This window comes from Ignavibacteriota bacterium (assembly GCA_016713565.1).
Lineage (GTDB): Bacteria > Bacteroidota > Ignavibacteria > Ignavibacteriales > Melioribacteraceae.
Genome location: JADJOX010000002.1, coordinates 1 through 57,671 on the forward strand (window position 1 = coordinate 1; position 57,671 = coordinate 57,671).

A 57,671-nucleotide genomic window follows, 5' to 3' on the forward strand; every position below is an offset into this window, starting at 1 on the left:
ATTATTGAATTAAAAAGAATAGTAACTTTGAAGTTAATATCTGCGTTACTGCTCAACATGGAGAAATGCTTGATCAAGTTTTAGAAATATTTGATATTGTTCAGGATCTTAGATTTAGATTTAATGCAGCCAAACCAATCACCTGGTAAATTAACCGCAAAAGTTATTTCTTCTATTGATGATTATTTTAAAGTTATCAACTATGATATAGTTCTGGTTCAAGGAGATATAACAACGGTAATGGCTGTTTCCTTAGTTGCATTTTATCATAAAATTAAAGTTGGTAGTGTTGAAGCCGGATTAGGAACGTTTAAAATATTCTCCGTTTCTGAAGAGATGAATAGAGTTTTGACATCAAGAATAGCTGAACCGCATTTGCTTTAATAAAAATATCAATGAATAATTTACTAAATGAAGGAATTCCAAAGGATAGAATATTTTTAACCGGCAATACAGTTATTGATGCTCTTTATCTAGCTATTGATAAAGTTAATGAAGTTAATCAAATTTATTGATGGACTAAAGAAGTTAAAATAGAAGAATTGAAGCCATATGTTTTAATAACCGGGCATAGAAGGGAAAATTTTGGCGAAGGTTTAACCAACATCTGCGAATCCATTGCTCAACTTGCAGATAAATATAACAATTATCATTTTATATATCCGGTACATTTAAATCCAAATGTTCAGGAACCGGTTAATAAAATTCTTGGTAGAAAAGAAATATTAAACTGCTTACAATCCTCAGACATATCTTCCATTTTTATTTCATTAGTCAGTGAATTCTGAAATAATTTTAACTGATTCAAGCGGTGTTCAAGAGAAGCTAAGTTAAATAAAGCCTGTTTTGGTTATGAAGAGATGATACAAGAACGACCAGAAGCTTTAAATGAGGGTGCAGTAAAATTAGTTGGTACGGATAAGCTAAAAATAATTACCGGGTGTAGGAGATCTTCTGTTATTGATGATAAATCTGCTTATGAAAAATAGCCCAAATTCTGCCTTAATCCTATGGAGATGGATTGGCTAAGTAAACGAATTTCAGATCTACTTTTAAATATGCTTTAATATTAGAATTTAAAGGAACTAAAATAATAAATTATGAAAAATTTTGCCATTACCGGCGTTGCCGGATATATCGCGCCAAGGCATCTTCAAGCAGCTAAAGATACAGGTAATAATTTAATCACTGACATTGAATCCACATGATTCTGTAGAATTCTTGACCGCTATTTCCCAAATGTTGGTTTTTGTTGACTTTGAAAGATTTGAAAGATATGTGGAAATGTCCATAGAAAATCGATAAGTGAAAGAATACATTATTTAAGTATTTGTTCATGAATTTTTGAACAACCTCCCATACGTTTAGCCGTAAGAACGGACGCTGACTATTTGTGAAAACCGATTGTGTTGAATCCATGGAATCTAGACGCTTTAGAAGAACTGGAAAATGAGACTGGAAAAAAAATCTATAATATACTTCAGCTTAGAGAACATCAAGCAATAATTGATTTGAAAAATAAAGTAGGAAACAGAAGAAAATTCAAAGCATGAAAATTTATTCTAACACATTACATCAAGAGTTCGTGGTATGATTATTGTGGAAAGGGTTGAAAAATCATGGAGTAGCAACAAATATCGGGTTTCATTTTTTTGATATGTTAGGATGAGTTTCATGAAGTCTAGACAAATAAAATTTATATTTGAACAGCCGAAAAGTAAGCAGTTTTAAGTTTGAACGCGCAAACATCAGATGGTTTTATTATTGTGAAAAATCAGGACCGCTCTTTAAACAGTTGTGAAAATGGCTTATTTACCGTTCTCGCCTTCTAAACTTGACGGTGAAGAATTTCATTTCAGTGACGGTTTTACGGAACTTACTGAAGTTATCAGTCAATTTTAAATGGTAGGGTTTGGATTAAATGACGCAAGACAATACGGTGAATTTTGCATGAAATCAGAAATGCAGTTGATGATAAAGCTGAATATGCCCATCCGATTCTTGGGAAGTGATTCTTATCCATGTAATGAGTGATGAGAATTAAGAATCAATCAAAAATAAATAAATTCAATTTCTAGCTGGAAAATATATAGGCGAGGAAAAAATGTTATAGAGATATTTTACAGTCGTTGATGATAACGTAAAGAAATTGGCGAAGTTTTAAAATATGACATTTTTCACGTTAAGCGGAGCTAAATTAGGTAAAAATGTGTACTAGGTCAAAATGTTAATATCCGAATAATATAACTCTTGGAATTTTGTGAAAGTCCAAAATAATGTTTCGTGTGTATGAAGAAGCGTAACTTTAGAAGATTGTATGTGTTCTGCGGACCGTCAATGGTTTTTTACAAATGTTTGGATCCGAGAAGTAAATATCATAATTAGGGGCCCAATATTATATAAAGACTTTGGTTAAAGAAGGAGAGTCATTGGAGCCAATTCAACTATAGTTTGCGGACATTCAATAGGGAGATTCGCGTTTGTTGGAACCGGTTCAGTTGTAACAAAAGATGTTCCGGATTTTGCGTTGGTGGTCAAATCCCGCAAAATAATTGGCTGGTTCAGTGAAGCGGGACAGAAATTAAAATTCGATGAAAAATGGGGATCGCTCATTGTGATAAATCGAGCAGACTTATAAATTTATCGATAATAAAGTAATTGGTTTGATTAACATTAAGAAACGTGAAATGTTACTTCGATACATGCCTAATTACAAGTCAAAAAATTACCCATCCATCGGCATTAATCAGTAACCGGTGATTTAAAAGTAAATTGTTTTAATAAGAAATAATCTTGCGGTCGTTGAGCAAAGGAGAGAAGCTGAAAGCGCGTAACGTATCAAAACGACGAAAATCGAAAGAGAGAAAGTAATAGTAGATTCAAATTCTTAAAATATTTAAACTCCTAAGCTGCATTAACTAGACTTATTAAATTGAAATTCGTATTTGGATTAAGCCAGATCAATGAAAATAAGCCCAATTTAATCAATTTTAAAATCCCTTCAATAAATTTATTCTATTTATTTGCAATATATTTTTAACCCCATTTTAATTAAAATTCATTTAACTTCTTTAATTACAATAAGTTAACATTTTAACAAAAAAATAGTTCCCAAATAATTGCTTCAATTACAAATAATTATATATTGCTCTATTAATACATTATATAATAAATTTATTAAATTTTAAATATCCATGTGACTGATATGGCGAAGCTGTAATAAAATTAAAGTAATGTTAAATATGTTAAAAACATGATTGGAAATAGATATAATTATTATTTAACTAATTTATATAAATTATTAAAGTTATTTATTTAAAATTATAAAATTTAAACATATTAAATATGTTGAGAATATCGCCACGATCGATATTTTTTTAACAGTTCCAAAATTTGAAGTACCTTCAATCATATACTTAGAATTGTAATGCCTAATACAATTTAAAATACTTTTTAAATATATTATTGAAAAAGGTTTTAAATGCCAGTTGAAAGTAATTATAGCTATCAATACAATTAATTCTGGATTAACTGAGCACTTTAACCATTTAATTTGCCTTACTGAAAAGTTACTTTACATAGGTAGAACTTTTTTTCATTAGTAAATTGTTTTCTAGTAATACCTTACATTACGACTGGAATAGAATACAATAATTTAACAAAATTTATTACACTTCAATAATTGTAATATTATTTCCAAACTTGGTTTGATTTCGCGATAAATAGAATAAAAGTTCAACATTTACAATTATTCGCCTTGGTTTTAATGTCGCAATTATGATTATAATAACGGTGTCAGTCAATAGGGAAGACTATAATGAATATATATATACCACCGTAATATTTGTATATTCTTTTTCTATATATTCATAAATATTTTTATCATGAAAAACTTATTTGAAGGTAAAGTTGTAGAAATTATTTTATTATAAATTATTTATGGGACCTATCTTAATTTCATCTTTGTTTATTTTATTGAAAAACTCAGATCTATGAATTATTTCACGTTTTCCCTATTGCCCGGATTTTATGGATGCTTTTAATTTATTATAATAATTGGAAAGATTATAAAGGTGACGGCAGTTATACTGATATTACAAATTAAGATTTGCCGCATTTATTGTTAATGCCTCATTAGGATTTGCGTTTATCGCTGACAAATACATTCTTAACCATTATTTTAATCTTAAAATCGCCAATTCTTACTACTTTCATATCGGGGTATAACGTCGCCAGAAGCTTATCTTGGTAATATTATGGAACATACAATCTATACGGCGAAAGATAATGAAAAAGAGAAAAATAAAGAATGCGTTTGTTTCTATGTTACGTTGGCTGTGTTATATAGAAGTATAGCTGCATTTTCTGTTGTTTACTATTTTCCCAAAGTACCTGAGATATCGACAATGAATTACTAAAACATACTTATCATATATTTTTAATTATTTATGCAGTATATACGGTAATACAGTACCACTTGAATAGCATCTTATTTAATTTATTATTAATAGTGCTCAGTGTCAAATATCAAAAATTTCTCCACTAATTTTGCTTTATTCTAACCTAGTACTATATATCTTATTTCCAAGTCATAACGCTAAGACTTCTTTGCTTAATAGCATAGTAAGTACATTCTACTTTTACACTGTTGTCAAGTAAAAATTTTATTGTAAAAAGTATTTCTGTAAGTAAAATAATCATAGCCAATTCAAACCGGAAAAGTCTTTTAACTTTATAGTTGAATCAAGTATTCAAATATATTTCTCTTCTATATTTAACCTATCTTTGTTTTCAAGAGGGTTCCTCTAGTAAATAAATTGTATTTTATTTGCCTCTTTTACTTTTACTTTATGCAATTAGCGGTTTGAAAACAGATTTACCTAAACAGGACTTAATAAAAATATTGTTATTTCGTAATAGGATTCTAATTTGGGTAACTTTAACAGCAATTTGGTCTGAGTATCCAATATTCACACTTCAACGCGCCATTTTTTAATTACTGTTTTAGGTTCAAACTATAATAGGATCACAAATAACAAGCAAAATTACAAAATACTTCTAAATTCATTATTGCTGATTAATTACGGTATAGTATCGGTATCTATTTTCTCACTTATTTTAAGTACTTAAATAATGCATGGACAGGCGGACATGGTTTAGGTTTATAGGTTTTACAAATCATCAGAATAATTAGGACAGTATATTTATCTTTCTGGCGCAGTTAGTTTTAATGTTAAATGAAAAAAAAAAAAAAATCGCAATGTTTTTAATTATAATAAATTTAATCATTATAGGACTTAGTACTTCTAGGCAGCAATTTTAAGTCTTTTTTATCACTTTGTCTATTTTTTTATTTTAACCACTTCATTTGTAAAAACACTTTCTTACATTTTATTATTTGTGTTTATAATTTTTGCAACTGTATACTTTACTGCAAACTATACTTCAAAAAATAGTGTGACATTAGTAAAAAATGAAAATTATTTTGGTGAAAGAAGGTCTTTGACAATTAAGTATTCATGGGATTCAGCTTTAAGAGGCGGACTTTTGGCTTGGGATATGGAATTAGTGACACTAGGTTTAATGATCCTTTGCTTGGGTATTTTGATAAAACCGCTGAAGGTGAAATTTACAGAAGGGAAAAAACCATAAGCATTTTGGCTATAATTGAAGAAACTGGGATAATTGGACTAATCTTGTTTTTATATGTAATAGGAATTCCTTTGAAAATAATGTGGTTTAAAATAATTAAAACATTTAAGGATAAAAATTTCTTAAATCTAAGTGGGTGTGAAAATACGGTAAATGACTTAGAAATTAAATTATTAAAATTTGCTTTTGCATTTCTTAATTTCGCTGAACTTTTATGCTCAAATTGAATCATGGTGGATTGGGGTGGGTTCTGCTGTTCTCCCATTATATTTTATTTTTTCAGGATCGATTTTTATGAAATACTCAAATATTAATATTTTTATAAATAATTAAATAAATGTTAAAATAAACTGCCAAGATTACTAAATTGAGCAGCATTTTTAACTAATGCATGCTTGCAAAGATGGGAATAAATAAAGCTTAATAAAAATATAAGTACGAAAATTTATGATTATTGGTATTGATGCCCATAATATTAGAGAAATGGAGGATCTTTAGTTTATCTAAAAGAACTACTGGCAAATGCTGATCCCAAACTAGATAAATTTGAAAAAATTATCGTCTGGGTAACAGGAAAAACTTATGAAAATTTACCCAAGCCAATTTCATTGATTATGTAGTTTTGCCAAACAAGAATTCATTTAATGCATTAATTGGCAGAAATTAAAGTTGGAAAGGAAGCTAGGCAAAATAAGTGTTCAATTATGTTTTCCCGGGCGGTATTTATTTAGGTAATTTTAAACCTTTTATTGCATTAGCTCAAAGTATGTTGCCATTTGACACTAAAGGTCAATCCTTTTATAAAGGTACACTATTTTTCTATGTTCTAAAGTTAAAAAAAAAATGATGCTTCTTACTTATAAAAAAACATCGGAATAATTTACGTATCCAGTTCAATCAAAACAAAAATTGAAAAGTTTCTTAAAAAAAATAATTATACTGATACAGTAATTCATCATGGTGTAAGTAAAAACTTTCTTTCAAATGCAAGAAATGAAAACACAATAACAAAAAACAAAAGTGAGAAAATTAAATTATTGACTGTATCAAGCCATGCTTTACATAAAAATTTAGTCCCGTTAGTATTTAAAATTTCTGAGTTAAAAAATGACTATAAAAATTTAGAATTAAAAATTGTGGGACCTGAGGCTAAATACGGAACAAAAAAACTAAAATTGATCTTAAGCAAACTGGACCCAAAAAATGAGTTTATTAAATTGGTTACCGCTGCAAAATATGAGGATTTGCAAATTATTTTAATAAAGCAGATATTTTTGTTGCTCCTTCTCTTTGCGAATCATTTGGTTGCCGTTTAAGGAAGCGTTGGTAAACAGAATACCAATACTATATCAAGAATTGGAATCTTTTAAAGAAAATATCTTCGGATTTTAATTATCAAACATCTATTTTTTCTTATAAAGACATAAATTTAGATTTTAAAGATAAATTGATAATGTTAATTAATTATAAAATTATAGATGAAGATTATCAGATTAATGAAAATCATTTTTGGGAATTTTGCGCAAGAAAAACATTAAAGTCTGTAACTAAAATAAGATAATATTAGAATAATATAATTAGATATAATATAATAAAATATAATAAAATATAACGAGAGGGAAAATGTTTGAACAAAAAACGCTGCTTATTACTGGCGGTACCGGTTCATTCGGCAACGCAGTAATGGATCGATTTATGAATACAGGAATAGGTGAAATCAGAATTTTCAGCCGTGATGAGAAAAAACAGGATGATATGCGAAAAAAATATAACGATTCAAGATTAAAATTTTATTTAGGAGATGTTCGTACATATAACTCTATTGAAAGGGCTTTGGAGGGGGTAGATTTTATATTCCATGCCGCGGCGTTAAAACAAGTCCCTTCAAGTGAGTTTTTCCCGATGGAAGCTGCCAATACTAACGTACTGGGAACAGAAAATGTTTTAAATGCATCAATAAAAATGGGTGTAAAAAAGGTTATTTGTCTTAGCACAGATAAAGCTGTTTACCCGATTAACGCTATGGGTATTTCTAAAGCACTAATGGAAAAGCTTTATGTTGCCAAGTCTAGATTAACTGATAAAACAATTTTTATCGGAACTAGATATGGTAATGTAATGGCTTCCAGAGGTTCAGTAATCCCTCTATTTATTGATCAGATTAAAGCGGGAAGGCCACTAACTGTTACAAATCCAGATATGACTAGATATATGATGTCGTTAGAAAATGCTGTTGAATTAGTTTTATTTGCATTTGAGAATGGAAATTCAGGAGATTTATTTGTTCAAAAAGCACCCGCATGTACAATAAAAGAATTAGCATTAATACTTTTAGAAATTTTTGAAGCTAAAAATGAAATCCAAATTATTGGGACAAGGCACGGAGAAAAACTTTATGAATCATTATTAACAGATGAAGAATGTTTAGTTGCAGAAGACCTTGGCGATTATTATCGAGTTAGACCTGATGATCGAGATTTAAATTATAGTAAATATTTTTCTGAAGGTACACACAGAAAAAGTGATTTATTAACATATAATTCTCATAATGCAAAAAGATTAAATCATACTGAATTAAAAAAAATGCTGTTAGATTTGCATTTTATTAAGGAACATTTAAATCATTTATATGAATAATAATAATTTATATTGGAGAATAAAATTATGATAAAGGTAGCGACTATTGTTGGAACAAGGCCAGAAATTATTAAATTGAGTCGGGTAATGGCTGAGTTAGAAAAATATACAAATCATATATTAGTTCATACTGGTCAAAATTATGATTACGAATTAAATGAAATATTTTTTGAACAATTAGAAGTTAAAAAACCGGATTATTTTTAGAAGCTGCAGGCCAAAATGCTGCGGAAACAATTGGTAAAGTTATAATAAAAATTGACCCAATATTAGAAAAAGAAAAGCCAGATGCTATTTTACTTTATGGGGATACAAATAGTTGCCTAAGTGTAATTCCGGCTAAAGAAGAAAAATACCAATTTTCCATATGGAAGCTGGTAATAGATGTTTCGATCAAAGTTCCAGAAGAATTAAACAGAGAAAAATTGTTGACCATTTAAGTGATATCAATATGCCTCTTTCTGATCATGCCAGAAATTATTTACTAAATGAAGGGCTAAATCCAGAGACTGTTATTAAAACAGGGTCATGCATGAAAGAAGTCTTGACATATTATTCAAAGAAAATAGAAAATACTAACATCTTAAAGGAACTTAAAATTGAAACAAATAAATATTTTATTGTAAGTATTCATCGTGAAGAAAATGTTGATTCTGAATTTAATTTTGAAGAATTATTAAAAACACTCGAGATTCTTGCTGGATTATATAATTTCCAATATTAATTTCAACACATCCAAGAACTAGAAAAAAGATGGAGAAAATAAATTATAAAAATAAAAGCAATTTATTAAAATTTTAAAGCCTTTTGGTTTTTTCGAATATGTTAAGTTACAGGAGAATGCATTTTGCGTAATTTCTGACAGTGGAACCATTTCTGAAGAATCGTCAATCTTAAAATTCCTGCAATAATGATTAGACAAGCCCACGAAAGACCTGAGGCTATGGATGAAGGAACTGTAATTATGTCAGGACTTAAAGCTGAAAATGTTATTGACTCTATAAATGTTGTTGTAGATCAAAAAGACAATAAAAAGCAAATTTCTGTGGTTAGTGATTATGATGTTAATAACGTTAGTGTAAAAGTAATTAGAATAATATTATCTTATATAGAATATGTAAATCGTGAAGTTTGGTACAAATAATTTATGAAAAATATAAAAAAAATATTATTACTTGGTACAGATACAATGTTAGGTCATGTTATTTATCTTTATTTCAAGAGAATAAAAAATTATAGAATTCTTGATTATTATCTCAATGAAAATTTTAGTGGTATTGGAAATAAAATAGATATAGCATCACCAAAAAAAATAGAGAATTTATTAAGTGGATTTAAAGAGACGATCATAATTAATACACTAAGTATTTTAATAGAAGAGTCAAATAATAAATTTGACAAAGCTATCTATATAAATTCTTATTTACCTAATTATATTGCTACTTTACTAAAAGATACAGATAACAAACTAATTACAATCAGCACTGATTGTGTATTTTCTGGAAAAAAGGGTGATTATTTAGAAGAATCGTTATCAGATGCAAAAGACAATTATGGTAAAACAAAAGCATTCGGTGAAATTAACAATGCCAAGGATTTAACAATTCGTACCTCAAAATTGGCCCTTGTACTCAAAATCAATCAGAAGAATTAATGGATTGGTTTTTGAAAACAAGAAGATTCAGTTTTTTGGTTATAAAAAATGCTTTGTGGAATGGGGTCACTACTTTAGAATTAGCGAAATCAATAAAAATAGCAATTGAAAATAATCTTACTGGATTATATAATTTGGCTCCTTTCAAAAAAATAACCAAATTTGAATTACTTTCAATATTGAATGAAGTTTTAAAAGAAGATTAACTATAAAACCAAATTATAAGTTTAAAATTGACAAAAGTTTAGTTGATTCTAGAAAACAAATTAAAACTGAAAATAAAAATTATTTCCAGATGTTTTAAAGAACTTAAAGATTTTATGAAAGACAATAGTATTTTATATGATTTTTATAATCTTGATTTTGATTGATTTTACATTGTAAATACAAATTTGCGTTAGTTAATGAATAAAATTAAAAAAACAATTTTATACATTGGTGGTTTTGAATTACCAGATAGAAATGCAGCAGCTCAAAGAGTAGTGGCTGTTGGAAAACTTTTCAGAGAATTAGGTTATAATGTGGTTTTTATAGGGATTGATAAATATCTTTCTGATAATTCGAAAATTGAGACAACAAAAACTAAATATTTTGGATTTGACTCATGGGCTGTTTCTTATCCTAAAAGTTCTATAAATTGGTTGAAATATATTGGGTCTATATATGATTTGGAATTTTTAATTAAAAGGTACTATAAAAATGATTTATTTGCTTTAGTATTTTACAATCATCCATTTTTAATTCAGTATAGGTTAAGAAAAAGTAAAAAAAGATGGGGTTTTTTACTATTTCTGATGCTACTGAATGGTATAGTGGACGTGGCGGAGGAATAATTTTTAATTTTACAAAATGGTTAGATTCAACTTTAAGAATGCGATACGAACATAAGAAAGCTAATGGAGTAATTGCCACTAGTAAATTTTTAAATCATTATTATAAAAAAAATAAATGCAATGTTATTGAAGTCCCAACAATATTTGATAATAAAAGTTTGATGAAAATACAAAAGACTGAAAATAATAATGATAAAAAAATTAGATTTCTTTATGCAGGCAGCCCGTTTACAATAAAAAGAATTGATAAAAAGCGTAAATCAATAAAGGATAGACTTGACAAGATTATTTCACTTTTCTATAGAATATCAAATAATCATAAAAATTTTATTTTGAATATTTACGGTATAACAAAGGAAAATTACTTGTCTGTTTATACAGAACATGAAGACATATTAAATAATTTAGCTAACAATATAATTTTTAATGGAAGAAAATGTCATGATGAAATCCTAAAAGAAATAAAAAATCATGATTTTACAATATTTTTAAGAGAAAGTGATAGAGTAACTGAAGCAGTATTTCCAACTAAGTGATCTTAATCAATTGCATGAGGTACACGAGTTATAACCAATAAAATGTCAAATATTGAAAATTTTTTAGAAGATGGACTTAACGGTTATTATTTAAGTATAAGTAATAAAAATGAACAAGAAATTAAAATGAAATATATCTTATCACTTAAAAGATGAAATTTTAAAATGAGTAATAATTGTTTGGAAAGTAACATTTTTGATTATAATAACTATAAGGAAAAAATGATTGATTTTCTTGAAAAATTATAATTATGAATAGATTTCATAACAAAATCAATTTAGAAAACTGTACTCTTATTGTATCATGAATAAATTTAACTATAAACCATTAAGAATCTTTAATATATATATTTATTCAGTATTATTCCTTAGTTTTTGGGGACCTGTAAAATACATTGGGTATGACAAATTTTCAGTTTTAATTTACATATCTTTTTTTGTACTATTTTTTTCTTTTGGATATTCAAGGGGTGTTCATTCATACCTAAATGTTACCCTTAGACCAGATAATACAAGAGATTATAATAAAATATTAAAAATTTTGAAATTTGCGATTATTCTTGCAGTATTTATGGAACTTGGGGATTTTATAAGTATGGTTTTAAGCAAGGATGCAAATTTTTCGTTATTTAGTTTAGGGGAAGCATACCAAAATGCATATCGAGGTTATATAAGAGGTCAGGCGAATTATAGTATTTGGCAAATAATTAAAATATTTCTGCAAGTTCCACTTTTAACCGTATTGATTTTAGGTCCATTCTATTTTAATATTTTAAATAAAAAAAATAAAGTACTTGTAATACTTACTTATTTTTTAATGATTTTTATTAATACCGTTGGTCAAGGAAGACAAAAACAATTTGGCGATATTATAATTTTTTGTCTGTTTCACTTTTTTTTAAGGAATATACAAAAAAAGATGGGGCAAAAATTTCTTGGATTAAAAAAAATATAAAACCCATTATTATGGTGTTAGTAGGTATTGCTGAGGTTGCTATTTGTGTTAAATATGAGATATAGTGCCTTAGGTGTGACTGATCTTAATATAAATTATGCAGCAAATCCTTTAATGCAATATGATACCGACAACATTTTTTTCTCAATATTAGGCATAAATCTTGGCCTAGCAGCAAGTATTTTAACTTTTTACTTTACTAATGGTTTATTTGGTTTATCCTTTGCATTAAATCTACCATTTGTTTGGACTTTTTTGTTGGTCACTCTTATTCTTTAACAATATTTCTTGATAAAATTGTTGGTTTGCCTGTAAGTATTTCTGAAACTTACCCATATAGAGTTGGTGCAGCAACTGGGTGGGGTGAGTCAAAATGGCATTCAATATTTTCCTGGTTTGCATCTGCTTTTACTTTTGTTGGTACGTTATTTATTTTTATTCCTATAGGTTATATTTATGCAATCACTTGGCAAGAAGCAAAATATAAAAATCCTTTTTCAATTATTTTATTTTCTATTTTAACACTTGGATTAATTTTTGTGCCTGCCAATAACCAATTATTACATACTCCTGAAGGTTACTTATCAACCATTTTCTTTATTTTGATGTGGTCATTTCAACATAAACGTTACAATTTTATTTATCCAAAATGTAAATATTCTTTAATTTTTTACTAATACATAGATTATTTTAAAAAATTAGAGTAATAAGATTAAGAATAAATTCAATGAGCGAAGGTTATTTTTGGCATTAATGTTAAATGAGCAAAAGAAAGATACTTTACTAAAATCAAGTTTGATTGTAGTGTTACTTACAGTAAGTGGTAAAATTATAGCCTTTGGAAAAGATATCGTAATATCAGGTGTTTTGGATCTAATTATAAAACAGATGCATATTTCGTTGCAAATAGTGTCCCTTCACTTTTCTTTTTAGGATTTTATACTACAATTGCCTTTGTATTTTTACCATTGTATAATGAACGAAGGCTTTCAATTGGGAAAACTGAGGCAGATAAATTTGCAAACAATGTAATTACTTTTTATGCTATTATTTCTTTATTTTTATCTATAGTTGGTGTTGTTTTGGCTCCTAAAATAATTTCTTTGATTGCACCAGCTTTTGATTTTAGAACTAAAACTTTAGCTATTAACCTTACAAGAATTGTTTGTCTATCTTTTGTTTTTAATATTATAGTTGGAATCTTTTCATCTTTACAGTATGTAAATAAAAGATATTTTGGACAACAAGTCATACACTTAATAAATAACTTAATGGTGCTTCTATCAATACTTATTTTTGCAAAAGATTTAGGTATTTATATTATAGCAATAAGTGGTGTTCTTTCTTGGGTTATACAAATTCCAATTCAGAAATATATTTTTGTTAAAGATTTTAAATATAAAATTAATTTAAATTTTAATGATACTACTTTTAAAAAATGCAGATAATGATTTTCCTGTATTTTTAAGTATTGTTGTTGAACAACTTAACGTCATAATTGATACTTCATTAGGTTCTAGTTTAAATGAGGGTAATATCTCAGCTTTGAATTATGCAAACCGATTAATGAATTTTTCTTCAGGGATGTTTGTTTTGGTAATAAGTACAATAATGTATCCAATCTTTTCGGATCTTATTGTTAAAAAAGAAATAAGCCAATTAAAAATTGAAATAGCAAAAAACATTATTTATAAAAGGGTGAATTCAGTATTTCTAATGTGCTCTTAACTTCTGAAGTTTATATTGCCTATTCGATTTCTATGTTATTTTATGGTTTTAAAGAAATATTAAATAAAATATTTTATTCTTTTCAAGATAGTAAAAGCCCTTAATCTTGAGTGTAGTGTCAATTTTAATAAATATTGTTTTTAGTATAATATTAGTTCAACATTTCAGGGCAGTAGGATTAGCTTTAGGAACATCTATTTCCACCTTTTTTTTATTTTACTTTACAGTACTTTTTATTAGAAAGTTAGTCAACGGCAATTTTAATAATTTTTTAAATCTTATACTTAAAGTAATAATAGGCCTAATAGTAATGTTGTTTGTTTTTTATGTTAATGATTGGTTAGCATTAACAAATAATTACTATATTAATTTTTCTATTGGTTCGATTTCTGGATTTGGATTTTATATCTTTACATTAATTGTTCTTAAAAATGAAGAACTTACAATTATTTTAAATAAATTAAAAATACACTTTTAATTTTTCATAAAATCATATGCATATTGTTTTTATAGTTACTGAAGACTGGTATTTTGTTTCACATAGATTACCAATTGCAAAATTTTAATAGCAAATGGTTTTACTGTTACTTTAATTACAAAAGTTTCAAAATATAAATTATTATTAGAACAAAGCGGTTTTGAGTTAGTAAATATAAACTGGAATAGGAATGATAAAAATCCTTTTAGATTTGTAAGTAATATAATATTTATTAGAAGCGAACTAAAAAGAAACAAAATGTAATACTGCATAATGTTGCGTTAAAACCAATAGTATTTGGTTTTTTTTCCAGTTTATTTTTATCCAAAGTCGTAATTGTAATGCAATATCTGGTTTAGGCTACCTAACAACATCACATGGTTTGAAACAAAATCTAAAAGAGTACATTCTAAAATCTGGCTTAGGTATTTTACTAAAAAAGAAGTCTTATACAATTGTTCAAAATTCCTCAGATAATGAATTTCTTGTTGCAAATAAAATTACTAATCATGAACATATTTTTTTTATTAAAGGTGTAGGTGTTGCAGTTCAGCCGTCAAAAGAAATTTTGATAAAAAACAATTTTAATGTTCTTTTTGCCGGTCGAATGCTTTGGTCGAAAGGAGTAAAAGAAATCATTGAAACAGCAAAACTATTTGAACTGGATGGTAATAATTCCATTACATTTCTTTTAGCTGGAAAACCAGACGAACAAAACCCCGAAGCTATTCCGTTATCTTATCTCGAACAGTTAAAGAATAGCAAAAATATTTTATGGCTAGATCATGTTGAGGATATGACAAAAGTTTATCAAGATACCGATATTTTTCTTTTTCCGACCAAGTATGGAGAAGGTGTACCAAAAGCACTATTAGAAGCCGCATCATTTGGCATTCCAATAATTTGTTCTGATAATCCGGGTTGCAAAGAAGTTGTAAAAAATAATTATAATGGTATTGTATTAAAGAACTTAGGACCGCAAGAAATAAAAAACAATATTATTATGTTATGTAACGATATTGAAAAAGAAAATCTATGTCAGTAAATTCTCAGCTTCAAGTTAAAGCAGAATTTTCAGATCATATTATTTTCGATAAAATGCTGAAACTACATAATTCAATTAGTCCCATAATTAAATGAAAATACTTCTAGCCGGTCAGAACGGAATAATTGGTTCCTACCTATTCAACGAATTAAAGAGTCATTATCATTTGTTTGGTATTGGGAAAGGGGCACATATTTCCAATAATTATTGTGATTTAGATTTAACAGATATAAAGAGAGTTGAAAATTTTATAAATCAGCAAATTCATTTTGATGTATTGATATTTTTAGTTGGTTTAGCACATGACAAGGGCAGAAATCAAGATTATCCGGTGTTTGAAAAAATCAATTTTATAACATTGATTAACCTTCTTGAATCTATGAAGAAGTTAGATAAAGTTCCTGCAAAAATAATCTTTTCAAGTACAATTTCGGTTTACGGCGAAAAAATGGATCGAGATTTTTACTGTGAGGAAGATATTTTAAATCCAAATTCCCCATATGCAAAAACAAAAATACTAGCTGAAAATTATTTAAATAAAACATTTAGTAACAAAAGCTGGATATTGCGTTTTGCACCAGTATATTCAGAAAAATTTAAATTAAATATTACCCGCAGAACAACAATTAAAGGTAAAAATTACAAAGTTGGGAAAGGTGAAAACAAACTATCTTTGTTGAATATTAAAAATATATATTATGCTGTAAATCAAATACTAGAAGGCAAACTGCCAAGCGGAACATATAATATTGCTGATCAGAAAATTTATACTTTTAATGATTTACTGAATTATACAAATATCAAAACTCAAATTACTATTCCAAAGATAATACCTAAAACTGCTTACACTTTAGGTAAATTATTAAATAATATTTTTTTACAAGAAAACAGTATAAAACTGCTTACTGATAATATTTATTCTACTACAAAATTAGAAAAATATATAAAATTACCTTATTCACTTTCCGACTGATAAAGTATGCAGCGCATTATTGCATTATTGCTTTTACTTCTTTTATCTCCTTTATTTTTAATTATTACTCTTGCAATAGTTGTTGAGGATGGTTTTCCATATTTGTTTACTCAAAAAAGAGTGGGAATTAATTACACTTTTTTTACTATGTATAAATTTCGCACAATGAAAAAAAACACGCCAAATGTGGCGACACATCTTCTTAAAAATCCTGAGAAGTATCTACTTAAATTCGGTCACCTGTTAAGAAAATTAAGTCTGGATGAATTGCCAAATTTATTAAATATAATTAGAGGCGATATGGCTTTTGTCGGCCCTCGACCAGCACTCTATAATCAAGATGACTTAATGCAATTGAGGATAATTGCAGGTGTTGATAAATTATTGCCGGGTTTAACAGGATGGGCGCAAATAAATGGTAGGGATGAACTTTCTTTACCTGATAAGGTTGCGTTAGAAAAAGAATATTTAAGCAAAAAATCTTTCGGATTTGATCTAAAGATAATATTTTTGACATTTATCAGCGCCTTGTTTGGAAAAGGTGTAACTCATTAGTAAAACAGAATTCAAACCTTTTGTTTGTTTCCAAAATTATAGATGATGTTCACGAAAATCTTCAGGCCTGCAAGAAAGTTATCAAAGATTGTAAGTTTTTGGAACAGCAATAAAAGTTTCAAAAAAATTTATTTTAACTTTGTTATATGCATCATGTTAATATCTAATTATCAATCATCACTGAACTTGATTTGAGTTCTAAATGCTTTTCATAAATACATAAATAAAAAATGAAAATTAAGTCAATAAATATTATTAGGCTTTTAGCTTTTTATAAAAATTTTCTAAACTTCAGGAAAATATCAAGTTTAAATTTTGATATACCAAATCATTTTATCAATTCCGCTTTTTCACGTTTCCACTTCTTTACCTTTTCACATTTCAACTTTTTCTTTTTCATATTTCATATTTCACTTTTCACAGTAACTTTCTCCCAAGTAAACTATGAGCCGGCAACAAGCAGTGTTTATTCATTTCTTGAAAGAATGAGCGCTAAGGGAATAATTCAGACAAACGAAGAGATAATGCCTTACAGCAGAATGGAAATAGCCGGCAAGCTGCAGAGAATTTTTCAATATTCAAAAATGGGCATTTCAGTTTCACAAAACCTAAATGAAAAACAAAATGATAAGTCATTAAATACTAATTCAGTTGCTGATAATGACTCAAAAAATAAATCGCAAATAAGAGATAATTCAGTTAAGATTAGCGGAATGGAAGAAAATGAATTTATATTTTACATTAGAGAATATGCCGTTGAATTAGATAAACTTGGATTTGATTTAACTGATTATGAAGTAAAGCATAAATTGATTGATTTGAAAAATGATAATTTTGGATTTGATAAATACAACAGATTTAGAATTTTAAGTTACAGCAATGATAGTTTCGGATTATTCATCGATCCTATTCTTGGGTATTCATATAATTCATTCCGGAACGGAAGTTTATGGAGTTATTCAAACGGATTAAGGTTGTATGGGAATTTTGGAAATAATTTTGGCTTTGAGCTTCAGTTTTGTGATAATCATCCAAGAGGAGACAATTTAGATCGTTATCGCAAATTTACATCATTGACCGGTTATGAATTCAAAGTCGGTCAAACTAACGGTTTTGATTTTGATAGAATGAATGCCAATATAAATTATTCTTGGAGTTGGGGAAGCTTAACTCTCGGTAAAGATTTTAACTATTACGGCAGCGGTGAAAACGGTAAATTGATTTTATCCGATAAAGCGCCGTCTTTTCCATTCATTAAATTTGAGGCTCAACATTCCGATTGGTTTAGATTTTCTTACATTCATGGATATTTAAATTCGCAAATTATTGATTCATCCGATATAAGGATTGGTACTTCAAGAGATCATTATCCAAAAATTGAAAAATATTTTGTGACTCATATGTTTTCATTTACACCGCTGAGTAGTTTAAATATTTCACTTGGGGAATCTGTTATTTACAGTGACAGATTTGAGCCTATTTATTTAATTCCCGTAGCATTTTTCAGGCTCGCGGATCATTATTTAACTGATCCCGATGAAAGCGCGGGAAACGCGCAATTATTTGCTTCAATTTGGTATAAAAATTTTACATTAAAAACTAAATTTTATGGTTCTATATTTATTGATGAATTATCTGCCGGTAATTCTGATTATCCGCAGGCAGTTGCTTATAATTTAGGAATAAAATCTATTGATCCAATAATTCCGGAAAGTGAATTAATTTTAGAATATTCGAGGATAAATCCATTTGTATATTTTCACGTTGATAAAGCGCAGACTTACGCAAATTACGGTTATGAAATGGGACATTGGATTGGAAGCAACGCAGATCAAATTTATTTGTCTTTTAAGAAAAGAATTATACGCGGGCTAAACTTCAATTTGTATTATTCCGTTGTTAGAAAAGGTTCAGAGGAAAGTTTTGACGAATTAAGATATCAGGATTATCAAACGTTTTTATGGGGCGAGAAAAATCAAGTTGTTGAATATGGCTGTAATCTAAGTTATGAAATATTGCATAACTTCAATTTAAAATTTGATTATAAGAATATTGACGAAAAATTAAATAAAAAATTATTGTTATATGAAGGAAATTTAATTGCTTTTTCGATAGGGTATGGATTATAGAAGATTGATTATCCAAAACATAGTGATTAGAAATGAGTACAAAGAAATTTAAAATGAAGAGTTATAAAATTATTATTGGTAAATGAAACCCATGATTTTAAAAAAAAATATTAAAAATATTGGACAACTGGCGAATGTGGTCAAGTAAAGAGAATCAAAGGAAAGTATAATAAAATAAGTTAAATAAGAACCTAAGAATTTCGAAAATAGTATTGATTTTTGCCGTATTAATAATTTATTTTGTATATAATATTTCTATATTAAAAAGTTAAAAATTAAAACCAAAAATGCCATATAAAAACATAGCTCGTTTTACAAAACGTTTAAGAAACAGACATTTTTTCTTTATAGATTTATTTATTTGTCTAATTGCGCCGTATTTAACAGTTTTTATGCGATTGGACGGTAATATAGATTATTCCAAATACGGAAGCGCTATTCTTTTTGCTACAGTATTATTCTCCGTGTTAAAATTAACAATATTTTATTTTTTCGATCTATATAGAAGATTCTGGGCAACTGCCAGTATTGATGAACTTGCCAGACTTATTTATATTGGGGTTAATACGGTTTTAATCGAATCGATTTTGTTTGTTATTTTAAGAACATTTCATTCAATACCGCTTCATATTTTACCGTTTTCATTTCCGTTTATTGAAAGTACAATCGTAATCTTATTTGTTTCCTCGTCCAGATTCAGTATAAGGTTTTTTGAAAGAATAGACGAGAGAAAACTTGCAATGGAATCATACGGTACGTACGTTTTGATTATAGGCGCGGGCGGAGGCGGAGCATCGGTAGCTCAAGAAATGCAGAAAAACAATTATTTAAATATGACTCCTGTCGCATTTCTCGATGATGATCCTTCTAAACTTAAGTTAAGAATACGAGGCGTTCCGGTTGCAGGTAAAATAGATGAAATGGGCAAAATTGCGCGTAAATTTAGGATTAAAAAGGTTATTATAGCTATTCCTTCGGCTTCCGGAAAACAATTAAGAAGAATTTTAGATATTGCAAGCGAAAATAATTTAGAGACATTAACCGTTCCCGGAATTAATGAAATTCTAGGAGGAAAGGTCGACATTAGTAAATTAAGAAAAATTCAAATTCATGATCTTCTGAGAAGACTGCCTATAAAAACGGATATTCAAAAAGTGGAACATCTGCTAAATGATAAAGTAATTTTATTAACCGGTGCGGGCGGTTCAATTGGAAGTGAATTGTGCAGGCAAATACTTAAATGTCATCCTAAAGAGTTAGTGATTTTAGGGCATGGCGAAAATTCTATTTTTGAAATTGAAGAAGAACTTAAATTTTTGATAAATCAAAATAAAAGTAAAACGAAAATAATTAGTCGAATTGCCGATATTAAAGATGTAAATCGTCTTGAAGTAATTTTTAGAGAGTTTAAACCAAATGTTATTTTTCATGCAGCAGCGCATAAACATGTTCCGCTTATGGAAGAAAATCCATCAGAAGCTGTTTCAAATAATTTACTCGGCACAAAAATTTAGTTAATATGTCAATTAAATTTGAAACACAGAATTTTATTTTAATTTCTTCCGACAAAGCGGTTAATTCCACAAATTTAATGGGTGTATCAAAGCGAGTAGCCGAAATGATTGTGCTTAAAGCGGCTGTTGACCATAATAAAAACTTTAAGGCTGTTCGTTTTGGCAATGTTTTAGGCAGCAGAGGAAGTGTAATTAAAACTTTTCAAAAACAGCTTGAAAGAGGTGGACCTTTAACTATCACGCATCCCGAAATTACTAGATATTTTATGACGATACCGGAAGCGGTTCAGTTAGTGCTGCAGGCATCGGTTTTAGGTAATGGAGGAGAAATTTTTGTGCTAGATATGGGAGAACCTGTTAAAATATTGGATTTAGCAAAAGATGTAATTAGATTAGCCGGATTGGAAGAAGGTGTAGATGTTGATATTGAATTCACCGGATTAAGGCCAGGCGAAAAAATGTTCGAAGAATTATTTAAAGACGGTGAAGAATATATTAGGACGGAGCATGAAAAAATTATGTTTGCTAAAAATTCTAGCGAATTTATCCCTTCTGATCTTGAGGCAAGACTTGACACTCTAATTTCTAATTGTAATAATTATTCTTCAGAAGAAATAATTAAATCCTTTTCCGAACTTGTGCCGGAATTTTCACATCAAAGTTTAATTGCTGAACGAGTACTATAAACTAAAATTTTACAAAATTTATTTTATCTTTATATTTTAATATTTAATAACTGAATTATACTAATTATTAAATCAATTAAAAATTATCACAATTAAAACGGGAAATAATGAGAAATCTAAAACTTCTTTTTAACATAATTGCATTTGTATTTTTCTCTACATACGTTACCGCACAAGTATCCAGCATTAACTTAGATAGCAAAATATATCCGTACTTGTCTAAGCTTGCTCAGAAGGGTATTATCAAATATGATGATTTGGTAAAACCAATTTCGCGAAAATATGCGGCGGAAAAATTGATTGAAGCTCGTTATAATGTTAATAAACTCACATCGCTTCAGAAAGATGAGCTGGAGTTTTATGAGTCTGAATTCGGTTATGAAATTAATCAAATTAAAATTCGTTTATCTAAAGCTAATGGACTTGTTTCTTCAAATAATATAAATTCAATTGACGATAAAAAGTCCATCGATTCAACCGCTGAAAATATGCAAAGAAAGGGATTTGCTGGATAAGAGCTGGGAATTTGAAGTTAGAACTCGTGATGGAAATATTTAAGAAAGTAATTTCAGTAAAGGTAATTTGACATTTTTTTCGAAAGATGATTATAATAGATTTAGAGCTTTAAGTTATGAAAATAATTTAATGAAATTGAATGTTAGTCCGCTTCTAGGTTACGAAAAGGTGAGTGGGAAAAAACAACTTATAATAATTTGTTCGCCGGTATAAAATTTAATGGTGAATTTGGTAATTTTTGGGATTCAATTTTGAGTTAAAACATACTAGACAAACTCCCGGACACATAAATAAATTTTATAACTACTTTTCAAATAAACCCGCAATTGATTTATTATTCGCAGATAACGTAAGATTGGAATATCCAACTGTAAATGCTGATTTAGGTATAAGTTGGGCTTGGGGTTCATTTGCTTTTGGTAAAAATTCTTTAAACTGGGGTTACGGCGAAAACGGTAAAATTGTTTTGTCAAATAGAGCACCTTCGTTTCCTTATATTAAATTAAATATAAAACCAACTGATTGGTTTAGGTTTGATTATATTCATGCTTGGCTTAATTCGAATGTAATTGATTCAAATTCATTTTACGCTAGCTGGCGCTATAGAGAAAATCAAAATACTGATAGGTTTAGCTTTAAATCGAAATTTATCGCGCTACATTCAGCTACTTTTTTACCATTGGAAAATTTGGAAGTATCATTAGGTGAATCCGTTGTTTATGCCGATAATCTGCAAGTAATTTATTTAATTCCATTTATGTTTTTTGATTTGGGTGATGAATATTTAATGAGAAATAATAATTATGCGGGATCGAGCACTCAGTTGTTTTTGTCCGCGAGTTCAAGAAACCATATTCCACATACTCATTTGTATTCAAATTTTCATGCCGATGAATTAACTCCAGATGGACTTTTTGACCCAAAGACTCAATATTATAAAATGGCTTTTACATTCGGGGCAAATGTAGTTGATTTACCGTTTACTAACCTTGGAACCACAATTGAATATACCAAAGTTTATCCTGGAGAATACAGACATTTTATTCCAACACTTACTTATGAAAGCTCATCGATTTTACTTGGTCATTGGATAGGTGATAATGCAGATATGATTTATTTTGCTTTGGATTATATATTTATAAGAGGATTGAAAGCAAAGGTGTGGACACAATATATAAGAAAAGGAACAGAAGCAATTGGAAACAGAGCTTATAAAGTAACAATTCCGCAACCTCATTTTCTTTTTACTGATAATATTATTGATAGGAAAAACTATAGATATTATGGAATTGAAATTGAATATGAAATAACTCATGAATTATTTGTTAAAACACATTTTCAGTATTTGGATTTTCAGCAACGGATACAATATGGAAAATATAAATCAATTTTATATCGTGATTTTTCTTTTCTTTTTTTGGTTATGGAATTTAATGGATTCAAAAAGAGACAATTGAATTAAAATAAAACAGATTTACACAATTTTATACATCTTTTTTATAAAAAATTATTATCTTTTCAAGTACATTATTCCAAAATATTAAAATAATTTAACTCTAACTTATTATAGAAGTGATATTATGATAAAAGTAATTATAAAGTGTTTTGTCTTATCTTTATTTTTTTATAACATTAATTTTGCCCAAGGAGATTATGAGTTAGGTACGCAATGGTCAGAACGAGCAAAACGGAATATTTATGGCGGTTTCTATGATTATTCTGATCCTGAAGCTTTAAATATTAGTGTTTCAGTTTGGGGTTTTGTTAAATATCCAGGAAGATATATGGTTCCTGATTATACAAAAATGATTGACTTATTATCTTTTGTGGGCGGACCAACAGACGATTCAAACTTGGATGAGTTGAGAATTTACAGAATTGAAAATAATAAAGAAGTAATGATTCCATTTGATTATAATGATTTAATGTGGAAAGATGAATTAGATGGAAAATATAAAAAAGTACCTACGCTAAAACCAAGTGATATATTGGTTGTACCAGGTGAACCAAGGCTGTATTTTTAGACTGGTTCAGCATTGGGTTGTCATTGTTTTCTGCTCTAATTTCTTTAACCATTTTAGTACTTACGATACAAAAAATTAAAACAGAGACAACTTGGGGTTGCAATATAATAATTCCGGTAATAATGATACAAATCACTTAAAAGATTTATTTCCGGATGAAGAAACACACAAGTTAAAAGATTATGTCAACATAATCAGAAACCATCTTGTTAGTGTTATGATTATTTCACTTACTATCTTAGTATTGTCTATTATTTATGCCGCAACCGCAACAGATATTTATAAAGCAAATACTGTTTTGAAAATTTCCGAGCCAAAAGGAAGTATTCTTGATGCTTCTTCTTTTCTACCGGAGTTTGGAGGAGAAATCAAGCTGATAGATTCATAGCAAATGAAATTGAAACTATAAAAAATATAACTATAACGGAACAAGTCGCAACCGAAATTATGGACTCTTTTATTACTTCCAAAAACAATGAAATGTTTTCTTTGGTAGTTGATAAAAATTATTTCAGTGATAAGAAAAAAGGTTTAAAATCATATGATAATATTTTAAAGGTTCTTGAAGATAAAGTTTCGGTAGAACAGAAAAGAGGTTTGGATTTTATTGAAATCTCAGTTGAATCTCCTTCACCATATGAAGCCTCACTCATAGCTAACACATATACAAAAGTTTATAGAGAATTTAACTTATTGGATAATAGGAAACAGGTATCAAAAGTTAAAGAATTTTTATTTAGTCAGAGAAATGAAAAGTTAGAGCAATTAATTCAATCTGAAGATAATTTAACAAATTATCAAAGGAAAGGCGGAGTTGTAGAACTAGGGGAACAAGCAAAGGCTCTTATTGAAACTATTACAGATCTTGAAACAAAGGTAAACTCATCGCAGGTTGAACTTTCAATCGCAAAAGAAAACTTAAATCAATACAAAGATGAGCTAAAGAAAAAGGATCCTACTATTTCCGAATACTTGGAAAATAAAACCGCTGAGCCATATTTAGCAAGATTGCAAGAGCAAATAGCGGAAGTAGAAACTCAAAAAGATATTGCGATGGCAAATTCATCCAAAAATGCTGGCTCAAACAAAGAATTAATAAAACAGTACGATGATAAGTTGGCAGATTTAAAAAAGAAGTTGAAAGAAAGCATGCAGGAATATAAAGCAACAATTCTTGCCGCGAGCCCTGAAGAAATAAAATCACTGACTCAAAAAATATTTGAAGAACAAATTAAATTCCAGGCTCATGAAGCCTCATATAATAAATTAAAAGGTTTCCTTAACGGTTATGAAAAAGATTTGAATCACTTCCAGAAAAGACAATCGGTCTTGCCAGATACCAAAGAGAACAAATGGCAAACGAAAAATTATATCTTTTATTGGAGGAAAAGTACCAGGAAGCTTTAATTAATAGACAGTCTACTACAGGATCTGTTTTAGTATTAAATTTTGCAAGAACTCCGAAAGAGCCTTCTAAACCAAATCGAAAATTAATAGTTCTTATAGGCTTGGTTTTAGGTTTGGGACTTGCGGTAGGATATGCACTCATTCTTAATTATTTTGATAGAAGAATAAAAACCCTGAGGATATTGAGGACAGAAATATAAATTTAATTGGCTGGGTTCCTAGAGTAAAAACAATAAGTGGAAACAAATAAAAAAGGAAAAGAATTTATAATTTCGGATAATGCGGATTCTGTTGCCAGTGAAGCTTTTAAGGCTATTAGAACGAGAATTCGGTATTCTATGATAGATGGAGAAGCAAAGTCAATAGTACTTCATCGGCCCTGGTGAAGGAAAATCGACAATTGCGGTAAATTTAGCAGGTAGTTTTGCGTTAGCTAATAAAAGAACAGTAATTTTAGACTGTGATTTAAGAAAACCCAGAGTCCACAGTATCTTTAATGAAAAGCGTTTTCCCGGATTTACTGATTATTTTATTGGACGCGCTTCATTTGAAGAGATTGAAAGAAAAACAATAGTTGAAAATCTTTCAATGATTACAGCTGGAACAATTCACTCCCAATCCCTCTGAAATCTTAGATTCTCGTGGAATGAAATCTTTTATGAAAAACTTTCAAATGAATTTGATATTATAATTGTGGATTCACCTCCAATTCTTACCGTTACAGATGCTGAAATCCTTTCAAAACTAGTTGATGAAACAATTTTGGTCGTATCGGCAAATAGCACCGATTCCGATTTAATGACTAAAGCAGTATCTCTGTTAAAATCTGGGCAAGAAAGTTCGTTTATTGGAGCGCTTCTTAATAATTTTGAACTGCAGAACAGTTACGGATCATATTATAAATATGCTTATATTTATGCTAGAAACGGTCAAAATCAGAATGGAAAATCAAAAGTTAAATCTAAGTCAGAACTTGAAAAACCCAAATAGTGAAAAGATTTTTTAGAAAAAGGTGATTTGAAATCACTTTTTTGTTTTAAATGTATAGGTTGTATTATATAAAAATTTTTATGCTAATAAAGTAAATGATACTAAAATTAGTACAATATAAAGTGAGCCCAATCCAATAAGCTTTAATTTTCTTTTCTTTATCTCATCTTTGATGTGTTGTTCCTCTTCAAATAAAGTGTTGCTTATATAATCATTGTTACTATCGTTAATTAAAATTCTTGAATAAGATAATTTTGTTCTGTCCAAAATGAATCTCTCCTCTAATTAAGATTTATCATCAGTTAGCATTTTTAGCAATTTTTCATTGTTCCGTGGAAACCTTTTATATGCAAAATTCACCAAAAGAAATAATACTAATAGTATTGTAAAGAATGTTAAATTAAAATTTTCCATTTTGTATCCTTGAATGTCAACAAATTATCGAGTCTTTTTCAACTTTAGTTTAGAATAAATATCAAAATAATGAATTAAAATTACAAAAAAAATAACTTATTGCAAATAAATAAGTTAACTAATTAATATAAAGTAAGTTTATAAATGGAATTCATAATTCATTATTAAATAGAAATTATAAGTACAAAGATATTTATAAAAAGAGGTAAATGATAATACGAGTGTCAAGTAAAATATGATTAAAATTTAAAATAGCAAAATATTTAGGAACTATTTAATTCCCTCAAGTATTCTGTTTTTAAAATTCTTAAATAAACAGTTCATTATGGAATGGTAATCCGAATAAAATTGCTCAGAAGTTAATGATTCTTTTCTATTTTTTAGATAATCAAACAAACTCCCGCTTATCCCGCCATTCAACATATCTTTTGAAATATCCCGGAAGGAAGCCATTATTAGTTCCGCATCTTTTTTTGTTAATTTTGAATTTGGGATATAAAATGTATTTATTCTATTTTGCAGACTGGAAAGTTCATTTTTCAAAATATCCTCATAAACAAATGCATTATTGATATATGAATATTCGTTGATTGATATTTGACGACTGCTTAAATGAAACTCTTTTACGCGTTTAACCAATAAATTAAGTGGAATTGCCGGGAAATATTCTGTTTTTGTTTTTATGTGATCCAGTAGTTTTTCAAATAATACAATCTGCTTGAATCCGAAAAATTCAACTGGGATTTTGCTGAAATCTTCAAATTTTATAAGATTGCCGGGCAATTCTTTTACATTTTCTTCAACAACGTAAACTGTTCCAAAATAACGTATTTTCTTAATATTATTTTTGGAGATACAAAAATTCAGAGTTTTAATTATCTTTTCAAAAAAAGGATCTTTTTCTTTGAGTAGTTTTGTTATTGTCTGATCTGCTCTTTTCCAAATTAATTTTGAAATAAAAAATTGTGCGTCTATTTCATTTTTTATTTCTTCATCCCAAGTAAGGATTGATTTTTTAATTCCAAGAATGCCTTCATTGTTTTTACCACCAAAGGAATTATTGAGTCAATTGCCAAATCGCTAATTGATTCTTCCGAAAATAAATTGCTGTTAATTCTTGTTTTGTAATTATTTCTTAGAAATGAAATAGCAGTTTTTATACAGTAATCTATTAACTGACTTACGTCTTTATTTGTAAAAGTATCGTTTTTAATTCTTGTTATAATAAAATAAAGATTACATTCTTTCATCAAAAAATCTACTTTAATATCGAATCAATAAAAGTAGCTCAAAATAATAAATATATAAAATTTAAATTGTGATAAACATAATTTGTAGTATTAAATTTTATGCTTTATCTTAGTTGTAAAAAATATTAGAATTAAACAATCCCTATTCATTCAGAATAAAATTAGAACAAAGCAAGTAAAAATTATCATAAACAAATTAGCAATCAGGAAGTTCTAATAATTTATTTGCTATTAATTTAGAGTCGGTTGTTAGAAATTTTCTATTGTTTATTTTAATTATTTTAATCTCAATTTCAGTATTATTCTCAGACTCTATATAGTAATAGTAAAGTCCCGTTTCAATTTCTTCAATTATATCATCTTTATATTTGGGATTCCAATATTCAAATGGATTTCCCAGGATCGTGATATCGTTTTTCTCTTTACGGCTTCTAATAACTCGTCTTTTTATCATTTTAAAATATTATTTTTACAAAGATAATTAGCGGAATTTGAAAAAAAATCAGTACTATTACTTATACTGAAAAAAATGAAGAAATGTTATTATTAAGCAATAATTAAACAATAACTGATAAAAATATTTAAGTACTTATACTTACTTTTTTTAAAATGGAACCAACAGATATATTCGGAGTTTTTTTTCGGCGGAAAACCCGCTTATCTACGGGTTAACTATAATTGTTTTATTAATAATTATTTTGTTTCTTATAAAAAAAGAATATATAAGTCCGCTGCGAAAGAAAAAAGCCGAATTGGAATTGAAAAATTTAAAACTTTCAGCTTTATTTGCCGAAGTTGATCCGGATCCGGTAATAAGAATAGATGAAAACAATTTAATAATTGAACTTAATAATTCTGCAGTTAAGGAATTCGGTCCAAATATTTTAAAACAATAATGTATTCGGAATTTTGAAAACTATAGTTATTTACCGAATTCGGACAATCCAATTGAAATTTCATTTAATAATAAATATTACAGTGCCGTAACAAAAAAAATAGAAAATTTCTGCTTCAGTCATATTTATCTTAGGGATATTACTCAAAGAATTGAATATGAAAAACTGATAAAACTTAATCAGGAAAGTTTAAAGCAACTAAAGAAAAAAATAGAAACGGTTAATGAAGACGAAAAGGAAAAATTAGGTAAAGAACTTCATGATAGTGCGGGTCAGAATCTTTTATTGCTGAAAATAAGTTTACAAAATTTAAAAAACAGCGATTATCATAAGGCAGATATTGACAATTTAGTAAAATCTGTTGACGAATTGATATATGAAATTAGAGATATATCACACCAATTAAGACCAAGAATACTTAATGAATTTGGTTTGGTTGCGGCGTTAAAATCAATTATTGATACGATAAATAATCAAAATAATTTAAAAGGTTATCTTACTACTAATTATGTTATGGGAACGTTAAGTAAAGAATATGAATTAAATATTTACAGAATTTGTCAGGAAAGTATCAGTAATATAATCAAGCATGCTAAATGTTCTGAATTTTTTATTCAGTTTTTAAGTGATGAAAATCAGCTAAAATTAGTAATTTCCGATGATGGAATAGGATTTAATGTCAGCGAATATTTGAGCGAAGGTAGATCTTCATTGGGATTACTGAATATTAGAGAAAGAGCAGAAAATTATAACGGTACAATGAACATAATTTCAGCTCCCGATGAAGGGACAACAATTTTTATCAAATTTGAGATGGAAAAAATTCATGGTTAGAGTTCTAATTGCAGACGATCATAATTTGTTTAGAGAAGGAATAAGAAGTTTACTAAAAGATTCCCTAGAAATTGTAATTGTGGGTGAAGCTGAAGACGGTAGAGCTTTAGAAAAAAATTCTTTGAATTAAAGCCCGATGTTATCTTAACAGATATAAGTATGCCAATTAAATCGGGTCCGGAAGCGGTTTCGACAATCATAAATAAATATAAAGAAGCTAAAGTTTTATTTCTATCTCAATACAGCGGTGACGATTATATTTATTCAATTTTGAAAGCCGGTGGTTTGGGTTTGTTAAGTAAAAATTGCCTTCGTGATGAACTTGTAAACGCAATTAAAATTGTAAATAATGGGGATATGTATTTTTTCAATAAAAATGAAGAAGAATTAAACGAAATTATAAAAAGGTTCGATCAAATAGAATCGAAGGGCAAAAACGAAACAATAAAAGGACTGACCAAAAAACAAATAGAAATATTAAAATTAATTGGAGAAGGTTATTCAACTGAGCAGATTGCCGTTGAATTGAAAATCGGTAAAAGAACGGTTGAAACTCATCGCCACAGAATAATGAGCACGTTCGGTTTTAAAACTGTAGGACAACTTATAAGGTATGCGGTCATATTAAATGCTAAAATAAAATGACACTTTTTTTAGCTCTTTATTTCTCTAATTTTTTGTTTTTTAAATATTACTAACGTAACTAAAAATATCCCAATTAAAATTTGTAAAATATTTACCGCAAAATAAAAATTTAGTCCGGAACTTAATTGTTTTAAGTACGCAATAAGTTTTAATATATTCAGCACTTCATAAAAAACCATTGTCAAATAAAAAAAATCAATTTTATTCTCTTCAATAAAAATAGAAATTAAATAACGCGCAAAAATAAAGAATGAAAGTACTTGAACAATTAACACAATATACATTTGAATAACAACAGACGAATTTATTCCAACTATTGTTGAAATCATTAATCCAGCAAATATCAAATACCTATTTTTATAAATTTTATATCTATTTATCATTGCTAATGACAAATAAACAAATGGGACCCATAGAACTTGTGGAAAATCATGAAAAATTCTGGAAATAATAATTGTTGAAAGATCAGCTGCAGTTAGTACTAAAAAGAAGTAAAAATGTTTACTTGAACGATAGAAAAATGGTACTATCGTCCAAGTAATTATCGAAATTAAACCTATGATTTCCCAACTTTTCATTAATGACACATAGGGGGACAGGGGATGCTGAATTCTAATACAAATTGACCATTTTGAATAGTAAAAGCCTTTTCTCTTTTTTGAAAATTACAAAATTTGCTATTTCCCAAATTCATTAATTTTTCCACGTTGCTTTTGCTGAAAAGATGAAAAACATCATCTTTTTCTACATAAGTATTTGAAGAAAATAATACGATTCTGTCATCTCCTAAGATTGTCAAATCATTTTCATAATTATTAAACATAACATAATTTAAGGTATTTTTCAGCATACTTTTTAATACATCTTTCTCTAGAATAAATTCACATTCAACAGTTCCGAACTGAGACTCAGCGTCGCTTAATATGAAGATTTTTCCTATTTCCTGACCAACTATAATTTTTGAATAAACTTCTAATAACAAAATTGCGTAAAAAATAATTTTTTGATGTAGCATATAATCTCCCTATTTAATGGTGGGAGAAAATAAAAGTTTTATCAAAAAAAGAAATCAGTACAAATACGTAATATTTACTTTGTATTTAAAATGGTCTACGAAATTTGTAAGTACTTATACTTACAAATTTGTAAAGAATTTTTTTATTGTATTATTATTATCATTTTTTTGACTTAAAAACTTGTTTAAGGAGCCTTAAACGGAATAATTGTTCTTATAAATTAATAATTGCTAAACTTAAGTATTTATACTGATTTCTTTTATTTAAAACTATAGTATAATTGCATGTAATGATTTAACGATACTTAAAAAATTGCTTCACCCCCTCACGCCTCCGGAATTATTAGATTATGGGAAATTGAAAATTTCGGAGGCAACATAAATGCTGAAATTATTATTTATTATTAAATTAAATTATTATGTACATAAATAAAATATTACAGTTTGAAATTTTTATTTGCAAAAATTAATATTTATCTAATTTTAAAATCGCAAAAAATCTTACTTCATTTTGGTCAGGGAATTTTTTTAATTAAAATTAAAGGAATATATGTCCCGGCTTGAAAATTACCAATCTAAGCAAAAGGCAGAATTTGAGATCTGCAAATCGAAACTCACCTGCGACAATAATCTAACAATTTGTATGGAAAACAATAAATTTTGTCAGCATAGATTTAGTTTTGGTAACAGTATTTTTTGTACTAATCCCGAGAAAAATAATTTTGGAAAGAAATTGTTTAAAGATTATTTGCAAATGTAGATTTATCATTATTCAATTAAACAAATTAATTTAAATTTCCACCAATGGTGTCAAAATGACTTGACAATTATTTGATGATTGCATAATTTAAAATGTAAGCGTTTACATAAATTTTTATTCAATGTTAATTAATAACTAAAAATTGGCATATTACTATGGCAAAGTTTGAAACAAAATATGGTTTTTTTACCGATGACGGCACTGAGTATAATATTAAAAATCCAATGACACCCAAGCCTTGGGTTAACGTTATTTCGAATGGAAATCATGGTGTAATAATTTCACAAACCGGCGGCGGATTTAGCTGGAACGAACATTCCGAATTCAATAGAATTACAAGATGGCATCAGGATCTTATACAAGATAATTGGGGGAAATACTTTTATATCAGAAATAATAAGACAAATGAAATATGGAGCCCAACTTGGAAACCGGTGAAAACCAGCCTTGATAAATATAAATGCGTTCATGGAATCGGTTACACAAAATTTACTGCTGAGTATAAAAAAATTATTGTAGAAATTTGCTTATTCGTTCCATTTGATAATAATTTGGAAATTTGGGACTTTACAATTAAAAACGATTCGAATGAAGAAGCTGATATTTCCATCATAAATTACTTTGAATGGGTCTTGGGTTCTTCGAATGATCATCATCGTGAATTCCATAAACAATTTCTCGAAACTGATTTTAATTCTAATGTAAACGGAATTCTGGCAAAAAAAAGAATTTGGGATATTCCTTTAGGGGATAGAGGTCATTGGAATATTGATTATCCATATATCGCTTATTTTGCCGCCAATAGAAGCGTTTCGCAATTTGAATGCGATAAAGAATTATTTATTGGAAACTACGGAAATTTGGAAAAACCCGCTGCAGTTGTAAAAGGGAATTTATCCAATACTTGCGGAAAATTTTATGATTCAATTGCTTCGCTCAAAATTGATTTAAAGATTAAGCCCAATCACTTTGAAAACGTTGCCTATTATCTTGGAATTGCTGAAAGTGAAGACCAAATAAAAAAGATAACGGAAAATTATTGGAGTAAAGACCAGTTAGACGTTTCTTTGCAGAATGTTAAAAATAAATGGAATGAAATTTTATCTGAAACTACAATTGATACGCCAGATGAAGCGATGAACATTTTTGTAAATAAATGGGTTCGTTATCAGGCAATTGCAGGCAGACTGTGGGGTAGAACCGCGTACTATCAGCAAAGCGGCGCATTTGGTTTTAGAGATCAACTGCAGGACAGTCTTGTTTATTTGCCCATTGATCCGAATTTAACTCAAAATCAAATAAGACTTCATGCCCGTCATCAATTAAGCGACGGTTCGGTTCTTCACTGGTGGCATCCAATAAGTGAAACCGGATTGGAAACTAAAATGACTGATGATCTTTTATGGCTGCCGTATGTTGTTTCTCATTATATTCAAGAGACAAATGACTTAAAGATATTGGATCATTTAGAACCATTTTATGATGATAAAGAGAAGAAATTTTCAATATATGAACATTGTTTAAAAGCGATTTATAAAGTACTTTCAAGAATTAGTCCGCGTGGATTAGCTCTGATCGGCGCCGGTGATTGGAATGACGGTTTGAGCGCCGTTGGATTAGAAATGAAAGGCGAATCGATTTGGCTTACTGAATTTTTATATGATGTAATTCAAAGGTTTTTGCCATATACAATTTTTAAAGGTGATTATGAAATATTTGACAAATTTACCGCTGCCAAAGATGATTTGAAAAAAGCGTTTAATATGCATGCTTGGGATGGCGAGTGGTATTATAGAGGTACAAAAGACTCTGGTGAGAAAATAGGAAGTAAAGAATGTGAAGAAGGTAAAATATATTTAAATCCTCAGTCATGGGCAGTGATTAGTGATATTGCCGAAAACGATAAAAAAACTTTAGCGATGGAAGCTGTAAGAAAACATCTGCTGCGAGATAATGGAGCTTTACTTCTTCAGCCTGCATATTCCAAACCTGATAAATATATTGGATACCTTTCAAGGTACGCCGCCGGAAGAAGAGAAAACGGAGGAGTTTATTCTCACGCCGCAACTTGGTCAATTTGGGCATACACGCTTTTGAATGATTCGGAAACAGCTTACGATGTATTTAAAAAAATGTGTCCTATTTATTCGGGTTTAAATCCTGATAAATATGTAGCCGAGCCTTACGTTATGCCCGGAAATATTGACGGTCCTGATTCACCCAACTATGGAATGGCAGGTTGGACGTGGTATACAGGATCCGCATCTTGGTTTCAAAAAGTTATTGTTGATTTTATTCTGGGAATTCGCGCAACAAATGAAGGTTTGGTGATCGATCCGCATATTCCAAAAGAATGGAATGGATTTAAAATTAAAAGAAAATTTAGAGGTGTTAATTATTTTATTAAAGTTCATAACGATCATAATGTAAATTACGGAATAAAGAAAATCGAAATAGACGGAAAAGTTACAAATTCAAATGTTATTTTAGTTGAAAACAAAAATGAAGTTAATATCAACGTGTATTTAGGTTAACTTTCTGGGATTATTATGTTAAATCTTTCCTTAAATGGAAATTGGAAATTTATTGCTGACTCGGATTCCAAATTTACTTTTGCCGAAATCAATTCGAGATTCGAATCAAATAATTTAAATGAAATGAGTATTCCGAATAATTGGCAGATTTGCGGATTAAATAATTTTTCGGGTACGGTCTGGTTTAAAAGATCATTTAAGATTCAATCTCAAAATAAAGAAAATAATTTATCTGTAATAAAATTTAACGGCGTTGATTATTTTACTGACGTTTGGCTTAACGGACAATATTTGGGACACCATGAAGGATACTTTCAAGAATTTTATTTTAATGTTTCAAAATGTATCGCATTCAATAAAACAAACGATTTGATTGTAAGAGTAAATTCACCCAAAGAAGAACCAGAAAAGGTTTGGCCGCTGAAAAAACAATTAATTAAAGGAATATTTAATCACCATGATTGCAGGCCAGGCGCTTGGAGTTATGAATTTGGGCAGGATCAAAATACCGGCGGAATTTGGAATGATGTTGATTTAATTATAGATGAAAAAATATATATTGAAAATACTAAGATCACTTCGTACCTAAGTGAGAATTTAAAAACCGCTAAACTAAATGTTGTAATTAATTATCTATCCAACATTGATGAGCCGCAAAAAACAATTGTTAGATTTTCAACAAGTAAAAAACAAAAAAATAAAAACAAATTTGAGCAAGAAGTTTTAATTAACCCGGGTAAAAATAAATTAAATTTTGTTTTCGAGATAAAGGATCCAATCCTTTGGTGGAGCTGGGATTTAGGGCAGCCATATTTATATGATCTGGAAATTGAAATTAAAAAATTTACTTCGTTCAGTAAAAACTTTGCAATTAGAAAAATTCATTTAGATAACGAGAATCGATTCTATCTTAATGATAAAGAACTTTTTTTGCGGGGCACTAATATTATTCCAACACAATTTTTAAGCGAATTAAATTCGGATAGAATTGAGAAAATAGTAGGTTTAATAAAAGAAGCAAATATAAATATTGTAAGAGTTCACGCGCATGTTAATAGAAAAGAATTATATGATGAATTCGACAAAATGGGAATTTTACTTTGGCAGGATTTTTCATTGCAATGGACATACGATGAATCCGAAAAATTTGCTTCAAATGCTGTTGCGCAGATTAAAGAAATGGTTGAACAGCTTTATAATCATCCTTCCATTGCGTTTTGGTGCTGCCACAATGAACCTGGTGAACAGATAAAAACTTTAGACAAATTCTTATATGACGCGGTTCAAAGTGTAGATCAATCTAGAATTATAAGATTAGCATCCAATTATGAAGAACATCCTTATGACGGATGGTATTGGGGAAACCTTGAACATTTTGCGGCTGTGCCGATGGGACCATTAGTTACAGAATTCGGCGCGCAGGCATTACCGAATAAGAAATCCATCGAAAAGTTTATTCCTAAAAGTAAATTATTTCCGCCGGATTTTAATCACTGGAAATATCATGATTTTCAACCTGACACAAACTTCAATATCGCAAAAATTAAAATAGGTAAGAACATTGATGATTTTATTGAAAATTCTCAAAATTATCAATCTGAACTTCTATGGAAAGCGATTCATTTTTACAGAAGAAAGAAGAACAAAGGTATAACTGGCATTTTTCAATTCATGTTCATTGATTGCTGGCCTTCCATTACTTGGTCGGTAGTTGATTATTATTTTGAAAAGAAAAAAGGTTTTTATACAATACAAGATTCTTACGCACCTATTTTACTTTCAATTAATTTACGGCAGGACCAGTATTTCCAGAATTCAAAATTAAATTTTGATATATACATTGTTAACGATCTTTACACGGAAATAAAAAATTCACACATTGATATTTTGATTGATGACACAAAAATCGGGAAAATTGAAAATATAAATATCGAACCTAACTCAACATACTTTGTAAATTTTGAAAAAATAAATGTTCAAATTCCTAATTCATTTTCCAAAGGGGAATATGAACTGAAATTTCAACTTAAAAGTAAGAGTAAAATAATTTCACAAAATATTTATGGAATAACGATCGTAAATCTATAATATTTTACCCGAAAATTTTTTATAATCGAAAAGGTTTTACGATGCAAAAATTTTTATTTCAAGTGGTACTTTTGTTTTTTGCTTCAATACAAATATTCTCCCAGGATACAATTCCTCCTTCAATTCCAAATAATTTTAGAGCATATTCTTATGAATTACATGGCGACCTTTACTGGGATGTTGAGGAAAATTCGGATGTGAAAAGTTATATAATATATAAATGGAATGGTTCCATATTTTCATTTTCGGAAATGCTGCCCAAAACCATAAATAATAAAATGGTTTGGATAGGTTCGCTTAACTCGAGTGAAAAATATAAAATACAAGCGATAGACAGTTCCGGTAATTCATCCGCACTAAGTGAAGAAGCGCAAATTTTAACGCATGAAATGGATGATGATGAATTTTTAGATATGGTACAAAGGGCTGTGTTTAGATATTTCTGGGATTGGGGTGATCCAAATTCCGGTGTTGCAAGAGAACGATGGCATCCTGATGAAAGTGATAAGACAAATACAATAGGCGGCGGCGGTTTTGGTGTTATGGCAATTTTGGTTGGCATTGAACGCGGCTTTATAACAAGAGAACAAGGTGCAAAACGAATTTTAAAGATTGCGAATTTTTTACAGAATAAAATGGATAAATTTCATGGAGCATTTCCTCATTGGTTTAATGGAGCTTCCGGAAAAGTGGTGAACTTTGGAGTTCAAAACGGCGGGGATATTGTTGAAACCGGTTTTATGGCGCAAGGTTTATTGTGCGCGCGTCAATATTTTAACCAGTCAGATGATACCGAAACTCAAATTAGAAATTTAATTACTCAGCTTTGGGAGAATATTGATTGGGACTTTTATAGAAATAATTCGACGGGACTTTACTGGAATTGGTCGCCGACGTTGGGATTTAATTTTAGCGACACTTTTATTTTTCATGGCTGGAATGAAACATTAATGTCTTATTTATTAGCTCTTGCTTCTCCGACATATCCTATTGCAAAACAATATTACTCATCAGGATGGGGAAATAACGGCACTATTAAGTACACAGGAAATTCAAAATATGGAATAACGCTTTCTGTGGGAAGCGGTTACGGCGGTCCTTTGTTCTTTACACATTATTCATTTATTGGATTTGATCCAAGAGTTAAAAGAGATTTATACGCAAATTACTTTGGACAAAACATCAACCAAAGTTTAATTAACCTTAATTATTGTATTGATAATCCCAAAAATTTTACCGGCTATAGTAATGAATGCTGGGGTTTAACGGCAAGTTATTCAATTCCCGGCGTTGGCTATACTGCTCATGAACCAAATAATGATAACGGCACAATTGCTCCTACGGCGGCATTATCATCAATGCCTTACACTCCTTACGCTTCAAAACAAGCGATGAAATATTTCTATAGAAATTTCAAAAATAAATTATGGGGAAAATACGGATTTAAAGACGCGTTCAATTTAACTTACGCATCCAATGGTGTAAAAGGTGAATGGTTCAGCGACGGATATTTGGCAATAGATCAAGGTCCGATTATTTGTATGATCGAAAATTACAGATCGCAATTGCTTTGGAATTTATTTATGAATGACCAAAATATTCAAGCTTTGTTTAATAGTTATCCGCCTTTTTTTGATTCAGAAACTCCAACTGACATTGAAGTACGTCCGGATTTGCCGGATGAATTTGTTCTTGAACAAAATTATCCAAATCCATTTAATCCGAGCACTACAATAAAATATAGTATACCAGCATCCCTAAAAGGAAATATATCCAATGTAAAACTGATAGTTTACGATGTACTTGGCAGTGTTGTAAAAACAATTGCCAATATTGCCCAAAGTCCAGGTAGTTATGAAATTACTTTTGACGGAACAAATCTTTCGAGTGGAATTTATTATTACACTTTACAATCCGGAAGTTTCATTGAAACAAAAAGTATGATTTTAATTAAGTGATAAATGAAAGTTTATATTAAAATATTGCCCATAATAATTTTGCTTTTTATTTCTTGTAAAAGTGAAAAAATTGACAATAATATAACCACCATTAAATTTTGGGGGTTGGGTGCTGAAGGTGAATACGTTCAAAAATTACTTCCTGAGTTTTACAAAAAACACCCTAAAATAAAAGTTAATGTTCAAGCAATACCATGGACTGCCGCGCAGGAAAAATTAATTTCTGCTTACGCAAGTGATAATTTACCGGACGTATTTCAGTTAGGCAATACATGGGTTCCGCAATTTGTTTCATTAAATGCTTTGGAAAATCTTGATAAGTATTTAAACATTTCCGGATCAATAAATAAAGAAAATTACTTTGAAGGAATTTGGAATACAAATATAATCGATGGTTCATTATTTGGAATTCCATGGTACATTGATACGAGAATTGTATTTTACAGAAAAGATGTTTTGGCGAAAGCAGGATATTCGGTTTTCCCTAAAACTTGGGATGAACTATATGATGCTTCAAAAAAAATAAAATCATTACATAAGAATGAAGAAAAGTACGCTATTTTTCTTCCCACTAACGAATGGGCAAGTTTTATAATATTCGCGCTTCAAAATAATTCAACTATATTGAAAGATAATAACAGATACGGCGCGTTTTCTGAAAAGGAGTTTAAAGAAGCATTTGAATACATAATTAAATTTCATAAAGAAGATCTTGCTCCAATTGGATTTTCCCAAGTTACAAATGTTTATCAAGCATTTGCGGAAGAATATTTCTCAATGTATATCTCTGGTCCTTGGAACATTCCGGAATTTAAAAAATGGATGACAGGAAACCTGGCCGATAAATGGGGAACAGCGCCGATGCCGTCAAAAGACGGAAACTATCCAGGAACTTCATTGGCGGGCGGTTCAAGTCTAGTTGTAAGCAGTTTATCCGCAAATAAAGATTCCGTATGGAAATTTATTGAATTTCTTTCCGATCCGAATATTCAGCTTAAATTTTACAATATGATTAATGACTTACCTTCTGTTGTAAACGCATGGAATGATTCTTCATTTTCGAATAATGAATATATGCAGGCTTTTTTCGCACAATTTCATAATGTTACCGAAACTCCGAAAATTACTGAATGGGAACAGATAGCTTTCGCAAAAATTCAGCAGTATGCGGAATTAGCTGCAAGGAATTCATTAACAATAGATGAAGCTTTGAAGGCTTTGGATAAGGATGTAAATAAAATTCTTGAAAAAAGAAGATGGTTATTGAATAAAAAATAATTTTAAATCCAAAAGGTAAAATTGAATTCTAAAAGTAAATTAACGGCTGCTTATTTATTCTTAGCGCCCGCAATGCTGGCAATATTTGCGTTTTTCTTTATTCCAGTTATATCCGCTTTCATAATTAGTTTTACTGATTTTGATATTTATGCGTTAAGCGATTTCTCCAATGCGAGATTTATCGGCTTTCAAAATTATTTGGATCTATTTGATGATCCATTATTTTGGCAATCGCTTAAAAATACTTTTTATTTTGTCATTTTTGCCGGACCGTTATCAATAGCTGTTTCACTTGGAGCGGCGCTTTTACTTAATTCAAAACTTGTAAAGTTTAAAAGTATATTCAGACTAACGTATTTCCTTCCTGTTGTAACTACATTAATTGCCGTATCAATAATTTGGAGATTTATTTATCATCCTAAATTTGGAATATTGAACTTTATGCTTGGCTTTTTCGGCGTAAATCCAATTGACTGGCTGGGTGACCCAAACTTAGCTTTGCCCGCGATAGTGATTATGTCGGTTTGGAAAAGTTTCGGTTACAATATGATAATCTTTATTGCAGGACTCCAAAATATTCCACAATATTTATATGAAGCCGCTGATCTTGAAGGAGCAACCGAATGGCAAAAATTTAAATCAATTACAATACCTATGTTAGCTCCAACAACATTATTTATAAGTATTATCACAATGATCGGATATTTTCAATTATTTGCCGAACCGTATGTAATGACTCAAGGCGGACCTTTAAATAGTACGTTAAGCATTGTTTTATATATGTACAATGAAGGTTTTCGATGGTGGAATATGGGGTATTCAGCTTCAATAGCTTTCGTTTTGTTTTTCATAATTTTTATTGCGACGTTAATTCAATTTAAAGTTCAAAAAATTGCGGATACAGAATAGTGAAAAAATTATTGTTATATGTTTTCTTAATAATTTCCGGATTTATAACCATTGCACCTTTTGTTTGGATGATCTCTGCTTCTTTTATGGCTGATGGTCAAGCCAGCGTTTACCCGCCGAGATTTTTTCCGAAACAAATTACATATGATCAATATAATATTTTATTTACAAGATTAAATGTGGCGACAAATTTTATAAATAGCCTTTCATTATCAATAATTATAACATTCATTTCACTGTTTTTTAATTCAATGGCAGGATATGCATTTGCAAAATATAGATTTGCGGGAAAAGATAAACTTTTCAAACTTTTACTGAGCTCAATGATAATTCCGGCACAAGTAACAATGCTTCCATTATTTTTAATGCTTAAAAATCTTGGACTAATAAATACATACATGGCAATTGTTATTCCAGGATTGGCAAATATCTTCGGAATATTTTTAATACGGCAATACGCAATGTCGATTCCAGATAGTTTAATTGAAGCTGCAAGGATTGACGGCGCGACAGATTTTCAGATCTATTATAAAGTTATGCTTCCGCTTTCAAAACCAATTTTAGTCACTTTGGCAATTTTTACTTTTATGGGTGTTTGGAATGATTTTCTGTGGCCATTGATTGCTTTAACAGATAACTCAATGTATACATTGCCGGTTGCTCTCGCTAATTTAATGGGTGAACATACAAAAGATCCGGAGCTTATGATGGCAGGGTCGGTGATAACAATTATTCCAGTAATAATTGTATTTTTAGCTTTACAGAGATATTACATTAAAGGAATTATGATGGGAAGCATTAAATGATTGATTTAACAGAACTATTCCGTGAACATGCATAATGAAAAATATTAATATTATCACAATTGCCAAAGAAGCGGGTGTGTCAACGGCAACAGTATCAAGAGCTTTAAGCGGAAGTACCTCAATAAAGGAAAGTACACGAAAAAAAATTATTAACGTTGCGGAAAAATTTGAATATAGACCAAGTCATTTTGCAAGAAGTCTTTCAACAAAAAGAACTGATACCATTGGATTAATTTTACCTGAACTTGATGGTGATTTCTTTATGAGCGTAATTCATAATATTGATGATGAAGTACATAAAGCAAATAAATATTTGATGGTTTCAAGTACATATAACCAGCGTAATGAAATTGAGACTGTAAAAGAATTTATTGCGTCTAGTAGAGTTGATGGCGTTATTGTAATGGCGCCGACTATAAATAAAAAAATTGAATTTATTTTAAAGAATAATCAAATACCGATTATATATTTAAACGCGAGCAAAAAAATTATTAACATTGTAAATTTTACAGTAGATAATTTTTCTGGAGCAAAATCGGTTGTTGAACATTTAATAATGCATGGTTATAGAAAAATTGCTATGGTAAAAGGACCGGATGCAAATAATGAAGCCATAGAAAGATTTAAAGGTTATCAAAATATTCTTGAAGAAAATGAAATTGAATATTCTGACGATTTTACTTTCAATGGAAATTTTTCTATGAATGCCGGATTTTTGGCATTAGAAAAATTTTTCAGCAAAAAAAATAAACCGGAAGCAATTTTTGCGGCTAATGATATGATGGCAGTTGGTGTTTATCAAGCTGCAAAAAAATTAAATATAAAAATTCCGGAAGATATTGCAGTCGTTGGGTTTGATAATATTTTTCTTTCTCAAATAGTATCTCCGAAACTAACGACGGTTAAAGTTCCAATTGGATTGCTTGCAAATAACGCGGTACAATATTTACTTAAAATGATTCATAATGAAGTTGATCTTAATCTGCCTTTAACTCATAATCTTGGAACAAGTCTTATTATAGGCGAATCTTGCGGTTGTAAAATTTGATTAAATATTTAGGGAAAATTTATGAAGTATATTATACTAATTTTAATAGCATTTAACTTTTTATTTTGTTCTGAAAAGCCGCAAAAAACTGTAAATAAAAAGTTTGAAATGACGGAAGAACAATCAAAGTTTTTAGATACTTTACAATATTATACATTTCAATATTTTGTTAAAGAAGTAAATCCGGAAAATGGTTTGGTAAAAGACAAATCAACCGAAGATTCGCCATCCAGCATTGCGGCAGTAGGATTTGCTTTACCTATTTGGGCAATTGGGGTTGAAAAAAAATGGATTACGCGTGAAGAAGCCGCAAAGTTGACTTTAAATTTATTTGCATTCTTAATTAATTCTGAACAATCTGCAAAGGTTGACGCAACCGGTTATAAAGGCTTTTATTATCATTTTCTTGAAATGGATAATGGGAGAAGATGGCGTGATTGTGAATTATCAACCATTGATACGGCTTGGCTTTTTGCCGGAATTCGATTTGCGATGAATTATTACACAAATGATAATTTAATTGAGAAAAGCATTAGAGCATTGGGCGATTCTTTAACAAGAAGGTTAGATTGGGATTGGTGGACGAAACCGGAATCAGATAAAGATTACGGTGGAACGGTAACTATGGGCTGGCGACCTGAAAACGGATTTACCGAAATGAGTTGGATCGGCTTTACCGAAGCTCATTATTTATATATTCTTTCGGCAGGAACAGGATATAAAAATATCGATCACGCATATGACGTATGGCTAAGAGATTACAATTGGTACGCGCCTTATCCAAATATGGAACATGCGGTTTTTCCCCCACTTTTTGCTTATCAATGGTCTAGTTGTTTTATTGATTATAAAAATGTTTACGACAAATATATGCTTGAGAAAAACGTTGACTATTTTGAAAATTCAAGAAGAGCAGCGTTATCACAATGGCAATATGCAATTGAAAATCCAAAAGATTGGAAAGGTTATGATTCATTAACTTGGGGATTAACAGCGTGTGAAGGACCAGCCGATGAAATTCCAAATTTGGATAGAAGTATTTATTCGGGTTATAGTGAAAGAGGTCCTAGTTTTCCATTTCGCAATTCGTGGGATGACGGAACAATAGCTCCTACAGCGGCAATTGCCTCACTTCCATTTGCTCCCGAAATAGTAATTCCCACAATTATGAACTTTAAGGAAAAATACGGCGATAAAGGTCTATGGGGTAAATATGGTTTTAAAGATGCTTTTAATCCGACCTTAAATTGGTTTGATAATGACTATCTGGGAATAGATCAAGGACCAATTGTTATAATGATCGAAAACTTTAAAACAGGCTTTGTCTGGAAATATTGTATGAACGATCCTGTAATAAAAAAGGGAATGGAAAAATTGAATTTGATAAAACTCCAAAAGTAAAATATGAAAATCAATATTTTAATTATTATAATCAATTGCTTAGTAATTATTTCGGCCATCAACGCTCAATCAATATCAATAAATAGTTTTGATAGTTTCGAAAACATCAAGTTAATTAAATCCGATAACGTGGAAATTGATCTAAGCGGCATTGACGGAATCAAAAACAAGGCGTTGAATATTAATTATAAATTTGTAAAAGGCACCGGTTATGCGGGCATTCAATTTGATCGTGAAATTGATTTATCCGATGATTTCGAGTTTACGTTTTATATTAAAGCTAATTCGCCAAATAATAATTTTGAAATCAAATTCTTGGATCAGAAAGGAGAAAATGTTTGGTGGGTTAATAATGTGAATTACGAATTTCCGAAAGATTGGAAAAAAGTTAGAATTAAAAGGAGACAAATAAATTTTGCTTGGGGCCCTGCGTATGACAAAACACTAAGAAAAATTTCAAAAATAGAATTTACTATCGCGTCTTTTAACGGCGGCTCAGGCAGTGTGCAAATTGATGATCTGCAATATAAAAAGCTGTCAAAAATAGATATAACTAAACTAAAGACAAATATAATTGCTTCCGCGAATTCAAATCTGCTAAAAAATATTAAAGATAATAATTTAGAAACATACTGGACCAGTAAGAAAAAAAATAATACTTTGATTTATAATTTCGGCTACTCTAAAGAAATTGGCGGAATTACATTCGATTGGTTTAAAAATAATTTTGCAAAGATTATTACTATTTCTATTTCCGATGATAATTCACATTGGGATAAAATACTTAAAGTTAACAAAGCGACAAATTACAAATCATTTCTAAAATTTGATGATATTGAAGCGCAATATCTGAAATTGGACTTTTCGGAAAATAAAAAAGACGAATTATCAATATCTGAAATTAAAATACAGGACGCGGATTGGTCGGCGGACATTAACAAATTTTTTATAAATATAGCTAAAGAATATCCTCGCGGTTATTTCCCAAAATACTTAAATGCCGAATCAAGCTTTTGGACTATAACCGGAGTAAACGAAGATGTTAAAGAAACACTTATCAATGAAGAGGGAATGATAGAAAGCGATAAACAAGGTTTTTCTATTGAGCCTTTCATTTTCAGTAATGGTAAGTTATATACATGGAGCGACGCGTCAATTTCACAGCATTTAATGAATGATTATCTTCCAATTCCCAGCGTTAAATGGACACTTCCCAAAATGGAAATGAATATAGAAACATTTACTTCCGGCGCTCCAAATCAAAGTTCTGCTATTTTCACTAAGTATACTTTGAAAAATATTTCACAAGAGGAAATAGATGGAAATTTGTATTTGGCAATTCGACCATTTCAAGTAAATCCATATTATCAATTTCTTAACGGCAATGGCGGAGCCGCAAAAGTAAAAACAATAAATTACGATAAGGAAAAAAAACAAGTTAATGTTAATGATATAAAAAAAATTATTTCACTTTCTGAAATTGATTCTGCAGGATTTACAACATTTTACGACGGCGATATTATAAATTACATAAGCAATAATATTTTACCGGCTAATAAAAATATTGTTGACGAATTTTATTTCGGCTCTGGAGCATTAAAATATCAATATAAAATATCTCCAAATGAAGAGAAAGAAATAGTAATACTTCTTCCTATGTATGAGAATATAGATTTTAATTTAAAAGAAGAAAATGTTTATGAAACTAAATTAATGGATGCCGTAAATTTTTGGAATAGTAAAGTAAATAATATTGAATTTAGTTTGCCTGAATCGGCAGATAAACTTATAAATGTTCTTAAATCAAACATAGCATATATTTTAATTAACAGAGATAAATTCGGCATTCAACCCGGCTCAAGGTCTTACGATCGATCTTGGATTAGAGACGGATCTTTAACTTCTTCGGCATTGCTTAAAATGGGATTGAAAAATGAAGTTAAAGAATTTGCGAACTGGTATTCCAATTATATTTTTGAAAATGGGAAAGTGCCGTGCGTTGTTGATAAAAGAGGTCCCGATTCAGTTCCTGAAAATGACAGTCACGGAGAATATATTTATTTAATTAAGGAATATTTTAATTTCACAAAAGACACAACTTTCTTGAGTGATCATTTTGAAAAAATAAAATTAGTAATGAGTTATATAAAGTATTTAACCGATCAAAGATCTACTGAAGAATATAAAAGTAATGATAGTTTAAAAATGTTTTACGGATTAGTTCCTGAATCAATTAGTCATGAAGGATATTCGGCAAAACCCATGCATTCTTATTGGGATGATTTTTTTATACTTAAAGGTATGAAAGACGCTATCAGCATTGCCGAAATACTAAACAAAACCGAAGTTAGTGAATTTATTAAACAGAAAAATGAATTTGAAAAAAACCTTTATTCATCGATTGATTTGACAACTTCAAGGCATAAAATAAATTATATTCCAGGCTGCGCTGAACTAGGTGATTTTGACGCTACTTCAACAACTATTGCTTTAACTCCGTGTAATGAAATTAAAAATTTACGTAATGATCTGTTAACAAATACATTCGACAAATATTATGATTTCTTCAAAAATAGAATGAATGAAAATTCTGAATGGTTAAACTACACACCTTATGAGGTAAGAACAATTGGATCGTTTGTTCTACTCGATAAACCGGAAATTGCACATACAATTATTGACTATTTTTTACAGTATCAAAAACCCGAAAATTGGAACCATTGGGCGGAAATTGTTTGGCATAATTCAAAATCACCCAATTTTATTGGAGATATGCCGCATACATGGGTCGGTTCTGATTTTATAAACTCAATTAGAAATTTATTCGTTTATGAAGATGAGCTAAATAATTCTTTAATAATTGCGCCAGCATTGTATGATGAATGGATTGACAATCCAAATGGAATGAGTGTTAAAAATCTTCCAACTTATTATGGAAAAATTTCATACTCAATCAAAAATGATGATGAGAAATGTACTTACGAAATATATGGTGATTTAAAGACACCGGAAAATATGAAATATATTCTTAGGTTTTCAAAAGATATTTTTAAGATAAAGAAGATTTTAATTAATAATGTTAAGTATGAAAATTTCTTATCGGACGAAATAATGTTTAAATCAATTCCGGCGAAAATTGAAATCTATTTTTAATAAAATTGTTATGAAATTAATGAGCAAAAAATGAATATTAAAAAATGTAACCAACTGTTCCTTAATTTGATTTTTATTTCATCTTTATTCTTTGGGTGCGGAACTGTAAATAATGTTTCTGATAATTATTCTAAAAAGCAGTATGAAAGAACATTTGAAAAAGAATTATCAAAAACAATTCATTTAAACTACCTGCTATATTTGCCTAAAGATAATTTAGAAAATGAAAAATTGCCATTAATGGTTTTTCTGCATGGAAGCGGTGAAAGAGGCGATGATCTTGAAAAGCTTAAAGTAAATGGACCGCCGATGCTTATTGAAAAAGGAGAAAATTTCCCGTTTATTATTGTTTCGCCTCAATGTCCGTTGAACACAAGATGGACGGACAAATGGTTCCCTGAGGCGGTTATGGGATTAATTGACGAAATTTCCGCGACCTACAATGTCGATCAGGACAGAATTTACTTGACCGGATTAAGTATGGGCGGTTTCGGAACTTGGGAAATAGCTTCGCAAAATCCGGATAAATTTGCGGCAATTGTTCCTGTCTGCGGCGGAGGAGATCCGGAAAATGCCAGGGATTTAAGGCTGCTGCCCATTTGGGTATTCCACGGCGCCAAAGACGATGTTGTTCCTCCCATGCTTTCGCAGCAGATGGTTGACGCTTTAAAACTTTATCATTCCGATGTAAAATTTACTTTATATCCCGAAGCGAATCATAATTCTTGGGATGAAACTTATAGCAATAAAGATTTATATTCTTGGCTGCTTTCTCATAAACGAAATGACAGGAAATTAATAACAATTAAAAGAGAGAATATTTCAGCTTCTTCCGGATATCCGTTTTACGCTGTTGACCATGACCAACAAACAAGATGGGAAAGTAAATGGGAAGATCCGCAATGGATTGAAATTAAATTAGACAGTAAAGCAAAACTAAAGAAAATCTCATTGCTATGGGAAAATGCGTATTCAAAAAATTATACTGTTTCAATTTCCGACGACGGAAAAAGGTGGGAAGAAATATTTGAAGAAAAAAACGGGGATGGATTTTTAGATTTGATCGAGATGCCCGAAATTGAAATTCAGTATGTTAGATTCAACTTTAAAGAACGAGCAACGCAATGGGGAAATTCAATTTGGGAAATTGAGGTTGAATAAAAATTACTAAATTCAATAAAAACACAAATAATTATATGGCAAATTTATCTATTAAAAATTTATTCAAATCTTACGATCAGAAAAACTACGCTGTTAACAATGTAAACATCGAAATTGCAAATGGCGAATTTGTCGTTTTGGTGGGTCCATCTGGATGCGGAAAATCAACCATTTTAAGAATGATTGCGGGATTGGAAGATATTACAAAAGGTGAGATTTTTATTGATTCAAGACTTGTAAACAACGTATCGCCTAAGGATAGAGATATTGCAATGGTTTTTCAAAATTACGCGCTATATCCTCATATGAGTGTTTTTGAAAATATTTCATTTGGACTTAAACTAAGAAAATTCAGTAAGGAAGAAATAAATAAAAGGGTTAACGACGCAAGTGAAATTTTGGGATTAACGGATCTGCTTGATAGAAAGCCAAAGCAATTATCCGGTGGTCAACGTCAAAGAGTTGCCCTTGGTAGAGCTATTGTTCGTAATCCAAAAGTATTTTTATTTGATGAACCGCTCAGTAATCTTGATGCCAAATTAAGAGTACAAATGAGGACTGAGATTTCAAAACTTCATAAAAAGTTAGGCACAACGATGATTTACGTAACTCATGATCAAACAGAAGCAATGACAATGGGTGACAAAATAGTGATTTTAAATAATGGGGAAGTACAGCAAATTGATACTCCAATGAATTTATACACAAAACCAAAAAATAAATTTGTTGCGGGTTTTATTGGAAGTCCGGCGATGAATTTTTAGATGGAAAAATTGAAAAGGAAAATTCATTTTATTTTATTTCACAAAACAAAGAAATTAAATTTGATCTGACCAAGAAACAATCTGAGTACTTGGAAAAATACGTAGATCAAAATATAGTTATTGGAATCAGGCCTGAAGATTTTCATGTAATCGAAAATAAAGATGAAAATTACATTTCGGTGTTTTCAAAAATTGACCTTTTTGAACCGCTTGGAAATGAAACTTATATTTATTTTTATATTGAGGGAAAACAAAATATTGCAAGAATTACGTCTTCAAATGATTTAAAGATCGGTTCCGAAATTGAATTTAAATTGGATAAAAGTAAAATACATTTTTTCGACTCTGAAAATAATTCAGTTTTATTAAAATAAAAATTGAGAATTTTATGAAGAATATTTTAATTTACATTTTACTTACCGTATCATTTCAAAATTTTATGAAAGCACAGAATAACACACCAAATCCTAATGATACTTTAAGATCAATATTGGTTAATGACAATTCTTATGTTACAATCAGCATCTATGCTCCCGAAGCAAAAAATGTTTCAATCGGGGGTGGAGATATTCCCGGAATTTATGAAAATGGAAAAATGAAAAGAAAAGAAAATGGTGTTTGGTCTTTAAATGTCGGACCAATTGCTCCGGGAGCATATAGATATAATTTTAATATTGACGGAGTAGTAGTAACGGACCCCAAAAATACCGAAACCAGCGAATCCAATATGAATATGTGGAGTTTGTTTTATGTAAGAGGTAAAGATTTTATGGATTGTAAAGATGTTCCGCATGGCGCGATTTCTGAAGTTAATTATTATTCTATTACGCTGAATAAAAACCGAAGAATGCACATTTATACGCCGCCGGGATATGAAATTAGTAACATGGATTTTCCCGTTTTTTATCTTCTGCACGGAGCTTTTGATTGCGATGATTCTTGGACCACAGTTGGAAGAGCAGGTTTTATTATTGATAATTTAATTTTCGAAGGAAAGGTAAAACCTATGGTAATTGTTATGCCGGCAGGACATACAAAACCTTTTCAATTTGGCGGAGCTGTACCCGAAAAAGATGAGTTTATTGAAGATTTCCTGAATGAAATAAAGCCGTATATTGAAAAAAATTTATAGAGTTATCAAAAACAGTCATAATACTGCAATTGCGGGGTTATCAATGGGCGGAGGTCATACATTAAATATCGCAATTCCAAATTTAGGCGATTATGGTTTTATTGGCGTTTTTAGCTCAGGTATTTTTGGGATTAACGGAGGAGATTCGTTTTTACCAAATATGGGTAACCAGTGGGAAAACAATAACTTAAAGGTTTTAGATAATGCTAAACTTAAAGATAAAATTAAATTGATTTGGTTTGCGACCGGCAAAGACGACTTTCTTTTAGAAACTTCGCGTACAACTGTTAAAACACTTAGAAAACATAACTTTAATGTAATTTATAATGAAACCGAAGGCGGACATACTTGGACCAACTGGCGAGATTATTTATTCCAATTTTCTCAATTATTATTCAAGTAGAAGAGGCAATAACTTTTAGCTGAAATTATATAACTAATTGTAAAAAAATGATTTACATGTGATTGTTTAAAATCATTTATGAATTTAAGATTAGAATTTTGTCGTAAAATTTCTAAAAAATACACAATTTATTTTTATACATTATTCATAATATTTCTTCAATTTTAGCAATTCCTATCAGATTTTAAAATTTCCAAATTGTTTATGAAGGTAAAATTTTATATTTTAACTGGACTAAAAGGTCTTTATTATCTAAAAATAATGTTCACTTTAGCTCAAAAATTAATAACAAATCAAACTATTATTCACTCAAAAAAGGTGAATTTATGAAAAAATATTTATATCTACTTTTAACGCCTGAAGCGCTTATTGGTTCAATGCTCCCGCCTGATGAATTTGGTAATTACCTTGCAGTTGGAACGAAAAAAAGGAGCAGAGGACAGGCGATATTTTTTGAGGTTGACCCTGAATTAATGGACGGTAAATTCCCAAAAGAACGATGGGAAAATCAATGCGTTCCACATTCTGATGGAACACCTAAACGATCGCTTTATTTGTCAATTCATCGCGTTTTGGAAAACATTCCGCTAAAAGCTTTAATGGATTTATACTTAGCTACTGATGACGGCAGAGTTTTAGGATTGAGTAAAAACGATTATAATCCTAATTTAGATACTGACAAACTGCATTTATATCAGCAGCTTTGTCCGGTTACGCCAAGAATTGCAAGCAGTTTAAATCCGACAGAATTCATGAAAACTATTACTGATACAACACGGCCCGTATCAGTACCAAAATTAGTTTTTGTTGAATTACTTCTTAATGATCTTGCGAATGATCCTAAAAACGCGTCAATTGGAAATTTACCATATTCAAATATTGACCATTTGAGAGATTGCCTCATAGGATTACAAAAAAATCCGGATAAACCGACAAAAACGGTTATCAGATTTTTCCAAAGTGACCTGCTTTACCGAACATGTAAAAACGGGTTTTTTGTAGGCAATAAGGATGAAATGTTGTACTATCATTTCCCAAGCTTGGAAGAATTGGAAGATAAACAGCATGCGTGGCTTCGTTCAGCTTTAACAATTGGTTTCAGAAGTACTATTTAATTTACTATTAAAATTGATTTTTATTTGGAGATAATTATGCATGATATTCTATTCTGGATTGTGCCTTTAGGTTCTATAGCAGCATTAATTTTTGCGAGAATATTCTTTAAACAAATGATGAAAGAAGATGAAGGTACGGATAAAATGAAAGAAATTGCACAATATGTTAGAAGCGGTGCAATGACTTACTTAAAGCAACAATATAAAGTTGTGGGTATTTTCTTTGTAATTATTACAATATTATTTGCAATTTTGGCGTATGGCTTTAACTTGCAAAACCCATGGGTTCCTTTTGCGTTTATTACCGGCGGATTCTTTTCCGGGTTAGCCGGTTTTTTTGGAATGAAAACTGCGACCCACGCTGCGGCAAGGACCGCAAATGCTGCCAGAACTTCACTTAATAAAGGACTTGTAATTGCTTTTAGAAGCGGTGCTGTAATGGGTCTGGTAGTTGTTGGTTTAGGTTTATTAGATATTTCAATATGGTTTATTATTTTAAATTATTTTTACCCGATTGTAATTGGAGATGGTCATAGTTTAATTGTTATTACCACTACAATGCTTACATTCGGCATGGGTGCGTCAACTCAGGCTTTGTTTGCGAGAGTCGGCGGTGGAATTTATACAAAAGCTGCTGATGTTGGCGCCGATTTAGTTGGTAAAGTTGAAGCAGGTATACCTGAGGATGATCCAAGAAACCCGGCTACAATTGCAGATAACGTTGGCGATAATGTTGGTGACGTTGCCGGAATGGGCGCTGACCTTTATGAATCATATTGCGGCTCAATTTTAGCAACCGCCGCGCTAGGGGCTTCAGCATTTTATAATGATACTGCTTTGCAATATAAGGCAGTAATTGCACCTATGCTTATTGCTTCAATAGGAATTGTATTATCACTTATAGGTATTTATTTTGTTAAAACAAAAGAAGGAGCTTCTCAAAAAGAATTGTTAAGTTCCTTATCTAAAGGTATGAACCTTAGTTCGGTGTTGATTGTAATATTTTCATTTATAATACTTAATTTGCTCCAATTAGATAACGCAATTGGAATTTGGGGTTCTATTGTTGTTGGTTTGGTAACGGGAATTGTAATTGGCAAGGCAACCGAATATTATACTTCTCAATCATATAAACCTACACAATCAATTGCGGAAAATGCAAAAACCGGACCAGCTACCGTAATAATTTCCGGTTTGGGAGTTGGAATGTTATCAACAGCTATACCTGTACTTTCCGTAGTTGTTGGAATTATACTTTCGTTCTTATTTGCATCCGGTTTTTCTTTCAGCAATATGGGAATGGGTTTATACGGAATTGGTATTGCTGCAGTTGGAATGCTTTCAACTTTGGGAATAACTCTTGCAACAGATGCTTATGGTCCAATTGCTGATAATGCAGGCGGAAATGCCGAAATGAGCGGATTAGGAAAAGAAGTAAGACAAAGAACAGATGCACTCGATTCTTTGGGAAATACCACAGCCGCAACAGGAAAAGGATTTGCAATTGGTTCTGCCGCTCTAACAGCATTAGCCTTACTAGCTTCATATATTGAAGAAATTAAAATAGGATTGCACAGAATTGGCGTTGATATGCTTGACCTCGGCAACGGTGTGATTGTTGAAACCGCTAAAGCAACCTTGCAGGATTTTATGATATATTATGAAGTAAATTTGATGAATCCAAAAGTTTTAATTGGAATTTTTATTGGCTCAATGATGGCATTCGTTTTCTGCGGTTTGGCAATAAATGCTGTTGGAAGAGCCGCTTCCAAAATGGTTGATGAAGTTAGAAGGCAGTTTAAGGAATTACCGGGAATATTGGAAGGTAAGGCAAATCCTGATTACGCAAAATGTGTTGAAATCTCTACAAAGGGCGCTCAAAAAGAAATGTTAGTTCCTTCTTTATTGGCAATTGTTGCACCAATAATAACTGGAATTATTTTTGGTGTTGCAGGTGTTATGGGTTTGTTGGTCGGTGGTTTAGGTACTGGTTTTGTCCTTGCAGTATTTATGGCAAATGCCGGCGGTGCTTGGGATAATGCTAAAAAATATATTGAAGAAGGCAACATGGGCGGAAAAGGTTCTGCCGCTCATAAAGCCACCGTAATTGGTGATACTGTTGGTGATCCTTTTAAAGATACCGCCGGACCAAGTTTGAATATTTTAATAAAATTGATGAGCATGGTCGCTATTGTTATGGCCGGATTAACGGTTGCGTTCAGTATTTTTTAATATTTTGAGGATTGTTATTATTAACCCCAATTTTTTAATTGGGGTTTTTTATTTTTAAACAAAATAAAATATCTAAACTAATTATGAAATACACAGTCAAAAAAGTAAATGATCTGTTATTAAATGAATTTTTCAATAATAATGAATTTGAATGCGATTCACTTAAAGTGAATAATTATTTGTGGAAAGAGAATAATTACAAGCCCGATGTTGAAGTAAAACTTTATTACTCAAATGAAAATTTGTTAGTTCATTTTAGAGCTTTTGAAAAATATATTACAGCAAAATACTTAAATATTAATGACCCGGTTTATAAGGATAGCTGCGTGGAGTTTTTTGTAAATTTATTCCCAAATAAATCGGATGCATATTTCAATTTTGAAATAAACGCTATTGGTACAATTTACGCTGGTTTTGGCAATGTTAAGAACAATACTTTTATCGACGTTAAAGATATTGAAACAATTAGAGTATTTTCAACAATAAAAGAACCGGTTGTCGGCGCAATTCAAAACGATAATTGGGAGATAAAATTAATTATCCCGATTAAACTATTTGAAAAGTTCTACAATCTTAAATTTATGGCGAATAACGCCAAAGCAAATTTTTATAAATGCGGTGATGAATCACAGTTTGAACATTACGGATGCTGGAATCCAATAATTTCTTCATTCCCTAATTTCCATCTTCCGGAATATTTTGGTGATCTATTTTTTGAATAAATCACCAATTAAAAATTAACTTTATTTTTTTTCAAGCATTACAAATTTAGTTTCATAAGGTTTGAAGGTCAAACTATTTGAGTTTCCGATTTTATCACCAAGAACATTTACTTCATAAACGCTGTAATTTGGATTATTTATAATATTATTCAATGAAATATCTCTAGATAATCCGTTTATTTCCTTTAAGTGTAGAATAACTTTTTGAGTAGAAACAAAAGGCATTGCGGAAACTAAAATTACATTGTCGTCATTTAATGTTAATAATGACCGGCTGAAATTCTGATTGATCTGTTTTCCTTCAGGAAATACCCTTGCCGTAATTGGAATTTTTGATTCATATCCAAATCTGTAGCTTTTTTCATTTGTGTTGGTTTTGGCGGAAGTAATTGTGTAACTCCATTTAAATTCTCCATCTTGACTTGCTCTAAAATTTGTTACCCAATAATTATTAAGAGGCCAAGAGAAAATATATGTGTTCTCTGGTTTTGCCACGTAATTAAATTCGCCAATATTTAGTCCGCCTAAATGTACAAGAGGCATATCGTTGGAACTGAAAATAATTTGCGAATCATTATTTTTTACAGCTGCAAAATTTTGAATTACATTCCAATCTGTTGATGTTCCGGGTATTTGATCTTTACCCGGTTCAACAATTCCGCCTTGAGCTTCAAAAGTAATTTTGGAATTTGGGAGCGAGAAAGGAAATGCAACATAAACTGCTTCAGGATCATGAACTGCTAATTTAACCATTCTGAAATTCAGATCTATTTTTTTCTCAAAGTTGTAAAGATTCAATTCAAGAACAATTTCATCACTGCCGCAGCATTTTTCATTTTTTCCGGATAAAATAATACTATCCCAGACTTTGCCTTTTTTAATTCCTTTAAATTCTACATCGCTCAATGAGCTTCTGACCGGCTGATCATCTAATGTATATCTTTCAAGCTGATTTCTATTGGAAAGTTCTTCGTAAATAAATTGACCTAATTCCCATTTACTGTTTTGATCTATAAGTTCTTGTTTTAGCTCTTTATCATAAATTGATTTGATTGCACCTACTTTTGTATCCAAAACAATTTTATAAAACTGATTTTCAAATTCGGTTTTATCCTTCTCAAAACCGGAGCTTTGCGTTATTTCATTTTCAACAATTATTTTATAAAGTTTGTATCCCATTGAAGGAATATTTTTTGCCCAAATACTCCAATAAGTTCCATCCTCTCTGTTTGATTGCTCTTGGGCGGAAACTTCATTACCGTCAAAATCCACAATTTTGAATTTTTTATTTCGCGGAATTATCTGATGATCAATATAAATTGTAGTTAATCCGGATCTTTCCCAATTTAGCGTATTGAATACGGCAATTGTCGGGGTCTCCGATTTTGGTAAATATTGTTGAATGAATCCGAGAGCTTTTTCTTTTAGCATTTTTGATCTTTTTACGGCATCCCAAACATATGCGGATTTAAGCTGCCACTGCACAATTGTATTCTCCGAATTAGGATTTCTAATACTTTCATCGGCACCAAAAGTATGTTCGGCATAGAAGAATAAATTTTCCTCAATATCATTTATTTCTTTAATTACATCCTTCGGAATATTTGCGCCCATCAACAATGCCATACTTAATAATCCTTTGTTGGCAATTAAATCGGCTTGAGTTCTTCTTGCTTCCATTGTTTCTCTTGCCGCGGAACCGAATCCATCTGCCCACCAATCGGGCCAAGCAGCTTTTTGAACAGGCAAAGAATTGCCGTATTTTTTTTCAATATTCTTTACAAATTCTGAAACGGTAGCCACCTTTAATTTCGGCCATTCATATTTTTCATTCCATTCCTTTGCAAGATTTGACGCCTTTAATGAAGGAGGAGAATTATCCGTTACATAACCTGACATTTGCAAATGTGCTTCACTATAAGGATATCCGGCTTTGTTTAATTTTGATAAATACTGCATAAGATTTGTTTCAACAAATTCAATATTGCCGGTATGTGCGCCAACGAAATTTCCGGTCATATAATGATCTGCTCGATAGGCAAGAATTTTATTCCCTGATGGTGATTCCCACCAAAAGACAGTAGGATAATTAAAAGGAATTTTTGCTTTGTGTCCGTGTTCACCCATTACTAAATATTTAATTCCCGCGTTGTTCAAATAATCTGCGTAACACCAGCCGATTCCGTTTATATCGTCCTGCATTGCGGTTTTTACGGTAAATCCTGAATCTGTAATTGTCTTTACCGGTTTAAGCATTGATGCCATTAAAGATTCATCCGGTATTTCCGAAATGTTAAACAGCATTGATGTTAATTCAATTCTTCCTTCTTTAACTCTTTTTCTAAATCTATCAATTTGTGATTTTGGTCTGCTGTTTAAATATCTTAAAACAGGCCATGCGCTTTCACACGTCCATCTGAATTTCGCGTCTTCTGGATAATTATCCGTTAAATCGCAAAAGTCGAGCGCGTAATCAATAAATCTTAAATGTTCTGGTAAAATTTCTGTTTGTGTTCTGGTGTAACCGATATCTGTGTGACTATGCATAACCAAATCAACAACCCACTCTTTAACCGGCTCAACCTTAAATGTTCTGGTAATTAATTGATTCCCGATTTTAATATCAGTTTTAATTTCTTTTTGCACAAAGTCTTCCGGGATAACAATAGAGTATGAGTTAAAACCGGTTGAAATATTTGATTTAAGTTCGAATCCTGAATTTGTTGCAATTTCAATATTTTGAGGCTTATCCAAATGAACAATATTAAGTTTATACAAAATAGAATTTTTACCCTGGCCTTTTAAAACCAGATCGGTGGGAATAATTTCAATTTCGGATTT

At 30.1% G+C, this 57,671-nt stretch carries 62 protein-coding genes and 1 pseudogene (1 of these 63 running past the window's edge); 55 read left to right on the plus strand and 8 right to left on the minus strand.

The features are described from left to right. The first annotated feature begins 123 nt into the window (after positions 1-123). From IPK06_02195 to IPK06_02210, 4 genes are all read left to right on the plus strand, one after another. Entirely contained in the window at positions 124-384 is a 261-nt protein-coding gene (locus tag IPK06_02195; GenBank protein ID MBK7978825.1) for a UDP-N-acetylglucosamine 2-epimerase, read from the plus strand. Positions 385-395: 11 nt separating this feature from the next. Further along, positions 396-515, plus strand: a complete 120-nt coding sequence (locus tag IPK06_02200; protein MBK7978826.1) for a hypothetical protein — start codon at positions 396-398, stop codon at positions 513-515. A 27-nt stretch (positions 516-542) separates the two neighbouring features. Then, on the plus strand, positions 543-788 hold the full coding sequence (locus IPK06_02205; GenBank protein MBK7978827.1) for a UDP-N-acetylglucosamine 2-epimerase: 246 nt from the start codon (positions 543-545) through the stop codon (positions 786-788). Between the two features lie 618 nt (positions 789-1,406). Beyond that, positions 1,407-1,553, plus strand: coding sequence for a hypothetical protein (locus tag IPK06_02210; protein ID MBK7978828.1), 147 nt, complete (start codon positions 1,407-1,409; stop codon positions 1,551-1,553). 859 nt (positions 1,554-2,412) lie between these two features. On the opposite strand, the gene IPK06_02215 is transcribed toward IPK06_02210, so the two are convergent. Next, the gene (locus IPK06_02215) at positions 2,413-2,613 is read right to left on the minus strand and encodes a hypothetical protein (protein MBK7978829.1); all 201 of its coding nucleotides are present in this window, start codon (positions 2,611-2,613) and stop codon (positions 2,413-2,415) included. Between the two features lie 1,643 nt (positions 2,614-4,256). On the opposite strand from IPK06_02215, the gene IPK06_02220 reads away from it, so the two are divergent. From IPK06_02220 to IPK06_02365, 30 genes and pseudogenes are all read left to right on the plus strand, one after another. Beyond that, complete coding sequence (locus tag IPK06_02220; protein MBK7978830.1) at positions 4,257-4,418, plus strand: hypothetical protein; 162 nt, start codon at positions 4,257-4,259, stop codon at positions 4,416-4,418. Between the two features lie 1,101 nt (positions 4,419-5,519). Beyond that, positions 5,520-5,879 carry a hypothetical protein gene (locus tag IPK06_02225; protein ID MBK7978831.1) on the plus strand — a complete coding sequence of 120 codons (360 nt, stop codon included), beginning with the start codon at positions 5,520-5,522 and terminating at the stop codon, positions 5,877-5,879. An 810-nt stretch (positions 5,880-6,689) separates the two neighbouring features. Then, entirely contained in the window at positions 6,690-6,968 is a 279-nt protein-coding gene (locus IPK06_02230) for a hypothetical protein (GenBank protein MBK7978832.1), read from the plus strand. A gap of 307 nt (positions 6,969-7,275) precedes the next feature. Continuing rightward, positions 7,276-8,289 carry a polysaccharide biosynthesis protein gene (locus IPK06_02235; protein ID MBK7978833.1) on the plus strand — a complete coding sequence of 338 codons (1,014 nt, stop codon included), beginning with the start codon at positions 7,276-7,278 and terminating at the stop codon, positions 8,287-8,289. 27 nt (positions 8,290-8,316) lie between these two features. Further along, positions 8,317-9,433, plus strand: a pseudogene (wecB, locus tag IPK06_02240) (UDP-N-acetylglucosamine 2-epimerase (non-hydrolyzing)). Between the two features lie 3 nt (positions 9,434-9,436). Continuing rightward, complete coding sequence (locus tag IPK06_02245; GenBank protein MBK7978834.1) at positions 9,437-9,943, plus strand: sugar nucleotide-binding protein; 507 nt, start codon at positions 9,437-9,439, stop codon at positions 9,941-9,943. Beyond that, positions 9,943-10,149 carry a hypothetical protein gene (locus IPK06_02250; protein MBK7978835.1) on the plus strand — a complete coding sequence of 69 codons (207 nt, stop codon included), beginning with the start codon at positions 9,943-9,945 and terminating at the stop codon, positions 10,147-10,149. The genes IPK06_02245 and IPK06_02250 overlap by 1 nt, the downstream gene beginning before the upstream one ends. 198 nt (positions 10,150-10,347) lie before the next feature. After that, positions 10,348-10,776, plus strand: a complete 429-nt coding sequence (locus IPK06_02255) for a hypothetical protein (protein ID MBK7978836.1) — start codon at positions 10,348-10,350, stop codon at positions 10,774-10,776. Then, the gene (locus tag IPK06_02260; GenBank protein MBK7978837.1) at positions 10,716-11,312 is read left to right on the plus strand and encodes a hypothetical protein; all 597 of its coding nucleotides are present in this window, start codon (positions 10,716-10,718) and stop codon (positions 11,310-11,312) included. Before IPK06_02255 ends, IPK06_02260 begins: the two co-directional genes overlap by 61 nt. 571 nt (positions 11,313-11,883) lie before the next feature. After that, the gene (locus tag IPK06_02265) at positions 11,884-12,267 is read left to right on the plus strand and encodes a hypothetical protein (GenBank protein MBK7978838.1); all 384 of its coding nucleotides are present in this window, start codon (positions 11,884-11,886) and stop codon (positions 12,265-12,267) included. A gap of 245 nt (positions 12,268-12,512) precedes the next feature. Next, a complete protein-coding gene (locus IPK06_02270; GenBank protein ID MBK7978839.1) occupies positions 12,513-12,944 on the plus strand; it encodes a hypothetical protein in 432 nt (143 codons plus the stop codon). Positions 12,945-13,124: 180 nt separating this feature from the next. Then, the gene (locus IPK06_02275; protein MBK7978840.1) at positions 13,125-13,715 is read left to right on the plus strand and encodes a hypothetical protein; all 591 of its coding nucleotides are present in this window, start codon (positions 13,125-13,127) and stop codon (positions 13,713-13,715) included. Further along, entirely contained in the window at positions 13,687-13,995 is a 309-nt protein-coding gene (locus IPK06_02280; protein MBK7978841.1) for a hypothetical protein, read from the plus strand. Before IPK06_02275 ends, IPK06_02280 begins: the two co-directional genes overlap by 29 nt. Beyond that, the gene (locus IPK06_02285; protein ID MBK7978842.1) at positions 13,986-14,099 is read left to right on the plus strand and encodes a hypothetical protein; all 114 of its coding nucleotides are present in this window, start codon (positions 13,986-13,988) and stop codon (positions 14,097-14,099) included. The genes IPK06_02280 and IPK06_02285 overlap by 10 nt, the downstream gene beginning before the upstream one ends. A gap of 11 nt (positions 14,100-14,110) precedes the next feature. Further along, positions 14,111-14,473 (plus strand): polysaccharide biosynthesis C-terminal domain-containing protein, encoded by a 363-nt coding sequence (locus IPK06_02290; protein ID MBK7978843.1) that lies wholly within the window; start codon positions 14,111-14,113, stop codon positions 14,471-14,473. A 382-nt stretch (positions 14,474-14,855) separates the two neighbouring features. After that, positions 14,856-15,518, plus strand: a complete 663-nt coding sequence (locus IPK06_02295; GenBank protein MBK7978844.1) for a glycosyltransferase — start codon at positions 14,856-14,858, stop codon at positions 15,516-15,518. A gap of 91 nt (positions 15,519-15,609) precedes the next feature. After that, entirely contained in the window at positions 15,610-16,491 is an 882-nt protein-coding gene (locus IPK06_02300) for an NAD(P)-dependent oxidoreductase (protein ID MBK7978845.1), read from the plus strand. Between the two features lie 6 nt (positions 16,492-16,497). Then, positions 16,498-17,046 carry a sugar transferase gene (locus tag IPK06_02305; protein ID MBK7978846.1) on the plus strand — a complete coding sequence of 183 codons (549 nt, stop codon included), beginning with the start codon at positions 16,498-16,500 and terminating at the stop codon, positions 17,044-17,046. Between the two features lie 230 nt (positions 17,047-17,276). Next, positions 17,277-19,175 (plus strand): hypothetical protein, encoded by a 1,899-nt coding sequence (locus IPK06_02310; GenBank protein ID MBK7978847.1) that lies wholly within the window; start codon positions 17,277-17,279, stop codon positions 19,173-19,175. A 287-nt stretch (positions 19,176-19,462) separates the two neighbouring features. Then, a complete protein-coding gene (locus IPK06_02315; protein MBK7978848.1) occupies positions 19,463-20,689 on the plus strand; it encodes a polysaccharide biosynthesis protein in 1,227 nt (408 codons plus the stop codon). A 5-nt stretch (positions 20,690-20,694) separates the two neighbouring features. Next, positions 20,695-21,375, plus strand: a complete 681-nt coding sequence (locus tag IPK06_02320; GenBank protein MBK7978849.1) for a polysaccharide biosynthesis protein — start codon at positions 20,695-20,697, stop codon at positions 21,373-21,375. Between the two features lie 107 nt (positions 21,376-21,482). Further along, positions 21,483-21,890 carry a hypothetical protein gene (locus tag IPK06_02325; GenBank protein MBK7978850.1) on the plus strand — a complete coding sequence of 136 codons (408 nt, stop codon included), beginning with the start codon at positions 21,483-21,485 and terminating at the stop codon, positions 21,888-21,890. Positions 21,891-21,957: 67 nt separating this feature from the next. Next, a complete protein-coding gene (locus IPK06_02330; protein ID MBK7978851.1) occupies positions 21,958-22,104 on the plus strand; it encodes a hypothetical protein in 147 nt (48 codons plus the stop codon). 25 nt (positions 22,105-22,129) lie between these two features. Beyond that, positions 22,130-23,353, plus strand: coding sequence for a hypothetical protein (locus IPK06_02335; protein MBK7978852.1), 1,224 nt, complete (start codon positions 22,130-22,132; stop codon positions 23,351-23,353). Positions 23,354-23,471: 118 nt separating this feature from the next. Continuing rightward, entirely contained in the window at positions 23,472-23,915 is a 444-nt protein-coding gene (locus IPK06_02340) for an SLBB domain-containing protein (GenBank protein ID MBK7978853.1), read from the plus strand. 91 nt (positions 23,916-24,006) lie between these two features. After that, complete coding sequence (locus IPK06_02345) at positions 24,007-24,303, plus strand: hypothetical protein (protein MBK7978854.1); 297 nt, start codon at positions 24,007-24,009, stop codon at positions 24,301-24,303. Positions 24,304-24,362: 59 nt separating this feature from the next. After that, on the plus strand, positions 24,363-25,322 hold the full coding sequence (locus IPK06_02350; GenBank protein ID MBK7978855.1) for a hypothetical protein: 960 nt from the start codon (positions 24,363-24,365) through the stop codon (positions 25,320-25,322). Beyond that, positions 25,268-25,522, plus strand: coding sequence for a hypothetical protein (locus IPK06_02355; GenBank protein MBK7978856.1), 255 nt, complete (start codon positions 25,268-25,270; stop codon positions 25,520-25,522). The genes IPK06_02350 and IPK06_02355 overlap by 55 nt, the downstream gene beginning before the upstream one ends. A gap of 172 nt (positions 25,523-25,694) precedes the next feature. Next, positions 25,695-25,949, plus strand: coding sequence for a hypothetical protein (locus tag IPK06_02360; GenBank protein ID MBK7978857.1), 255 nt, complete (start codon positions 25,695-25,697; stop codon positions 25,947-25,949). 66 nt (positions 25,950-26,015) lie between these two features. Continuing rightward, positions 26,016-26,312, plus strand: coding sequence for a hypothetical protein (locus IPK06_02365; GenBank protein MBK7978858.1), 297 nt, complete (start codon positions 26,016-26,018; stop codon positions 26,310-26,312). Between the two features lie 78 nt (positions 26,313-26,390). Here IPK06_02365 and IPK06_02370 read toward each other — a convergent pair whose 3' ends face one another. From IPK06_02370 to IPK06_02385, 4 genes are all read right to left on the minus strand, one after another. Continuing rightward, positions 26,391-26,579, minus strand: coding sequence for a hypothetical protein (locus IPK06_02370; protein MBK7978859.1), 189 nt, complete (start codon positions 26,577-26,579; stop codon positions 26,391-26,393). Between the two features lie 417 nt (positions 26,580-26,996). After that, positions 26,997-27,509 carry a hypothetical protein gene (locus IPK06_02375; protein MBK7978860.1) on the minus strand — a complete coding sequence of 171 codons (513 nt, stop codon included), beginning with the start codon at positions 27,507-27,509 and terminating at the stop codon, positions 26,997-26,999. 200 nt (positions 27,510-27,709) lie between these two features. Continuing rightward, positions 27,710-27,976 carry a hypothetical protein gene (locus IPK06_02380; protein MBK7978861.1) on the minus strand — a complete coding sequence of 89 codons (267 nt, stop codon included), beginning with the start codon at positions 27,974-27,976 and terminating at the stop codon, positions 27,710-27,712. A gap of 196 nt (positions 27,977-28,172) precedes the next feature. Then, the gene (locus tag IPK06_02385) at positions 28,173-28,430 is read right to left on the minus strand and encodes a hypothetical protein (protein ID MBK7978862.1); all 258 of its coding nucleotides are present in this window, start codon (positions 28,428-28,430) and stop codon (positions 28,173-28,175) included. A 244-nt stretch (positions 28,431-28,674) separates the two neighbouring features. Between IPK06_02385 and IPK06_02390 the strand changes: the two genes are divergently transcribed. The 4 genes from IPK06_02390 (at position 28,675) to IPK06_02405 (ending at position 30,351) form a co-directional block, all read left to right on the plus strand. After that, positions 28,675-28,872: a hypothetical protein gene (locus tag IPK06_02390; protein MBK7978863.1), complete on the plus strand. Its 198-nt coding sequence runs from the start codon at positions 28,675-28,677 to the stop codon at positions 28,870-28,872. A gap of 285 nt (positions 28,873-29,157) precedes the next feature. Continuing rightward, on the plus strand, positions 29,158-29,706 hold the full coding sequence (locus tag IPK06_02395; GenBank protein ID MBK7978864.1) for a hypothetical protein: 549 nt from the start codon (positions 29,158-29,160) through the stop codon (positions 29,704-29,706). Next, positions 29,699-29,836, plus strand: a complete 138-nt coding sequence (locus IPK06_02400) for a hypothetical protein (protein MBK7978865.1) — start codon at positions 29,699-29,701, stop codon at positions 29,834-29,836. Before IPK06_02395 ends, IPK06_02400 begins: the two co-directional genes overlap by 8 nt. A gap of 29 nt (positions 29,837-29,865) precedes the next feature. Continuing rightward, positions 29,866-30,351 carry a response regulator transcription factor gene (locus IPK06_02405; GenBank protein MBK7978866.1) on the plus strand — a complete coding sequence of 162 codons (486 nt, stop codon included), beginning with the start codon at positions 29,866-29,868 and terminating at the stop codon, positions 30,349-30,351. 8 nt (positions 30,352-30,359) lie between these two features. Here IPK06_02405 and IPK06_02410 read toward each other — a convergent pair whose 3' ends face one another. Then, the gene (locus IPK06_02410; GenBank protein ID MBK7978867.1) at positions 30,360-30,929 is read right to left on the minus strand and encodes a hypothetical protein; all 570 of its coding nucleotides are present in this window, start codon (positions 30,927-30,929) and stop codon (positions 30,360-30,362) included. Beyond that, positions 30,929-31,366, minus strand: coding sequence for a hypothetical protein (locus IPK06_02415; protein MBK7978868.1), 438 nt, complete (start codon positions 31,364-31,366; stop codon positions 30,929-30,931). The genes IPK06_02410 and IPK06_02415 overlap by 1 nt, the downstream gene beginning before the upstream one ends. Positions 31,367-32,281: 915 nt before the next feature. Here IPK06_02415 and IPK06_02420 point away from each other — a divergent pair. The 17 genes from IPK06_02420 to IPK06_02500 all read left to right on the plus strand — a co-directional run bounded on the left by IPK06_02420 (position 32,282) and on the right by IPK06_02500 (position 54,830). Further along, positions 32,282-34,660 carry a glycosyl transferase family 36 gene (locus IPK06_02420; GenBank protein MBK7978869.1) on the plus strand — a complete coding sequence of 793 codons (2,379 nt, stop codon included), beginning with the start codon at positions 32,282-32,284 and terminating at the stop codon, positions 34,658-34,660. Between the two features lie 15 nt (positions 34,661-34,675). After that, the gene (locus IPK06_02425; GenBank protein ID MBK7978870.1) at positions 34,676-36,748 is read left to right on the plus strand and encodes a beta-galactosidase; all 2,073 of its coding nucleotides are present in this window, start codon (positions 34,676-34,678) and stop codon (positions 36,746-36,748) included. A 41-nt stretch (positions 36,749-36,789) separates the two neighbouring features. After that, positions 36,790-38,706, plus strand: coding sequence for a T9SS type A sorting domain-containing protein (locus IPK06_02430; protein MBK7978871.1), 1,917 nt, complete (start codon positions 36,790-36,792; stop codon positions 38,704-38,706). A gap of 3 nt (positions 38,707-38,709) precedes the next feature. Beyond that, entirely contained in the window at positions 38,710-39,984 is a 1,275-nt protein-coding gene (locus tag IPK06_02435) for a sugar ABC transporter substrate-binding protein (protein MBK7978872.1), read from the plus strand. A gap of 72 nt (positions 39,985-40,056) precedes the next feature. Beyond that, the gene (locus IPK06_02440; GenBank protein ID MBK7978873.1) at positions 40,057-40,893 is read left to right on the plus strand and encodes a sugar ABC transporter permease; all 837 of its coding nucleotides are present in this window, start codon (positions 40,057-40,059) and stop codon (positions 40,891-40,893) included. A gap of 68 nt (positions 40,894-40,961) precedes the next feature. Beyond that, a complete protein-coding gene (locus IPK06_02445) occupies positions 40,962-41,699 on the plus strand; it encodes a carbohydrate ABC transporter permease (GenBank protein MBK7978874.1) in 738 nt (245 codons plus the stop codon). A 34-nt stretch (positions 41,700-41,733) separates the two neighbouring features. After that, positions 41,734-42,747 (plus strand): LacI family DNA-binding transcriptional regulator, encoded by a 1,014-nt coding sequence (locus tag IPK06_02450; GenBank protein ID MBK7978875.1) that lies wholly within the window; start codon positions 41,734-41,736, stop codon positions 42,745-42,747. Positions 42,748-42,768: 21 nt separating this feature from the next. Continuing rightward, the gene (locus IPK06_02455; GenBank protein ID MBK7978876.1) at positions 42,769-44,148 is read left to right on the plus strand and encodes a Tat pathway signal protein; all 1,380 of its coding nucleotides are present in this window, start codon (positions 42,769-42,771) and stop codon (positions 44,146-44,148) included. A gap of 3 nt (positions 44,149-44,151) precedes the next feature. Further along, complete coding sequence (locus IPK06_02460; protein ID MBK7978877.1) at positions 44,152-47,301, plus strand: discoidin domain-containing protein; 3,150 nt, start codon at positions 44,152-44,154, stop codon at positions 47,299-47,301. Between the two features lie 30 nt (positions 47,302-47,331). Beyond that, positions 47,332-48,462 (plus strand): discoidin domain-containing protein, encoded by a 1,131-nt coding sequence (locus IPK06_02465; protein MBK7978878.1) that lies wholly within the window; start codon positions 47,332-47,334, stop codon positions 48,460-48,462. Positions 48,463-48,497: 35 nt separating this feature from the next. Continuing rightward, positions 48,498-49,226: a sn-glycerol-3-phosphate ABC transporter ATP-binding protein UgpC gene (ugpC, locus tag IPK06_02470; GenBank protein ID MBK7978879.1), complete on the plus strand. Its 729-nt coding sequence runs from the start codon at positions 48,498-48,500 to the stop codon at positions 49,224-49,226. Between the two features lie 89 nt (positions 49,227-49,315). After that, positions 49,316-49,600 carry a TOBE domain-containing protein gene (locus tag IPK06_02475; protein MBK7978880.1) on the plus strand — a complete coding sequence of 95 codons (285 nt, stop codon included), beginning with the start codon at positions 49,316-49,318 and terminating at the stop codon, positions 49,598-49,600. Between the two features lie 14 nt (positions 49,601-49,614). Beyond that, on the plus strand, positions 49,615-50,358 hold the full coding sequence (locus IPK06_02480; GenBank protein ID MBK7978881.1) for a hypothetical protein: 744 nt from the start codon (positions 49,615-49,617) through the stop codon (positions 50,356-50,358). After that, complete coding sequence (locus IPK06_02485; GenBank protein MBK7978882.1) at positions 50,342-50,761, plus strand: hypothetical protein; 420 nt, start codon at positions 50,342-50,344, stop codon at positions 50,759-50,761. The genes IPK06_02480 and IPK06_02485 overlap by 17 nt, the downstream gene beginning before the upstream one ends. A 326-nt stretch (positions 50,762-51,087) precedes the next feature. Then, the gene (locus IPK06_02490) at positions 51,088-51,876 is read left to right on the plus strand and encodes a hypothetical protein (GenBank protein MBK7978883.1); all 789 of its coding nucleotides are present in this window, start codon (positions 51,088-51,090) and stop codon (positions 51,874-51,876) included. A 36-nt stretch (positions 51,877-51,912) separates the two neighbouring features. Beyond that, positions 51,913-54,108: a sodium-translocating pyrophosphatase gene (locus IPK06_02495; GenBank protein ID MBK7978884.1), complete on the plus strand. Its 2,196-nt coding sequence runs from the start codon at positions 51,913-51,915 to the stop codon at positions 54,106-54,108. A gap of 83 nt (positions 54,109-54,191) precedes the next feature. Continuing rightward, positions 54,192-54,830 carry a hypothetical protein gene (locus IPK06_02500; protein ID MBK7978885.1) on the plus strand — a complete coding sequence of 213 codons (639 nt, stop codon included), beginning with the start codon at positions 54,192-54,194 and terminating at the stop codon, positions 54,828-54,830. Positions 54,831-54,851: 21 nt separating this feature from the next. Here IPK06_02500 and IPK06_02505 read toward each other — a convergent pair whose 3' ends face one another. Further along, positions 54,852-57,671 carry the 3' portion of a glycosyl hydrolase family 38 gene (locus tag IPK06_02505; GenBank protein ID MBK7978886.1) on the minus strand. Its footprint extends 564 nt past the window's final position, so 2,820 of the gene's 3,384 nt are visible here — the last part of the coding sequence; its start codon lies off the right edge, out of view — the gene reads right to left on this strand; the stop codon is at positions 54,852-54,854.

Coding starts and splice junctions, on each gene's coding strand:
- IPK06_02385 (MBK7978862.1), bottom strand. CDS start 28,430: ATGATAAAAAGACGAGTTATTAGAAGCCGTAAAGAGAAAAACGATATC.
- IPK06_02305 (MBK7978846.1), top strand. CDS start 16,498: ATGCAGCGCATTATTGCATTATTGCTTTTACTTCTTTTATCTCCTTTA.
- IPK06_02490 (MBK7978883.1), top strand. CDS start 51,088: ATGAAAAAATATTTATATCTACTTTTAACGCCTGAAGCGCTTATTGGT.
- IPK06_02410 (MBK7978867.1), bottom strand. CDS start 30,929: ATGAAAAGTTGGGAAATCATAGGTTTAATTTCGATAATTACTTGGACG.
- IPK06_02465 (MBK7978878.1), top strand. CDS start 47,332: ATGAATATTAAAAAATGTAACCAACTGTTCCTTAATTTGATTTTTATT.
- IPK06_02415 (MBK7978868.1), bottom strand. CDS start 31,366: ATGCTACATCAAAAAATTATTTTTTACGCAATTTTGTTATTAGAAGTT.
- IPK06_02195 (MBK7978825.1), top strand. CDS start 124: ATGCAGCCAAACCAATCACCTGGTAAATTAACCGCAAAAGTTATTTCT.
- IPK06_02340 (MBK7978853.1), top strand. CDS start 23,472: ATGATAAAAGTAATTATAAAGTGTTTTGTCTTATCTTTATTTTTTTAT.
- IPK06_02480 (MBK7978881.1), top strand. CDS start 49,615: ATGAAGAATATTTTAATTTACATTTTACTTACCGTATCATTTCAAAAT.
- IPK06_02255 (MBK7978836.1), top strand. CDS start 10,348: ATGAATAAAATTAAAAAAACAATTTTATACATTGGTGGTTTTGAATTA.
- IPK06_02350 (MBK7978855.1), top strand. CDS start 24,363: ATGGACTCTTTTATTACTTCCAAAAACAATGAAATGTTTTCTTTGGTA.
- IPK06_02420 (MBK7978869.1), top strand. CDS start 32,282: ATGGCAAAGTTTGAAACAAAATATGGTTTTTTTACCGATGACGGCACT.
- IPK06_02280 (MBK7978841.1), top strand. CDS start 13,687: ATGATACTACTTTTAAAAAATGCAGATAATGATTTTCCTGTATTTTTA.
- IPK06_02500 (MBK7978885.1), top strand. CDS start 54,192: ATGAAATACACAGTCAAAAAAGTAAATGATCTGTTATTAAATGAATTT.
- IPK06_02445 (MBK7978874.1), top strand. CDS start 40,962: ATGATCTCTGCTTCTTTTATGGCTGATGGTCAAGCCAGCGTTTACCCG.
- IPK06_02260 (MBK7978837.1), top strand. CDS start 10,716: ATGGGGTTTTTTACTATTTCTGATGCTACTGAATGGTATAGTGGACGT.
- IPK06_02215 (MBK7978829.1), bottom strand. CDS start 2,613: ATGAGCGATCCCCATTTTTCATCGAATTTTAATTTCTGTCCCGCTTCA.
- IPK06_02325 (MBK7978850.1), top strand. CDS start 21,483: ATGAGAAATCTAAAACTTCTTTTTAACATAATTGCATTTGTATTTTTC.
- IPK06_02300 (MBK7978845.1), top strand. CDS start 15,610: ATGAAAATACTTCTAGCCGGTCAGAACGGAATAATTGGTTCCTACCTA.
- IPK06_02235 (MBK7978833.1), top strand. CDS start 7,276: ATGTTTGAACAAAAAACGCTGCTTATTACTGGCGGTACCGGTTCATTC.
- ugpC (MBK7978879.1), top strand. CDS start 48,498: ATGGCAAATTTATCTATTAAAAATTTATTCAAATCTTACGATCAGAAA.
- IPK06_02430 (MBK7978871.1), top strand. CDS start 36,790: ATGCAAAAATTTTTATTTCAAGTGGTACTTTTGTTTTTTGCTTCAATA.
- IPK06_02495 (MBK7978884.1), top strand. CDS start 51,913: ATGCATGATATTCTATTCTGGATTGTGCCTTTAGGTTCTATAGCAGCA.
- IPK06_02440 (MBK7978873.1), top strand. CDS start 40,057: ATGCTGGCAATATTTGCGTTTTTCTTTATTCCAGTTATATCCGCTTTC.
- IPK06_02450 (MBK7978875.1), top strand. CDS start 41,734: ATGAAAAATATTAATATTATCACAATTGCCAAAGAAGCGGGTGTGTCA.
- IPK06_02425 (MBK7978870.1), top strand. CDS start 34,676: ATGTTAAATCTTTCCTTAAATGGAAATTGGAAATTTATTGCTGACTCG.
- IPK06_02355 (MBK7978856.1), top strand. CDS start 25,268: ATGGCAAACGAAAAATTATATCTTTTATTGGAGGAAAAGTACCAGGAA.
- IPK06_02315 (MBK7978848.1), top strand. CDS start 19,463: ATGCCATATAAAAACATAGCTCGTTTTACAAAACGTTTAAGAAACAGA.
- IPK06_02320 (MBK7978849.1), top strand. CDS start 20,695: ATGTCAATTAAATTTGAAACACAGAATTTTATTTTAATTTCTTCCGAC.
- IPK06_02380 (MBK7978861.1), bottom strand. CDS start 27,976: ATGAAAGAATGTAATCTTTATTTTATTATAACAAGAATTAAAAACGAT.
- IPK06_02220 (MBK7978830.1), top strand. CDS start 4,257: ATGGAACATACAATCTATACGGCGAAAGATAATGAAAAAGAGAAAAAT.
- IPK06_02310 (MBK7978847.1), top strand. CDS start 17,277: ATGAAAATTAAGTCAATAAATATTATTAGGCTTTTAGCTTTTTATAAA.
- IPK06_02460 (MBK7978877.1), top strand. CDS start 44,152: ATGAAAATCAATATTTTAATTATTATAATCAATTGCTTAGTAATTATT.
- IPK06_02245 (MBK7978834.1), top strand. CDS start 9,437: ATGAAAAATATAAAAAAAATATTATTACTTGGTACAGATACAATGTTA.
- IPK06_02265 (MBK7978838.1), top strand. CDS start 11,884: ATGGAACTTGGGGATTTTATAAGTATGGTTTTAAGCAAGGATGCAAAT.
- IPK06_02400 (MBK7978865.1), top strand. CDS start 29,699: ATGGTTAGAGTTCTAATTGCAGACGATCATAATTTGTTTAGAGAAGGA.
- IPK06_02455 (MBK7978876.1), top strand. CDS start 42,769: ATGAAGTATATTATACTAATTTTAATAGCATTTAACTTTTTATTTTGT.
- IPK06_02225 (MBK7978831.1), top strand. CDS start 5,520: ATGGGATTCAGCTTTAAGAGGCGGACTTTTGGCTTGGGATATGGAATT.
- IPK06_02200 (MBK7978826.1), top strand. CDS start 396: ATGAATAATTTACTAAATGAAGGAATTCCAAAGGATAGAATATTTTTA.
- IPK06_02250 (MBK7978835.1), top strand. CDS start 9,943: ATGGATTGGTTTTTGAAAACAAGAAGATTCAGTTTTTTGGTTATAAAA.
- IPK06_02435 (MBK7978872.1), top strand. CDS start 38,710: ATGAAAGTTTATATTAAAATATTGCCCATAATAATTTTGCTTTTTATT.
- IPK06_02405 (MBK7978866.1), top strand. CDS start 29,866: ATGCCAATTAAATCGGGTCCGGAAGCGGTTTCGACAATCATAAATAAA.